53 protein-coding genes, 4 tRNA genes and 1 pseudogene (1 of these 58 only partly in view) are annotated in these 56,949 nt (G+C 56.3%); 16 read left to right on the forward strand and 42 right to left on the reverse strand.

Going from position 1 to position 56,949, the window contains the following annotated elements; all coding sequences use genetic code 11:
• Positions 1–270 precede the first annotated feature (270 nt).
• From hemG to pepQ, 4 genes are read right to left on the reverse strand one after another with little or no spacing between them, the layout of a single operon-like run.
• Entirely contained in the window at positions 271–804 is a 534-nt protein-coding gene (hemG, locus tag ACG0Z5_RS15455; protein ID WP_394448841.1) for a menaquinone-dependent protoporphyrinogen IX dehydrogenase, read from the reverse strand.
• An 11-nt stretch (positions 805–815) separates the two neighbouring features.
• Entirely contained in the window at positions 816–2,267 is a 1,452-nt protein-coding gene (trkH, locus tag ACG0Z5_RS15460) for a Trk system potassium transporter TrkH (RefSeq protein WP_394448845.1), read from the reverse strand.
• Between the two features lie 41 nt (positions 2,268–2,308).
• Complete coding sequence (locus ACG0Z5_RS15465; protein WP_394448848.1) at positions 2,309–2,923, reverse strand: IMPACT family protein; 615 nt, start codon at positions 2,921–2,923, stop codon at positions 2,309–2,311.
• Positions 2,923–4,254 carry a Xaa-Pro dipeptidase gene (gene pepQ, locus ACG0Z5_RS15470; RefSeq protein ID WP_394448851.1) on the reverse strand — a complete coding sequence of 444 codons (1,332 nt, stop codon included), beginning with the start codon at positions 4,252–4,254 and terminating at the stop codon, positions 2,923–2,925. Before pepQ ends, ACG0Z5_RS15465 begins: the two co-directional genes overlap by 1 nt.
• Before the next feature lie 188 nt (positions 4,255–4,442).
• Here pepQ and fadB point away from each other — a divergent pair, with 188 nt between their 5' ends.
• Both fadB and fadA read left to right on the forward strand, forming a co-directional pair.
• The gene (gene fadB / locus ACG0Z5_RS15475; RefSeq protein WP_394448853.1) at positions 4,443–6,632 is read left to right on the forward strand and encodes a fatty acid oxidation complex subunit alpha FadB; all 2,190 of its coding nucleotides are present in this window, start codon (positions 4,443–4,445) and stop codon (positions 6,630–6,632) included.
• 9 nt (positions 6,633–6,641) lie between these two features.
• Positions 6,642–7,805 carry an acetyl-CoA C-acyltransferase FadA gene (fadA, locus tag ACG0Z5_RS15480; RefSeq protein WP_394448855.1) on the forward strand — a complete coding sequence of 388 codons (1,164 nt, stop codon included), beginning with the start codon at positions 6,642–6,644 and terminating at the stop codon, positions 7,803–7,805.
• Between the two features lie 182 nt (positions 7,806–7,987).
• Here fadA and fre read toward each other — a convergent pair whose 3' ends face one another.
• Both fre and ubiD read right to left on the reverse strand, forming a co-directional pair.
• Positions 7,988–8,689, reverse strand: a complete 702-nt coding sequence (gene fre, locus ACG0Z5_RS15485; protein ID WP_319629648.1) for an NAD(P)H-flavin reductase — start codon at positions 8,687–8,689, stop codon at positions 7,988–7,990.
• Positions 8,686–10,185 (reverse strand): 4-hydroxy-3-polyprenylbenzoate decarboxylase, encoded by a 1,500-nt coding sequence (gene ubiD, locus ACG0Z5_RS15490; RefSeq protein WP_394449006.1) that lies wholly within the window; start codon positions 10,183–10,185, stop codon positions 8,686–8,688. The genes fre and ubiD overlap by 4 nt, the downstream gene beginning before the upstream one ends.
• A gap of 173 nt (positions 10,186–10,358) precedes the next feature.
• Between ubiD and rfaH the strand changes: the two genes are divergently transcribed.
• Positions 10,359–10,847 carry a transcription/translation regulatory transformer protein RfaH gene (gene rfaH / locus ACG0Z5_RS15495; protein ID WP_394448857.1) on the forward strand — a complete coding sequence of 163 codons (489 nt, stop codon included), beginning with the start codon at positions 10,359–10,361 and terminating at the stop codon, positions 10,845–10,847.
• Positions 10,848–10,849: 2 nt separating this feature from the next.
• Here the strand turns inward: rfaH and tatD are convergent, their stop codons facing one another.
• The 9 genes from tatD to udp all read right to left on the reverse strand — a co-directional run bounded on the left by tatD (position 10,850) and on the right by udp (position 18,815).
• The gene (gene tatD, locus ACG0Z5_RS15500; RefSeq protein ID WP_394448859.1) at positions 10,850–11,632 is read right to left on the reverse strand and encodes a 3'-5' ssDNA/RNA exonuclease TatD; all 783 of its coding nucleotides are present in this window, start codon (positions 11,630–11,632) and stop codon (positions 10,850–10,852) included.
• Between the two features lie 59 nt (positions 11,633–11,691).
• Positions 11,692–12,468, reverse strand: coding sequence for a Sec-independent protein translocase subunit TatC (gene tatC, locus ACG0Z5_RS15505; RefSeq protein ID WP_394448861.1), 777 nt, complete (start codon positions 12,466–12,468; stop codon positions 11,692–11,694).
• A 2-nt stretch (positions 12,469–12,470) separates the two neighbouring features.
• Positions 12,471–13,025, reverse strand: a complete 555-nt coding sequence (gene tatB, locus ACG0Z5_RS15510; RefSeq protein ID WP_394448863.1) for a Sec-independent protein translocase protein TatB — start codon at positions 13,023–13,025, stop codon at positions 12,471–12,473.
• 3 nt (positions 13,026–13,028) lie between these two features.
• Positions 13,029–13,292, reverse strand: a complete 264-nt coding sequence (gene tatA, locus ACG0Z5_RS15515; protein WP_394448865.1) for a Sec-independent protein translocase subunit TatA — start codon at positions 13,290–13,292, stop codon at positions 13,029–13,031.
• A 76-nt stretch (positions 13,293–13,368) separates the two neighbouring features.
• Positions 13,369–15,009 (reverse strand): ubiquinone biosynthesis regulatory protein kinase UbiB, encoded by a 1,641-nt coding sequence (ubiB, locus tag ACG0Z5_RS15520; protein ID WP_394448867.1) that lies wholly within the window; start codon positions 15,007–15,009, stop codon positions 13,369–13,371.
• Entirely contained in the window at positions 15,006–15,611 is a 606-nt protein-coding gene (gene ubiJ, locus ACG0Z5_RS15525) for a ubiquinone biosynthesis protein UbiJ (protein WP_394448869.1), read from the reverse strand. Before ubiJ ends, ubiB begins: the two co-directional genes overlap by 4 nt.
• Before the next feature lie 12 nt (positions 15,612–15,623).
• Entirely contained in the window at positions 15,624–16,379 is a 756-nt protein-coding gene (gene ubiE / locus ACG0Z5_RS15530; protein ID WP_319629656.1) for a bifunctional demethylmenaquinone methyltransferase/2-methoxy-6-polyprenyl-1,4-benzoquinol methylase UbiE, read from the reverse strand.
• Between the two features lie 66 nt (positions 16,380–16,445).
• Positions 16,446–17,897, reverse strand: coding sequence for a DNA recombination protein RmuC (gene rmuC / locus ACG0Z5_RS15535; RefSeq protein ID WP_394448873.1), 1,452 nt, complete (start codon positions 17,895–17,897; stop codon positions 16,446–16,448).
• A gap of 156 nt (positions 17,898–18,053) precedes the next feature.
• Positions 18,054–18,815, reverse strand: coding sequence for a uridine phosphorylase (gene udp, locus ACG0Z5_RS15540; protein ID WP_319629658.1), 762 nt, complete (start codon positions 18,813–18,815; stop codon positions 18,054–18,056).
• A gap of 257 nt (positions 18,816–19,072) precedes the next feature.
• Here udp and ACG0Z5_RS15545 point away from each other — a divergent pair, with 257 nt between their 5' ends.
• Positions 19,073–19,882, forward strand: a complete 810-nt coding sequence (locus tag ACG0Z5_RS15545; RefSeq protein ID WP_394448876.1) for a dienelactone hydrolase family protein — start codon at positions 19,073–19,075, stop codon at positions 19,880–19,882.
• 45 nt (positions 19,883–19,927) lie between these two features.
• Here ACG0Z5_RS15545 and ACG0Z5_RS15550 read toward each other — a convergent pair whose 3' ends face one another.
• The 3 genes and pseudogenes from ACG0Z5_RS15550 to metE form a co-directional block, all read right to left on the reverse strand.
• On the reverse strand, positions 19,928–20,383 hold the full coding sequence (locus ACG0Z5_RS15550) for a hypothetical protein (protein WP_394449021.1): 456 nt from the start codon (positions 20,381–20,383) through the stop codon (positions 19,928–19,930).
• Between the two features lie 3 nt (positions 20,384–20,386).
• Positions 20,387–20,545: pseudogene (locus ACG0Z5_RS15555) on the reverse strand (ash family protein); the annotation flags it as partial.
• Positions 20,546–20,840: 295 nt separating this feature from the next.
• Positions 20,841–23,102, reverse strand: a complete 2,262-nt coding sequence (gene metE, locus ACG0Z5_RS15560; protein ID WP_394448878.1) for a 5-methyltetrahydropteroyltriglutamate--homocysteine S-methyltransferase — start codon at positions 23,100–23,102, stop codon at positions 20,841–20,843.
• A gap of 235 nt (positions 23,103–23,337) precedes the next feature.
• On the opposite strand from metE, the gene metR reads away from it, so the two are divergent.
• Positions 23,338–24,291, forward strand: a complete 954-nt coding sequence (metR, locus tag ACG0Z5_RS15565) for an HTH-type transcriptional regulator MetR (RefSeq protein WP_394448880.1) — start codon at positions 23,338–23,340, stop codon at positions 24,289–24,291.
• Here metR and ACG0Z5_RS15570 read toward each other — a convergent pair.
• A complete protein-coding gene (locus ACG0Z5_RS15570; protein WP_394448882.1) occupies positions 24,179–25,078 on the reverse strand; it encodes a carboxylate/amino acid/amine transporter in 900 nt (299 codons plus the stop codon). The two genes, metR and ACG0Z5_RS15570, sit on opposite strands and share 113 nt — an antisense overlap.
• 193 nt (positions 25,079–25,271) lie before the next feature.
• Here ACG0Z5_RS15570 and ACG0Z5_RS15575 point away from each other — a divergent pair, with 193 nt between their 5' ends.
• Positions 25,272–26,072, forward strand: coding sequence for an EAL domain-containing protein (locus ACG0Z5_RS15575; RefSeq protein ID WP_394448884.1), 801 nt, complete (start codon positions 25,272–25,274; stop codon positions 26,070–26,072).
• Here the strand turns inward: ACG0Z5_RS15575 and yigL are convergent.
• Together yigL and pldB are read right to left on the reverse strand one after the other, a co-directional pair.
• Positions 26,059–26,865: a sugar/pyridoxal phosphate phosphatase YigL gene (yigL, locus tag ACG0Z5_RS15580; protein ID WP_394448889.1), complete on the reverse strand. Its 807-nt coding sequence runs from the start codon at positions 26,863–26,865 to the stop codon at positions 26,059–26,061. The genes ACG0Z5_RS15575 and yigL overlap by 14 nt on opposite strands.
• Positions 26,866–26,905: 40 nt before the next feature.
• Entirely contained in the window at positions 26,906–27,898 is a 993-nt protein-coding gene (pldB, locus tag ACG0Z5_RS15585) for a lysophospholipase L2 (protein ID WP_394448891.1), read from the reverse strand.
• Between the two features lie 110 nt (positions 27,899–28,008).
• Here pldB and rhtB point away from each other — a divergent pair, with 110 nt between their 5' ends.
• Complete coding sequence (gene rhtB / locus ACG0Z5_RS15590) at positions 28,009–28,629, forward strand: homoserine/homoserine lactone efflux protein (RefSeq protein ID WP_394448893.1); 621 nt, start codon at positions 28,009–28,011, stop codon at positions 28,627–28,629.
• On the opposite strand, the gene rhtC is transcribed toward rhtB, so the two are convergent.
• The 3 genes from rhtC to pldA form a co-directional block, all read right to left on the reverse strand.
• Positions 28,630–29,250 carry a threonine export protein RhtC gene (gene rhtC / locus ACG0Z5_RS15595; protein ID WP_394448895.1) on the reverse strand — a complete coding sequence of 207 codons (621 nt, stop codon included), beginning with the start codon at positions 29,248–29,250 and terminating at the stop codon, positions 28,630–28,632. It abuts the gene before it with no gap.
• Between the two features lie 68 nt (positions 29,251–29,318).
• The gene (recQ, locus tag ACG0Z5_RS15600; RefSeq protein WP_394449009.1) at positions 29,319–31,145 is read right to left on the reverse strand and encodes an ATP-dependent DNA helicase RecQ; all 1,827 of its coding nucleotides are present in this window, start codon (positions 31,143–31,145) and stop codon (positions 29,319–29,321) included.
• A 65-nt stretch (positions 31,146–31,210) separates the two neighbouring features.
• On the reverse strand, positions 31,211–32,080 hold the full coding sequence (gene pldA / locus ACG0Z5_RS15605; protein ID WP_394448898.1) for a phospholipase A: 870 nt from the start codon (positions 32,078–32,080) through the stop codon (positions 31,211–31,213).
• 155 nt (positions 32,081–32,235) lie between these two features.
• Between pldA and yigI the strand changes: the two genes are divergently transcribed.
• The 4 genes from yigI (at position 32,236) to ACG0Z5_RS15625 (ending at position 35,279) form a co-directional block, all read left to right on the forward strand.
• On the forward strand, positions 32,236–32,703 hold the full coding sequence (gene yigI / locus ACG0Z5_RS15610) for an acyl-CoA thioesterase YigI (RefSeq protein ID WP_125353410.1): 468 nt from the start codon (positions 32,236–32,238) through the stop codon (positions 32,701–32,703).
• Between the two features lie 50 nt (positions 32,704–32,753).
• Positions 32,754–33,647, forward strand: a complete 894-nt coding sequence (gene rarD / locus ACG0Z5_RS15615) for an EamA family transporter RarD (protein WP_394448902.1) — start codon at positions 32,754–32,756, stop codon at positions 33,645–33,647.
• A 110-nt stretch (positions 33,648–33,757) separates the two neighbouring features.
• On the forward strand, positions 33,758–34,555 hold the full coding sequence (locus ACG0Z5_RS15620; protein WP_394448905.1) for a fatty acid desaturase: 798 nt from the start codon (positions 33,758–33,760) through the stop codon (positions 34,553–34,555).
• A complete protein-coding gene (locus ACG0Z5_RS15625; protein WP_394448908.1) occupies positions 34,545–35,279 on the forward strand; it encodes a phosphate/phosphite/phosphonate ABC transporter substrate-binding protein in 735 nt (244 codons plus the stop codon). Before ACG0Z5_RS15620 ends, ACG0Z5_RS15625 begins: the two co-directional genes overlap by 11 nt.
• Here ACG0Z5_RS15625 and corA read toward each other — a convergent pair.
• From corA to lptM, 8 genes are all read right to left on the reverse strand, one after another.
• The gene (gene corA, locus ACG0Z5_RS15630; protein WP_319629676.1) at positions 35,257–36,207 is read right to left on the reverse strand and encodes a magnesium/cobalt transporter CorA; all 951 of its coding nucleotides are present in this window, start codon (positions 36,205–36,207) and stop codon (positions 35,257–35,259) included. The genes ACG0Z5_RS15625 and corA overlap by 23 nt on opposite strands.
• A 149-nt stretch (positions 36,208–36,356) precedes the next feature.
• Positions 36,357–36,413 carry a YsgD/CorL family protein gene (gene ysgD / locus ACG0Z5_RS15635; protein WP_366509402.1) on the reverse strand — a complete coding sequence of 19 codons (57 nt, stop codon included), beginning with the start codon at positions 36,411–36,413 and terminating at the stop codon, positions 36,357–36,359.
• Between the two features lie 148 nt (positions 36,414–36,561).
• Positions 36,562–38,724: a DNA helicase II gene (uvrD, locus tag ACG0Z5_RS15640; protein WP_394448912.1), complete on the reverse strand. Its 2,163-nt coding sequence runs from the start codon at positions 38,722–38,724 to the stop codon at positions 36,562–36,564.
• Between the two features lie 135 nt (positions 38,725–38,859).
• Positions 38,860–39,576, reverse strand: coding sequence for a 5-amino-6-(5-phospho-D-ribitylamino)uracil phosphatase YigB (yigB, locus tag ACG0Z5_RS15645; protein WP_394448915.1), 717 nt, complete (start codon positions 39,574–39,576; stop codon positions 38,860–38,862).
• Positions 39,576–40,478, reverse strand: a complete 903-nt coding sequence (gene xerC / locus ACG0Z5_RS15650) for a tyrosine recombinase XerC (protein ID WP_394448918.1) — start codon at positions 40,476–40,478, stop codon at positions 39,576–39,578. The genes yigB and xerC overlap by 1 nt, the downstream gene beginning before the upstream one ends.
• Positions 40,475–41,182 carry a DUF484 domain-containing protein gene (locus ACG0Z5_RS15655; RefSeq protein ID WP_394448920.1) on the reverse strand — a complete coding sequence of 236 codons (708 nt, stop codon included), beginning with the start codon at positions 41,180–41,182 and terminating at the stop codon, positions 40,475–40,477. Before ACG0Z5_RS15655 ends, xerC begins: the two co-directional genes overlap by 4 nt.
• Positions 41,179–42,003 (reverse strand): diaminopimelate epimerase, encoded by an 825-nt coding sequence (dapF, locus tag ACG0Z5_RS15660; protein WP_394449013.1) that lies wholly within the window; start codon positions 42,001–42,003, stop codon positions 41,179–41,181. Before dapF ends, ACG0Z5_RS15655 begins: the two co-directional genes overlap by 4 nt.
• A gap of 36 nt (positions 42,004–42,039) precedes the next feature.
• Positions 42,040–42,243 carry an LPS translocon maturation chaperone LptM gene (gene lptM / locus ACG0Z5_RS15665; protein WP_319629681.1) on the reverse strand — a complete coding sequence of 68 codons (204 nt, stop codon included), beginning with the start codon at positions 42,241–42,243 and terminating at the stop codon, positions 42,040–42,042.
• A gap of 138 nt (positions 42,244–42,381) precedes the next feature.
• Between lptM and cyaY the strand changes: the two genes are divergently transcribed.
• On the forward strand, positions 42,382–42,702 hold the full coding sequence (cyaY, locus tag ACG0Z5_RS15670) for an iron donor protein CyaY (RefSeq protein WP_394448923.1): 321 nt from the start codon (positions 42,382–42,384) through the stop codon (positions 42,700–42,702).
• Here the strand turns inward: cyaY and cyaA are convergent.
• Positions 42,699–45,245, reverse strand: coding sequence for a class I adenylate cyclase (gene cyaA, locus ACG0Z5_RS15675; RefSeq protein WP_394448926.1), 2,547 nt, complete (start codon positions 45,243–45,245; stop codon positions 42,699–42,701). The two genes, cyaY and cyaA, sit on opposite strands and share 4 nt — an antisense overlap.
• 348 nt (positions 45,246–45,593) lie before the next feature.
• On the opposite strand from cyaA, the gene hemC reads away from it, so the two are divergent.
• The 4 genes from hemC to hemY are packed head-to-tail and all read left to right on the forward strand — an operon-like array spanning position 45,594 to position 49,683.
• Positions 45,594–46,535, forward strand: coding sequence for a hydroxymethylbilane synthase (hemC, locus tag ACG0Z5_RS15680; RefSeq protein ID WP_394448929.1), 942 nt, complete (start codon positions 45,594–45,596; stop codon positions 46,533–46,535).
• The gene (gene hemD / locus ACG0Z5_RS15685; protein ID WP_394448932.1) at positions 46,532–47,272 is read left to right on the forward strand and encodes a uroporphyrinogen-III synthase; all 741 of its coding nucleotides are present in this window, start codon (positions 46,532–46,534) and stop codon (positions 47,270–47,272) included. Before hemC ends, hemD begins: the two co-directional genes overlap by 4 nt.
• A gap of 21 nt (positions 47,273–47,293) precedes the next feature.
• Entirely contained in the window at positions 47,294–48,484 is a 1,191-nt protein-coding gene (gene hemX / locus ACG0Z5_RS15690) for a uroporphyrinogen-III C-methyltransferase (RefSeq protein WP_394448934.1), read from the forward strand.
• A 2-nt stretch (positions 48,485–48,486) separates the two neighbouring features.
• Positions 48,487–49,683 carry a protoheme IX biogenesis protein HemY gene (hemY, locus tag ACG0Z5_RS15695; protein WP_394448937.1) on the forward strand — a complete coding sequence of 399 codons (1,197 nt, stop codon included), beginning with the start codon at positions 48,487–48,489 and terminating at the stop codon, positions 49,681–49,683.
• Positions 49,684–50,537: 854 nt separating this feature from the next.
• Here hemY and ACG0Z5_RS15700 read toward each other — a convergent pair.
• The 9 genes from ACG0Z5_RS15700 to wzxE all read right to left on the reverse strand — a co-directional run.
• Positions 50,538–50,614: transfer RNA gene (locus ACG0Z5_RS15700), tRNA-Pro, on the reverse strand.
• A gap of 49 nt (positions 50,615–50,663) precedes the next feature.
• Positions 50,664–50,750 (reverse strand) — tRNA-Leu (locus ACG0Z5_RS15705).
• A gap of 23 nt (positions 50,751–50,773) precedes the next feature.
• Positions 50,774–50,849 (reverse strand) — tRNA-His (locus ACG0Z5_RS15710).
• A 65-nt stretch (positions 50,850–50,914) separates the two neighbouring features.
• Positions 50,915–50,991: transfer RNA gene (locus ACG0Z5_RS15715), tRNA-Arg, on the reverse strand.
• A 102-nt stretch (positions 50,992–51,093) separates the two neighbouring features.
• Positions 51,094–52,479, reverse strand: coding sequence for a bifunctional threonine/serine APC transporter ThrP (gene thrP / locus ACG0Z5_RS15720; protein WP_394448940.1), 1,386 nt, complete (start codon positions 52,477–52,479; stop codon positions 51,094–51,096).
• Positions 52,480–52,646: 167 nt separating this feature from the next.
• Positions 52,647–53,387: a lipopolysaccharide N-acetylmannosaminouronosyltransferase gene (gene wecG, locus ACG0Z5_RS15725; protein WP_394448943.1), complete on the reverse strand. Its 741-nt coding sequence runs from the start codon at positions 53,385–53,387 to the stop codon at positions 52,647–52,649.
• A gap of 12 nt (positions 53,388–53,399) precedes the next feature.
• Positions 53,400–54,746 (reverse strand): ECA oligosaccharide polymerase, encoded by a 1,347-nt coding sequence (wzyE, locus tag ACG0Z5_RS15730; protein WP_394448946.1) that lies wholly within the window; start codon positions 54,744–54,746, stop codon positions 53,400–53,402.
• On the reverse strand, positions 54,743–55,822 hold the full coding sequence (locus ACG0Z5_RS15735) for a TDP-N-acetylfucosamine:lipid II N-acetylfucosaminyltransferase (RefSeq protein ID WP_394448949.1): 1,080 nt from the start codon (positions 55,820–55,822) through the stop codon (positions 54,743–54,745). Before ACG0Z5_RS15735 ends, wzyE begins: the two co-directional genes overlap by 4 nt.
• Positions 55,819–56,949, reverse strand: partial view of a lipid III flippase WzxE gene (gene wzxE / locus ACG0Z5_RS15740; protein WP_394448952.1) — the 3' portion only. The gene runs 120 nt beyond the window's last position; the window shows 1,131 of its 1,251 coding nt (coding positions 121–1,251); its start codon lies off the right edge, out of view; the stop codon is at positions 55,819–55,821. The genes ACG0Z5_RS15735 and wzxE overlap by 4 nt, the downstream gene beginning before the upstream one ends.

Consider the following 56,949-nt stretch of genomic DNA (forward strand, 5'->3'; position numbering starts at 1 on the left):
TCTGATAAATTGTTAAAGAGCAGTGAGTTACGCGCTTTCGCTTGCTAACTCGAGGTGGCGTATATTACGCTTTCCTCATTCAGAGTCAAGCAATTATTTTCGCTTTTCTCTGTCAGAATTTCCGGAGAAACCCTGCTGACCCGGCGGCTTGCTTGCCGTTGTTCCGTGTCAGTGGAGGCGCATTATAGGGAGTTATTCTGAGACGGCAAGTCTAAATTCAAAAAAACTTTCCGACCGCTCAATTTCCAGGCGCCATGCCGTTTTTTACGCCTATTTGCGTACAAGTTGAGCGATTTCACGAGCAAAATGAGCGACTTGCTGCCAGTCGGTATACACCACTTCTTTACGCGTATCGGTTTCACCCCCTGTCATCTTCATAATCAGGCGGATCATCATTCGGTCATACCAACTATAACGTGGGTAACGCAGCGCCCCGGCAAACACCGCGCAGAGATCGGGAGCCCACGGAGAACCGAGTAAGAACTTACGGGTATAGCTGTTGGTCTGCGGGGTACGCTTCTCAGGTTTACGCGCTACGAGGTTCACGGAATAGAATGCGCTTGGTAGCTGCGCCAGAGAGTGCTGATGCTTTTTCACAAAGCTATCCAGTGCCGCATGGAAATGGCCGTAACGTATAGAGGCGCCGATCACCACGCCGTCATACGCGGACCAGTCGATATTGTCGGCCCGGTGCAGGTTAACGATGTCTGCATCGAAGGCCAGCTCTTTCAGTTCAGTCGCCAGTGACGCGGCAATCTCACGCGTTTGCCCATCCCGGGTGGAGAAGAGAATCAATATTTTCACAAACGCTCCTGTTATTCGCGCCAGAAAGTCGGTGTAAAGAGCACCAACAGAGTGAAGACTTCCAGACGACCAAACAGCATGTTGGCGATCAGGATCCATTTAGCCACCGGGTTCATACTGGCAAAGTTATCCGCCACGACACCCAGGCCCGGGCCGAGATTGTTCAGCGTGGCGACGACGGACGCAAAGGCCGAGAAATCATCCACGCCGGTGGCAATAATCGCCAGCATACTGACGATGAACACCAGCGCATAGGCGGAGAAGAATCCCCACACCGCTTCGAGAATACGTTCCGGCAGCGCACGGTTGCCCAGCTTGATGCTATATACCGCATTCGGATGCACCAGACGTTTGAGTTCGCGGTTCCCCTGTTTAAACAACAGCAAGATACGAATCACCTTCAGGCCACCGCCGGTTGACCCCGCACAGCCACCGATAAAGGCAGAGCACAGTAACAGCACCGGCAGGAACAGTGGCCAGCGCGCAATGCTGTCGGTCGTAAAGCCTGCCGTGGTCGCCATCGATACCACCTGGAAGAAGGCCTGGTTGAGGGTCGTGACCGCCGAGGCGTAAACATTGTGCAGTAACAGCACCAGCGTACAGATAACCACCAACGTCAGCTGCACGCCGATAAACATGCGGAATTCCGGATCACGCCAGTACACCTTCATATTGCGACCGCTTAATAAAGAGAAGTGCAGACCGTAGTTACAGCCTGAGATAAGCAGGAAGATAGCAATAATGGTGTTGATGGTCGGGCTGTCGAAATACCCCACGCTGGCGTCATGGGTAGAAAAACCGCCGATAGCAATGGTTGAGAAGCTATGCCCAATGGCATCGAAAGCAGGCATTCCGGCAAACCATAGCGCCAGTGCGCAGGCGACGGTCAACAACACATAAATAAGCCACAGCGTTTTGGCCGTTTCGGCAATTCGTGGCCGCATCTTGTTATCCTTCAGCGGCCCCGGCATTTCCGCACGATACAGCTGCATCCCGCCCACGCCAAGGATTGGCAGGATAGCGACCGCCAGTACGATTATCCCCATCCCGCCGAACCATTGCAGCATCTGACGATAAAAGAGGATGGCATGCGGTAAAGAGTCGAGCCCCACCAGCGTGGTTGCGCCCGTGGTGGTCAGCCCTGAGAAAGATTCAAAGAAGGCGTCAGTAATGGTCAGGTTCGGCTGTTCCGAGAAGATGAACGGCAGCGCACCCACGCTCCCCAGCACGGTCCAGAACAGCACGACAATCAGAAACCCCTCGCGGGATTTCAGTTCGCCCTTTTGTTTACGGTTCGGCCACCACAGCAGGGAGCCAATCGCCAGCGCCACAAAAAAGGTCTGAGTAAATGCCCGCCCAGCCCCGTCCCGGTAGATCAATGCCACCAGCCCAGGAACGATCATCGTCCCCGAAAACAGAATAACCAGCAGTCCAACGATTCGGGTAATGGCGCGAAAATGCATCTCTGCCGCTTCCTTTGATAAGCAAAAAAGTAGACCGGGGATTATTCGCCAATCGGGCGCAATTGCAACGCGCCGCGGCTAAAATCCGCCAGTCTTGTCGAAAAAGCCGCCAGTTCGGCCTGCGGAAGCGCCACCCGAAGATGCACATCGGCCTGATAATCACTGCTGACAACTTTACCGGAAAATTGCGCCAGCAGGGATTCGACACCGGCCAGCAGTCCGTACTCGCACTGCAAAGTATATTCGGTCAACGGCGTCTTGCGCTGCGTCGTGAGTTCTGCCAAGGCCTGGTGCACTCCGCCACCGTAGGCTTTCACCAGGCCACCCGTGCCCAGCAAAATACCGCCGTAGTAGCGCACCACCACGGCGGTTATTTCCCCGACGCCACTGCCCATCAACTGGGCGAGCATCGGTTTACCTGCCGTACCCGCCGGTTCACCGTCATCGGAGAAACCCAGCTGTTGCGAGTCGTTGGGCGGCCCGGCAACCCACGCCACGCAATGGTGACGCGCATCCGGGTGTTCCGCCCTGACCGATTCGACAAACGCTTTCGCCGCTTCCACGCCCTCAGTATGGGCGAGTAAGGTAATGAAGCGGCTCTTTTTGATTTCGTCGACCACGGTCACCGGCGCGGCCGGGATCAGCCAACTGTCCATCAGGCCAGCTTCAGATCCCGGGTCATGTTTTCGATGCTGTTTTCGTGGAGCACTACGTTATCTTCGATGCGGATCCCCCCAAACGGCTTCATGGCATCAATCTTCTGCCAGTTGAAATGCTTGCTGAATTGCCCTTCACGCCACGGCGCCAGCAGCGACTCAATAAAGTAGATCCCCGGTTCGATGGTCAACACCATGCGCGGTTGCAGAATACGGGTACAACGCAGGTAAGGGTATTTCGACGGTGCGGCAAGGTGCGTACCTTTATCGTCCTGCATGAAGCCCGCCACGTCGTGAACCTGCAGGCCCAGTGGATGCCCAATCCCGTGCGGCATAAACGGCCCGGTAATATCGTTATCCACCATCGCCTCTTCGCTCATATCGGTAATCAGCTGATGCTTACGCAGCAGTTTGGCGATGCGTTGATGGAACTGGATGTGATAGTCAACGTAGCTCACGCCTGTTTTCAACGTGTCGATAAGCGCCAGCTGCTCGGTATTGACGTCTTTAATCAGCTGCGCAAACTCGGTATCGGCGTTCCCGGCCCAGGTGCGGGTCAGGTCAGCGGCATAACCGTTATACTCAGCGCCCGCATCCAACAGGAAGCTGCGCATTTCAGACGGCGCGCGATGATCCAGTTTGGTGTAGTGCAGCACTGACGCATGCTCGTTGAGCGCCACGATGTTGCTGTAAGGCACGTCAGTATCACGATGACCGGTGGCGGTCAGATACGCGAGGTTAATGTCGAACTCGCTCATCCCGGACAGGAACGCTTCATGCGCCGCCTGATGGCCATTCACCGCCATTTTCTGCGCTTCGCGCATACAGGAGAGTTCGTAATCGGTTTTATAAGAGCGATAGTAATGCAGGTAATCAATCACCCCTTTCGGGTTAATGTTGGCGGCAGTAATATCCAGCCCCAGCGCGCGTTCAGCCACTGGGCCAATGTAGGCGATGTTGCCGCGAGCCGCAGGCAGCTGACTGCCTATACCGTCAGCTTTTGGCAGCGCAATAACCTCTACGTCTTCAGTCCAGAAGGAAGATGGCAGCGGCTCAACGTTATGCCAGTAATCCACCGGCAGATAGAACCACAGCTTCGGTTTATTAACGCCATCCACCAGCAGCCAACAGTTTGGCACCTGCGTCACCGGCACCCAGGCCTTAAATTGCGGGTTCACTTTGAACGGGTAAGGATGATCGTCGAGGAAGACGTTAACCAGCTCGCCAGAGTGAATTAACAGCGCGTCGAGCTTAAAGCGGTCCAGTACGTCACGCGTGCGTTCCTGCAACGTAGCAATATGATTTTTATAGAGTGTGGCCAGTGAATCCATGTTTTACCCTTCTCTGTTTTTGCCCTAATTCCCCGCATCTTAGCACATCGGTTTAGCACTGCGTGATTTCTGCCGAGCGTGATCCAGACGTCATTTTCTTAAAGAGTAATTTGCAATTTATTAACATAAAATCCACACTCCGTCTCATCTGGTAAGACCAGTAACCGTACTGGATTCAGGAGACTGACATGCTTTACAAAGGCGACACCCTGTACCTCGACTGGCTGGAAGATGGCATTGCCGAACTGGTGTTCGATGCCCCCGGCTCGGTCAACAAGCTCGATACCGCAACCGTAGCCAGCCTCGGCCAGGCGTTGGACGTTCTCGAAAAACAGCCAGGCCTTAAAGGCTTACTGCTGCGTTCTGAAAAAGCGGCATTTATCGTCGGCGCGGACATCACTGAATTCCTCTCCCTGTTCCAGGTGCCACCGGAACAGCTCAGCCAATGGCTGCACTTTGCGAACAGCGTGTTCTGTCGTCTGGAAGACCTGCCGGTCCCGACGATTTCTGCCGTCAATGGCTACGCGCTGGGTGGCGGTTGCGAATGCGTGCTGGCGACCGATTACCGTCTGGCGACGCCGGATCTGCGGATCGGCCTGCCGGAAACCAAACTCGGGATCATGCCGGGCTTTGGCGGCTCAGTTCGTTTGCCACGCCTGCTCGGGGCTGATAGCGCCCTGGAAATCATCGCCGCTGGCAAAGACGTGGGCGCGGACGAAGCGCTCAAAATCGGCCTGGTCGATGGCATTGTGAAAGCGGAAAAACTGCGTGAAGGCGCGATTACCGTCCTGCGTCAGGCGATTAACGGCGATCTGGACTGGAAAGCCAAACGTCAGCCGAAGCTTGAGCCACTGAAACTCAGTAAAATTGAAGCCACCATGAGTTTCACTATCGCCAAAGGCATGGTGATGCAGACGGCGGGCAAACACTATCCAGCCCCGATCACTGCGGTGAAAACCATTGAAGCCGCGGCCCGCTTAGGCCGTGACCAGGCCCTGGTGCTTGAGAATCAAAGTTTTGTTCCGCTGGCACACTCGAATGAAGCCCGCGCGCTGGTCGGCATATTCCTTAACGACCAGTTCGTCAAAGGTCAGGCCAAGAAGCTGACCAAAAATGTCGAGACCCCAAAACAGGCCGCCGTACTCGGGGCCGGGATCATGGGGGGCGGCATTGCTTACCAGTCAGCCTGGAAAGGCGTGCCGGTTATCATGAAGGATATCAACGACAAATCGTTGACCCTCGGGATGAACGAAGCTGCCAAGCTGCTGAATAAACAGCTGGAACGCGGAAAAATCAACGGTCTGAAGCTGGCCAGCATCATCTCAACGATTCATCCCACTCTCGATTACGCCGGATTTGAACGCGTCGATGTCGTCGTCGAAGCGGTTGTAGAAAACCCGAAAGTGAAGAAAGCCGTTCTCGCTGAGACCGAAGACAGAGTGCGCCCGGACACGGTACTGGCGTCAAACACCTCGACCATTCCGATTGGCGAACTGGCCAGCGTCCTCAAGCGTCCGGAAAACTTCTGCGGGATGCACTTCTTTAACCCGGTGCACCGTATGCCGCTGGTTGAGGTTATCCGCGGGGAGAAAACTTCAGAAGACACCATCGCCAAAGTGGTCGCGTGGGCCAGCAAAATGGGCAAAACGCCGATCGTGGTGAATGACTGCCCAGGCTTCTTCGTCAACCGCGTGCTGTTCCCTTACTTTGCCGGGTTCAGCCAGCTGCTGCGCGACGGGGCCGACTTCCACAAAGTCGACAAAGTGATGGAAAAAGTATTCGGCTGGCCAATGGGCCCGGCCTATCTGCTGGACGTGGTTGGCATCGATACCGCGCATCACGCGCAGGCCGTGATGGCTGCTGGCTTCCCACAGCGGATGCAGAAAGATTACCGCGATGCGATTGATACCCTGTTCGAAGCCAGCCGCTACGGCCAGAAAAATGGCCTCGGTTTCTGGTGTTATAAAGAAGACAGCAAGGGCAAGCCGAAGAAAGAGGAAGATCCTGCGGTTGAAGCGCTGCTGGCGGACGTCAGTCAGGCCAAACGTGAATTCAGCGACGAAGACATTATCGCCCGCATGATGATCCCGATGGTCAACGAAGTGGTGCGTTGCCTGGAAGAAGGCATTATCGCAAGCCCAGCGGAAGCAGACATGGCGCTGGTGTACGGTCTCGGTTTCCCTCCGTTCCACGGCGGCGCGTTCCGCTGGCTGGATACGCTCGGCAGCGCGAAGTACCTCGACATGGCGCAGCAGTATCAGCATCTCGGCCCGCTGTACGACGTGCCGGAAGGCCTGCGCAACAAAGCGCGCCACAATGAAGCATATTATCCACCGGTTGAACCTGCCCGTCCGGTGGGTGAGCTGAAAACGGCTTAAGGAGTCACAATGGAACAGGTTGTCATTGTCGATGCAATTCGTACCCCGATGGGCCGTTCAAAAGGCGGCGCATTCCGTAACGTACGGGCGGAAGACCTCTCCGCCCATCTGATGCGTAGCCTGCTGGCACGTAACCCGGCGTTGGATCCTGCGGCGCTGGACGATATTTACTGGGGCTGCGTGCAGCAGACGCTGGAGCAAGGCTTCAACATTGCGCGAAACGCGTCACTGCTGGCTGAAATTCCGCACTCCGTTCCGGCGGTCACCGTCAACCGTCTGTGTGGTTCTTCCATGCAGGCGCTGCACGACGCGGCTCGCATGATCATGACCGGCGACGCACAGGCGTGTTTGGTTGGCGGCGTGGAGCACATGGGCCACGTGCCGATGAGCCACGGCGTGGATTTCCATCCGGGCATGAGCCGTAACGTGGCGAAAGCGGCCGGAATGATGGGCCTGACCGCAGAAATGCTGTCGCGCCTGCACGGTATCAGTCGTGAAATGCAGGATGCGTTTGCTGCCCGCTCTCACGCTCGCGCCTGGGCTGCAACGCAGTCCGGCGCGTTTAAAAGTGAAATCATCCCGACCGGCGGTCACGACGCTGACGGCGTGCTGAAGCAGTTCACCTACGACGAAGTGATCCGTCCGGAAACTACCGTCGAAGCGCTGTCTACGCTGCGTCCGGCGTTTGACCCGGTGACCGGCACCGTTACGGCGGGAACGTCATCGGCACTGTCCGACGGTGCCGCCGCCCTGCTGGTGATGAGCGAAAGCCGGGCACGTGAACTGGGTCTGAAGATCCGTGCTCGCGTGCGTTCAATGGCGGTGGTGGGCTGCGATCCGTCAATCATGGGATATGGGCCGGTTCCGGCGTCAAAACTGGCGCTGAAAAAAGCCGGGCTGTCCGCCAGCGATATCGACCTGTTTGAGATGAATGAAGCCTTTGCCGCGCAGATCCTGCCGTGCATTAAAGATCTGGGTTTGATGGAGCAGATAGACGAGAAGATCAACCTCAACGGCGGGGCGATCGCCCTCGGTCACCCGCTGGGCTGTTCCGGGGCACGTATCACCACCACGCTTATTAACCTGATGGAACGCAAAGACGCCCAGTTCGGTCTGGCGACAATGTGTATCGGTCTGGGTCAGGGTATTGCGACGGTGATTGAACGGGTCTAATCGAAGAATTAAACCCCTAAATAATTCGCGCTGCATCGCGGCGGCAACTGAGCGAATCCCCGGGAGCATAGATAACTATGTGACCGGGGTGAACGAAGGCAGCCAACAAAGAGGCAACGTGAATTATGACGGGGGAGAATTTAGTTGCCGTTTTTCCCGCCTGTCAGGGGCGGGTTTTTTATTTAAATGAACGAAAACGCATCGCCGAACAGGCGGTCTTCACGGGCATTCCGCTCATTGCAGAACAGGTCCCGGGCAATTTTCGCCATCTCAAAACGTCCAGCAATATAGATATCGTGCTCCGCCAGCGTGCCGTAATCCTGCAATACTGCCGTTAACACGGTGCCAGACCGGCCACGCCAGCCCTCTTCCGGCTGCTCAACCACAGGTTCAACGCGCAGATTCGGATGGTTCACCGACAGCGCTTCCAGCTCTGATAAATCGTACAGATGCTTCTCTTCACGCCCGCCCCAGTAAATCGCGATATCACGATTTGGGTTTTGCGCCAGCGCGGTGAGCAGAATAGAACGTACGTACGAGAAGCCTGTGCCACCCGCAATCAGCACCAGCGGGCGCTCGTTATCGTCGCGCAGCCATGCCTCGCCGTGGGGGATATCAACCACAACCTCACGCTCTTTGAGAATTCGGTCCATCACCGCCATCGCGTACAGATTCAGCTCTGACGCGCCGATATGCAGCTCAATAATGTTCTGCTCGGCAGGCGTGGACGCCATAGAGAACGGACGCTTATCACGTTCGTCCATTACCACCATCAGATACTGGCCCGCGCGGAAGGAAAAGGCCGCTTCCGGTTCTAAACGAACGCGGTATACCGTGTCGGTAATGGCATCTACCGAAGTGACTTTACAGCTTAAGGTTGTCATGCGCTCCCTCTGTCGGGTCTATTCTCGTCATTAAAGATAGCCAGCTCATCCCAAATGGCGTCAACTCGCGCCGTCACTTCGGGATCTTTCTTGATTGGACGTCCCCACTCACGTTGGGTTTCGCCAGGCCATTTATTCGTGGCATCCAGCCCCATTTTCGAGCCTAAACCGGAAACCGGCGAGGCGAAGTCCAGATAATCTATCGGCGTATTTTCGACCAGCACCGTATCACGGGCGGGATCCATACGCGTGGTAATCGCCCAGATAACGTCGTTCCAGTCACGGGCGTTCACGTCGTCATCGCAGACAATCACAAATTTGGTGTACATAAACTGGCGCAGGAAAGACCACACGCCCATCATTACCCGCTTGGCATGGCCGGCGTACTGCTTTTTCATCGTCACCACGGCGAGGCGATAAGAACACCCTTCCGGCGGCAGATAAAAATCAACAATTTCCGGGAACTGCTTCTGCAGAATAGGCACAAACACTTCGTTCAGCGCCACGCCCAGCACCGCCGGTTCATCCGGTGGACGGCCAGTATAAGTGGAATGATAAATCGCATCTTCACGCTGGGTCACATGGGTGACGGTAAAGACCGGGAAGCTGTCCACTTCATTGTAGTAACCGGTGTGATCGCCGTACGGCCCTTCCGGTGCCATCTCGCCGGCTTCGATATACCCTTCAAGCACGATTTCCGCGCTGGCTGGCACTTCGAGGTCGTTCGACAAGCATTTAACCACTTCGGTTTTGGTGCCGCGCAACAGCCCGGCAAACGCATATTCTGACAGGGTATCAGGCACCGGCGTCACCGCCGCAAGAATGGTGGCCGGGTCAGCGCCCAGCGCCACGGAGACCGGGAAACGTTCGCCCGGATGCGCCGCACACCACTCCTGGAAATCAAGCGCGCCGCCGCGATGCGACAGCCAACGCATAATCAATTTGTTTTTGCCTATAAGCTGCTGACGATAAATACCAAGATTCTGCCGTTCTTTATGCGGCCCCCGCGTCACTGTCAAACCCCAGGTGATCAGCGGGGCGGCATCTTCCGGCCAGCAGGTCATGATCGGAATGCGGTTCAAATCAACGTCATCACCCTGGGTGACTTTTTGCTGACACGGCGCGCCACGCAGGCGTTTGGTCGGCATGTTCAGCACTTGTTTGAACTGTGGCAGCTTATCAAACAAATCGCGGAACCCTTTTGGCGGTTCCGGCTCTTTCAGGAACGCCAGCAGTTTCCCCACGTCACGCAGTGCGCTCACGTCTTCCTGTCCCATCCCCATAGCCACGCGCTTCGGCGTGCCGAACAGGTTGCACAACACCGGCATGTCGAATCCTTTAGGATTTTCAAACAGCAGCGCCGGGCCACCCGCACGCAAGGTGCGATCGGCAATCTCGGTGATTTCCAGATGGGGGTCGACTGGCAGAGAGATGCGTTTCAGCTCGCCCTGTTGTTCCAGTTGTGTCAGAAAGTCGCGCAAATCATGGTATTTCATGGGGTCAGTCATGGCCTCTTCGTAAGGGCCTCATTATACGGCCTTCAGACGCGGGATGCTGTAATTTTGTTAAATTAGGGTGAAGGTAGAGATGCCCTGCCCGGGCACAAAGCCTTTCGCTATCACGCCTGGCTTTTGTTATGCTTTCATCAGAATTAAGAGAAAGAGTCATTATGCAAGCCTGGTATTTACTGTACTGCAAACGTGGGCAACTTCAGCGCGCCCAGGAACATCTTGAACGCCAGGCGGTGAATTGCCTGATGCCCACTATTGCGCTGGAAAAAATCATCCGCGGCAAGCGCACGACCGTGGATGAACCGCTGTTCCCCAACTATCTGTTCGTGGAGTTTGACCCGGAGGTTATTCACACCACGACCATTAACGCCACCCGCGGCGTCAGCCATTTCGTCCGCTTTGGCATGCAGCCCGCGATGGTGCCGTCCAACGTGATTCACCAGCTCTCTATCCACACCCCGGAAGGCATAACCGATCCCGACACGCCCTACGCCGGCGATGACGTGGTGATCACCGAAGGGGCGTTCGAAGGGTTACAGGCCATATTTACCGAACCCGACGGCGAAGCACGTTCCATGCTGCTGCTGAATCTGTTGAACAAGCAGGTTTTACAGAGTGTGAAAAACACCGATTTCCGCAAAGTCTGACGTCAAAAATCTATCCCAAACACCTTTTTCACATTCCTGTCGGTCATGTCTGACAGCGCCTGTACGTCTTCGCCACGCCAGTGCGCAATACGCTGCAAAATGTGAGGTAAATGGGCCGGTTCATTGCGCCGCGAAGACGGTTTGGGTGACAAATCGCGCGGCAGCAGCCACGGCGCATCGGTCTCGATCAGCAGGCGCTCCGCCGGAATAAACGGCAGCAAGTCGCGCAGCTCTAACCCGCGACGCTCATCGCACACCCATCCGGTAATGCCGATATACAGCCCGTGCGCCAGGCACTCCTGAAGTTCTTCCCACGTGCCGGTAAAACAGTGCAGCACGGCACCCGGCAGCTTATCGAGCCACGGCGTTAACAATGCGATAAAGCGTTCATGCGCCTCGCGACAGTGCAGGAAAACGGGCATCTTCAACTCAGCGGCCAATGCCAGTTGCGCGCTGAAGGCGGTTTCCTGTTCCTGCGGGGTGGAGAAATTGCGATTAAAGTCGAGCCCACATTCACCTACCGCGACCACGCCAGGCATCTGCGCCAGGCGACGGAGAGTGTCAGCCACTTCCGGTGTCCACCGGCTGCTGTCGTGAGGATGGACCCCCGCCGTGGACCAACAGTTTTTATAGCGCTGCGTCAGCTGCTGTGCCGCGTCGCTCTCTTCCGGATTGGTGCCGGTTATCAGCATTCCTTTCAGCCCAGTAGCAAACGCGCGTTCCACAACCTCATCACGGTCGCGGGAAAACTGAGAACTGGTCAGATTAACGCCAATATCAAACATGGTGCCTCCCATACGACAACCGCCCTTTCGGGCGGCTGTTTATTCTTTTCAACGACTAATTATTCTTCTTTCCCGGCGGCTTCTTCTTCCGCTGCGGCGTCTTCATCTCGCGACAGCCGTTTGCCGGTATAGAACCGGGCGAAGAACACCCCGACTTCAAACAGGCAATACATTGGAATGGCGAGCAGCGTTTGTGAGAACACGTCCGGCGGGGTTAACAGCATCCCGACCACGAACGCTCCCACCAAAACGTATGGGCGCTTCTTACGCAGGTCATCCGGAGTTGTCACGCCTACCCAGCACAACAGCACGATGGCAACCGGCACTTCAAACGACACGCCGAAGGCCATAAACAGCGCCATCACGAAATCGAGATAACTGCGGATGTCCGTCGATACCTGCACGCCAATCGGCGCGGTATGGGTCAGGAAGCCAAACGCTAACGGGAACACCACAAAGTAGGCAAACGCCATGCCGATGTAGAACAGCAGCGTACTGGATACCAGCAGCGGCACCACCAGACGACGCTCATGTTTGTATAGCGCCGGGGCAATGAACGCCCAGACTTGATGAAGGATAACCGGTGCCGAGAGGATCACCGAGACCATAAAGGTCAGCTTGATCGGCGTGAAAAACGGCGATGCCACATCGGTCGCAATCATCGTTGCGCCAGCGGGCATCTGCTTGATCAGCGGCGAGGCCACCAGTTGATAAATGTCGTTGGCGAAATACACCAACGCCAGAAAAATTGCGAATACCGCGATAATGCAATTGATTAGGCGCTTACGCAGCTCAATCAAATGCGAGATCAGCGGTTGAGTCTCTTCTACGCCCATGATTACGGTTTATCGCTGTTTGCAGGGGAAGGGGAGGAAGCCGGTGCGGCAGTTGGCGCGGTAACTTTCGCTGTAGAAACGTCGGTTTCCGGGGCGTGCTCGATGGGTTCTTCCGTCACGTCCGTTACGTCGGGTGCCTGAGCTTCCGCACTGGCGTGATGCTCAGGCGTCACCGGCGTCACGCCCTCGCGCTGCGCTTCGCTGCCCTTCACCACCGGGTTATGGATGGTGTTGGCTTCATCGCTGGCGCGTTCAGGATCGGCCTGGGTATAAGAGCGTTTCATGGATTCCGCCGCTTCACGCAGCTCGTCCATTGACTCCTTCAGCTCCGGCGACAGGTTGCCGAGACTCGCCTTTTCCACCTTCTTCAGGCTGTCCTGAAACTCCTGGAGCTTCAGCTCCTGAGCCAGTTCGTTTTGTACGGTGGTTGCCAGCGAACGGATCGCCCGTATCCAGCCAGCCACCGTTTTCACTGCCACCGGCAGCCGTTTTGGCCCGAGGACAATCAGGCCAATAACGAAAACCAGGATCAGTTCACTGAAACCAATGTCGAACACGAATTACACCTGCTCTTTATCGTGGCGTTTTGCATCGTCTTTGCTGGAATCACCCGGCTTTTCAGACAGTGATTTCGCAGGGAAATCAGCGTCTTCAGCGGAAGGCTCTTTCTTTTCCTGTTTGTCGTCTTCATCACCCATGGCTTTTTTAAAGCCCTTGATAGACGCACCCAGGTCAGATCCCAATGAGCTCAGCTTTTTCGTCCCGAAAAGCAGAACCACGATAACGACGACAATCAACAACTGCCAAATACTGATACCACCCATACATGTTCCTCTGTGTCAGATGATAATGGATCCACTGGCGTGTAGCTTACACGCCTTCGTCTGAATGATGCAAAAATCAGCGGCCTTTAAACCAGCCAATCAACCAGGCAACAACCCCTGCCCCCATCAAACCTACGGGATGCAGCCCCAAATCAGGACGGGTTATCAATAGCAAGGTTCCACTCAACATCAACACGGCACCCACGCCAAACAGATAGCGGGATTGCCCTTGTCGGACATGGTTGGTTCCCATCTCGCGGGCGATTTTATCAATGCTCCGCTGAATACTTTTGCCCTGGCGCAAACTGTCGTAAATCAGTTCCGGCATTTCCGGCATTTTTTCGATCCAGAACGGCGCTTTTTCTTTAAACGCCCGAATCAGCGCCGGAATACCTACCTGATCTTTGAGCCATGATTCAAGGAAAGGTTTCGCTGTCTTCCATAAGTCTAACTGAGGATAGAGCTGGCGGCCTACCCCCTCAACGTAAAGTAATGTTTTCTGAAGTAAAACCAGTTGCGGCTGCACTTCCATATTAAAGCGGCGCGCGGTGTTAAACAGATTCAACAGCACGTGACCAAATGAGATCTCTGCCAGCGGCTTCTCGAAGATGGGCTCGCAGACCGTGCGGATAGCAAATTCAAACTCTTCCACGTTGGTATCGGGCGGCACCCAGCCGGAATCCACATGCAGTTCAGCCACTTTGCGGTAATCGCGGTTAAAGAAAGCGATAAAGTTTTCCGCCAGATAGCGCTTATCTTCCTTATTCAGCGAGCCCACAATGCCGCAGTCGATGCCGATATACTGCGGATCCTCCGGGTGCTCGTAGCTAACGAAGATATTGCCCGGGTGCATGTCGGCATGGAAGAAGCTGTCGCGGAACACCTGCGTGAAGAACACCTGCACGCCGCGTTCGGCCAGCAGTTTCATGTTGGTATTCTGTTTTTCCAGCGTTTCAACATCCGACACCGGAATGCCGTAAATGCGCTCCATCACCAGCATGTCTTCGCGACAATAGTCGGAATAGACTTCCGGCACATAGAGCATCGGGCTGTCTTCAAAATTGCGGCGCAGCTGAATGGCGTTGGCCGCTTCACGCAGCAAATTCAGCTCATCAAGCAGCGTTTTTTCATACTCTTTTACCACTTCCTGCGGACGCAGACGGCGACCGTCGGGCAGCAAACGGGGCACCCAGCGCGCAAGACGGTAAATCAGCTTCATGTCCGCTTTAATGATCGGCAGGATATCCGGGCGAATCACCTTGATGACCACCTCTTTGCCGTTCTCTTTCAGACGGGCGGTGTGCACCTGAGCAATAGACGCCGAGGCCAGCGGCTGAATGTCAAAATCGTCGAACCAGCTCTCAACAGGAATATCCCCCATCGATTTTTCAATTTGCTGCTTCGCAAGCTTCCCATCAAACGGGGCGACGCGGTCCTGCAGCATAGCCAGCTGATCGGCGATTTGAGGGGGGAAAAGGTCACGGCGGGTGGACAGCATCTGGCCAAACTTGATCCAGACCGGGCCGAGCTCCTGCAAGGCAAGGCGCAGGCGATCGCCTAACGGTAAATCTTTATGGCGGTTGGGCATCCAGAACAGCATCCGCCGCCAGAGTCGAAGCGGCAGCGTGATACGCATTTTGGGAATGAGCTCATCAAGCCCGTAACTCAAAAAGGTGCGGATGATAAAATACAGGCGCCGAATTTCTCCTGGCGTCATTTCCCCTCCAGATTTTCCAGCCGTTTGGTTAAGGCTTCAACGGCGCGCGCGACGGCAGCGCTCTCTTCGGCAAACCAGGCCACTTCCAGCGAACCCGGCGCCATGCGCCACTCTTCGGTAATGACTTCCGCCACATAGCGCTGCTGGCGTTGCACACCGCGCTGCAGGAAGCTCGCCCCGCCGCGCAGCACTTTACTGACGCCTTCGGCAACGATATCGCCGGTATACGGGGCCAGCAGTTCAGCAGGATCGAACTCGGCCAGATCGGCCAGCGCGACAAAATTTTGCACCACCTGAAGATCACCCTGCACTTCGAGGTCACCCGAACGGATCAGGGACGTCAACTGCTGGCGGTTACGCAGCTGCGGCAACACGCCGATGCGGGTACTGACGGTGCAATCCGCCTCGCCTTCCCACGCGCTCAGGACATCAATCTGCTGCTCGCTGAAAACCAGCACCAGCGGGGCCGTGAACTCTTTTAGCTCAACGCGCAGCACCTTGCCCAGCAGACGCTGACGGGCAGGTTTGAGCGCACGTTCGCGCCACAAAAAGGTGTTAAGCGCACCTTCAATGCCCGCAGTGACCATAGGTTGAAAAGGCATGGCGAACTCCTGTCAGAACTTATACCCGCGGTGCAACGCGACGATACCGGCCGTCAGGTTGTAGTAATCCACGTTGTCGAAACCGGCATCCTGCATCATCGCTTTCAGGGTGTCCTGATCGGGATGCATACGGATGGATTCCGCCAGATAGCGATAGCTTTCGCCGTCTTTCGCCACTAACTCCCCCACACGCGGCAGCACATGGAATGAGTAGGCGTCATAGGCTTTGCTTAATGGGTCGAGGATGGGTTTGGAGAACTCCAGCACCAGCAAACGTCCACCCGGTTTCAGCACGCGATACATAGAACGCAGCGCTTTTTCTTTGTCGGTAACGTTACGCAGGCCAAAGGAAATGGTGATGCAGTCAAACGTGTTGTCCGGGAACGGCAGCGCTTCCGCGTTGGCCTGCACGTATTCCACATTGCCAATCACGCCGATATTGCGCAGCTTTTCGCGGCCCATTTTGAGCATCGATTCGTTGATATCAGCCAGCACGACACTACCGGTTTCGCCCACCAGACGGGAGAATTTCGCCGTCAGGTCGCCAGTACCGCCTGCTAAATCCAGCACTTTTTGCCCACGGCGGACGCCGCTGCAATCAATGGTGAAGCGTTTCCACAAGCGATGGATCCCGAACGACATCAGGTCGTTCATAACATCATACTTAGCGGCAACAGAATGGAATACATGCGCCACCATGTCCTCTTTCTGCGATTTGGCTACTGTCTGGAAGCCAAAGTGCGTCGTTTCTTGTGAATCCTCAACCATCTCAATGTCTGCCTATCAAGAAAATGTACCAGGAGTGTAACAGATTGGGCGCATTTCCCCTACGCTTCAACCGTGCCGGGAAACGCGATGCGCCTCAGTTTCAGACGGTTCATCAGAGGCCGACAAACGTGCCGCATCGTCATGTAATGCGCGGTTGTCGGGGTCAAATGCCTCTTCCTGCGCCGTCGCCTGTTCGGCCAAATCAGGGTTAATTTCACGTTTCACTTCAACGCCTAAGCCCCGGAAGGATTCTGCCTGCGCCAGCAGGTTTCCGCGCCCGGAGGCGAGTTTTTTCATGGCCTGGCGGTAGTTATCCTGGGCCTTATCCAGCCCCTGCCCAATCGCCGACATATCATCGACAAACAGCCGCATTTTGTCGTACAGGCGGCTGGCGCGATCGGCAATCTGCTGGGCATTACGGCTCTGATGCTCATAGCGCCAGAGGTTCGCAATGGTGCGCAGCGCCACCAGCAGCGTGGTTGGGCTGACCAGCATGATGTTGTTTCGGAGCGCTTCGGTAATCAGGTCTGGCTGTCGATCGATAGCCAACAGGAACGCAGGCTCCACCGGGATAAACATCAGCACATAGTCCAGCGAGCGCAGGCCCGGCAACTGCTGATAATCTTTACGGCCCAGGAGACGAATGTGGTTGCGCACCGAGGCGATATGCTCTTGCAGCGCGGCTTCACGCACGTAATCTTCTTCTGCATTAAAGAAACGCTCGTAGGCGATAAGCGTCATTTTGGCGTCGATCACCACGTCTTTTCCCTGCGGCAAACGCACGATCACATCGGGCTGCATTCGGGCACGGGCATCGGTTTCGATACTGACCTGAGTCTGATATTCGTGGCCTTCCCGCAGGCCGGATGCCTCCAGAACGCGCGTCAGGACCACTTCCCCCCAGTTGCCCTGGGTTTTGTTATCGCCCTTCAGCGCTTTGGTCAGGTTGACCGCTTCCTGGGCCATCTGCGCATTAAGCTGCTGCAGATTACGAATTTCATGGGCCAGGGTGTGGCGTTCCTGTGCCTCTTTGCCGAAGCTGTCCTGCACCTGGCGACGGAAGCCATCGAGCTGTTCGCGCAGCGGCGTGAGCAGGCCGTGCAGGCTCTGACGATTCTGTTCGTCGACCCGGCGATTACTGTGCTCAAAAATACGATTGGCGAGGTTTTCAAACTGCTCGCTCAGGCGTTGTTCGCTGTTCACCATCTGGCGAATTTTATCTTCGGCGTGCAATTGGGTCGATTCGAGGCGGGTAGTCACTTCACGCAGATCGGCTTCCAGCGAGGTGTTAATCTCCCGCAGGTTGCGCAATTCGTTATTCAGCAGTTCACATTCATCGCGCCAGTGGGCATTCTGCGCCAGCTGTTGCTTCGCCGCAGCCAGTTCAATATCGATATCGTGCCGCTCTTCGATGAAATCAGCCCGCAGCCGGTCGGCATGTGATTTGCTCGCCAGCCAGCCAAACGCGGCCCCGACAATCAGTGCAGCCACTGCGCTGATGATGATTGAAATATCCACGGCTCCCCCTGCTCAACAACTTATCGGCACAATACCGACACAACGTAGAATTGTGGATTGTGCTGTATAAATGTCCAGTTTAAAAGGGTTTTCCTGCGAGGATGTACGCAAAAAAGAAAAGGCCGAACACGTCGGCCTTTTCATAAAGCAGAGGAATTACAGCAGGCGGCGTGCCGCTTCGACCACGATTTTCACCGCATGGCTTTCGGTTTTCTTCATGGTTTCCGCGTTCGGGATTTCTTGCTGGGTGCGGTTGACGATAACGCCCGCAACCATGCCCGCGCGCAGGCCCTGGCTGGAACACATAGTCAGCAGGGTGGCGGATTCCATTTCATAGTTCATCACGCCCATCGACTGCCACTCTTCCATGGAGCCTTTGTAGCGGTTTACCACGCGACCGGAGAAGGTGTCGTAACGTTCCTGGCCTGGGTAGAAGGTGTCGGAAGACGCGGTCACACCGATGTGGGTGGTGGCGCCAACGGATTTTGCCGCTTCAACCAGCGCAGTGGTACAGGCGAAATCAGCGACTGCCGGGTATTCCATCGGGGCGAAATGCAGGCTGGCACCGTCCAGACGCACGGACGCGGTGGTGACCAGCACGTCGCCGACGTTAATGTTTGGCTGGATAGCGCCCGTGGTGCCCACGCGCAGGAAAGTACGGATGCCCAGCTGGGCCAGTTCTTCTACTGCAATCGAGGTGGAGGGACCGCCGATACCGGTGGAACACACGATAACCGCTTTACCGTCCAGCTCTGCACGCCAGGAGGTGAATTCACGATGCGATGCCAGCTTAACCGGCTTGTCCATCAGCGCGGCGATCTTTTCCACACGCTCCGGATCGCCCGGGACGATAGCGAGCGTTGCCCCTTGTAAATCGTTCTTGGTGAGGCCGAGATGAAAAACATCAGACTTAGACATATAAAAACTCCTCTCTGGGTCGAGTTGTCAGCAGAAGCAAAAACGTACTCTACCGAAGCTTTGGACACATTTTCGTGACAATCATCACTATGAGTGAAAATGTTTGCATTAGTTTTCTTATAAAAAGTGATTCACATCACATTAACAAGCGGTAATGATAACCACTGCACATAAGATAGCCGTTTTCTGGCACTGTGAATTGTTAACCTGCGGACTATATTTATCACTGCGCTAAATAGATGGGTACGGAGAAGACCATGACAGATAAACAACCCGGCTTTGCACCGGCTGCAGCACCTCACGCCTCAACCCTCATTCTGACCCCGGAAGACGCGATCGTTTCGGGGGAGACGTCGATCCCGTCGCAGGGCGAAAACATGCCTGCGTTTCATGCCCGGCCAAAAAATACCGACGGCCCGTTGCCGGTGGTGATTGTGGTGCAGGAAATTTTCGGCGTGCACGAGCACATCCGCGACGTCTGCCGTCGTTTGGCGGGGGAAGGCTATCTGGCGATCGCGCCGGAGCTCTATTTCCGTCAGGGCGATCCGAATGATTATGCTGACATCCCGACGCTGTTCAGCGGCCTGGTGTCGAAAGTGCCTGATGCTCAGGTGCTGGCAGATCTCGACCACGTTGCCAGCTGGGCCTCGCGCAACGGTGGCGATGCCAATCGCCTGCTGATCACCGGTTTTTGCTGGGGCGGTCGCATAGCGTGGCTGTACGCGGCGCATAATCCACAGCTGAAAGCGGCGGTGGCGTGGTACGGCAAACTGGTGGGTGACAAATCGCTGAATTCACCGAAGCATCCGGTCGATATCGCAATCGACTTGACCGCGCCAGTGCTCGGCCTGTACGGCGGCCAGGATACCGGCATTACGCTGGAGAGCGTGGAGACCATGCGTCAGGCGCTGCGGGCGGCAAACGCCAAAGCAGACATTATTGTTTACCCGGAAGCCGGACATGCGTTTAACGCCGACTATCGTCCGAGCTATCACGAAGAGTCGGCCAAAGACGGCTGGCAGAGAATGCTGGCGTGGTTTGCGCAGTACGGCGGGAAGAAAGGATAAACAAAGCCTTGATTGCCCGGCAACTGCCGGGCAAAAACTCACTATTTAGGCTTTTTCAAACCGGGGGGATTTGAGTTCATCCACCAGAAAATACACCACATCGTGCAGTAAACCCGCCAGATCCTGACCGTTTTTCGCCAGAAGCGTGCCGCCACTTAATGTCAGGGTTAATGCCTGGGCATAATCCAGCAGCAGATCGGTCTCCTGCCAGCTCTCCGGCAAGGTGGATAAAGGGACCGTTTCCACCGTCAGTTGGCTGACCATCCAGTCGGGCATTACGTCCACGCAGCGCTGACGCAGTACTGTCAGCGCGTGTGATAAGCGCCCGCATAGCGCCAGTCGGTAGTATTTGTCCCCACACTCCACCATTACACTGACCAGGGTGCCGCAAAAGTCCGCAGCGGTAAAAAGGTCAGCAGATCCCGACAGGGGAATATCAAGTGCTTCCTGGATTTCTTGCAGATCATCTTCAGAGAGGGTTTGGCTTGATGCTGTAGTCATTTGGCAATTCCTTGTGTTTTTTAAGGAGTCACCGCTGGAGTTCCTACGCTCACAGGTGGTGACGCTGACGGGGGTAGGAATACCGGACACAAGTGAAACCGGCCAACCTTTCGGTTGCCCCGCCAACGTCACCAGAGAGTTTACTGAGATGTACGCTGACATAACACAGAAAAATCTGTGCCCACTTATGTTTTATACAGGTTCCTACGCCCGGTTGCGGGATTGACCGCAACGCCATCACCTTACGAATACCGGGGTTATAAAGATAGCGGTTTATCGCGTTGCAGCCGAGTTGCTTTCCGTTTTGCGAGCACGTTTCAGCTTTCAAAATAAACCCTTCTAAATACATGGATTTTATTGCGATGAACCGCCCGGCGGCGCAAGCTTGCCAGGCCTACACGCTGAATCACGTAGGCCCGGCAAGCATCGCGCCGCCGGGCAATGTGGCATTGTTACCTTACGCCTGACGCAGGTTCTGCGCCGCTTTCACCATATTCGCCAGTGCAGCACGGGTTTCCGGCCAGCCGCGAGTTTTCAGGCCGCAGTCCGGGTTGACCCACAGACGCTCAGCCGGAATACGCTGGGCGGCTTTTTGCAGCAGGGCTTCAATCCATTCCACGCTTGGCACGTTGGGGGAGTGAATGTCATACACGCCCGGGCCGATTTCGTTCGGGTACTCGAACTCCTCAAACGACTCCAGCAGCTCCATGTCGGAACGTGAGGTCTCGATGGTGATCACGTCTGCATCCAGCGCGGCAATAGAATCCATAATGTCGTTGAACTCGCAGTAACACATGTGGGTGTGGATCTGCGTTTCGTCTTTCGCCACCGCGGCGTTGATGCGGAAGGCTTCCACGCCCCACGCCAGATAGGCTTCCCAGTCGCGTCTACGCAACGGCAGACCTTCGCGCAGCGCGGGTTCGTCAATCTGGATGATGCCAATGCCTGCCGCTTCCAGATCCGCCACTTCGTCACGTAGGGCCAGTGCAATCTGCTTGGCGATGGTTTCACGGGTCACGTCTTCACGCGGGAAGGACCAGCAAAGAATAGTCACCGGGCCAGTCAGCATCCCTTTCACCGGTTTGTCGGTCAGCGACTGGGCATACTTCGCCCACTCCACGGTGATCGCTTTCGGGCGGCTAATATCGCCAATCACCACCGGCGGCTTCACACAGCGGGAACCGTAGCTCTGCACCCAGCCGTTCTGGGTGAAGACGAACCCGTCCAGATGCTCACCGAAATATTCCACCATGTCGTTACGCTCGGCTTCACCGTGGACCAGCACGTCCAGGCCCAGGCGTTCCTGCTCAACGATCGCCTGTTTGATGTGTTCCGCGATACCGGTGCGATAGTTATTGGCATCCAGCGCACCTTTTTTGAAGTCGAGGCGCAGGCCGCGGATCTCGGTGGTCTGCGGGAAGGAACCGATAGTGGTGGTCGGCCAGGCAGGCAGGTTGAAGCGTGCGCGCTGGGCTTCAGCACGTTCGGCATACGGGCGGTTACGCTGGCTGTCCTGGGCGGTAATCGCCGCCAGACGTTTTTCGACGGCCGCATTATGGACGCGGGAAGAGTGACGACGGGCCTGAATTGGCGCACTCCATTCGGTGATGCCCGCGGTGTCGCCGCTGTTCAGAGCATCACGCAGCAGCGCCAGCTCCTGACATTTTTGCAGGGCAAAGGCGAACCAGCTTTTCACTTCCGCATCGAGACGCGTCTCCACGCTCAGGTCGATCGGGCTGTGCAGCAGGGAACAGGAAGAGGCCACCCACAGCGCACGTTTCCCGACGATCTCTTTGATCTGTGCATATTTCTCGGTCAGATCGGCACGCCAGACGTTACGCCCGTTGATCAGACCCGCAGACAGCAGCCAGTCGGCAGGCAGACGCTGGTGCAGTTCCGCCACCTCATCGTTACCGTGAACCAGATCGACATGCAGACCCTGCACCGGCAGCGCGGTGATGGTGTCGAGGTTCGGGGTAACGCCTTCGAAATAGGTGGTCAGCAGCAGCTTAACCTGGCCTTGCAGCGCCTCATAGGCAGGCTGGAACGCGTCGAGCCACGGACGCGGCAGCTCCAGAACCAGGATCGGTTCATCGATTTGTACCCACTCAACGCCACGTTTTGCCAGCTCCGCCAGCACCTGCTGGTACACCGGCAGAATGTCGTTCAGCAGGCTGAGGCGGTCAAACTGCTCGCCTTTCACTTTACCCAGCCACAGGTAAGTCACCGGCCCGAGCAGGACCGGTTTCACGTTGTGGCCCAGGGCCAGCGCTTCGTCAACTTCATCCAACAGCTGGGTCCAGGTCAGTTTGAATTCCTGACCTTGGGTGAATTCCGGCACCATATAATGATAGTTGGTGTTAAACCATTTGGTCATTTCTGCCGCTGCCGCCGGTTCGCCGGTTGGCGCACGGCCACGACCAATGCGGAACAGCGTGTCGATATCGACTGAGCCGTCTTTGTTCTGATGACGAGCCGGCACGTTGCCCAGCAGCAGGCTGGTGGTCAGAACATGGTCGTACCAGGCGAAATCGCCCACCGGCAGGAGATCCACGCCAGCATCCTGCTGCTGCTGCCAGTGGCGAGCGCGCAGTTCACGGCCGGTCGCCAGCAGGTCTTCACGGCTGCTGTTGCCCGCCCAGTAGCTCTCTTGTGCTTTTTTCAGTTCGCGGCGTAGGCCAACGCGAGGGAATCCGAGGGTGTGGTTGCGAATTGTCATGTGTTCTTCCTCTAATTAATTGTCAATCCTATGGATTTTGAATTTAGGGAAGGCGGCAAGTTTGCTCATCCCCGGGAGCTTACATAAGTAAGTGACCGGGGTGAGGAAACGCAGCCAACGCACCATAAATTTAAAAGACGAAGGATTTAGCCGTCTGGATGTTTACACATCTATAATGTAAAGGTACTGTATGATCCTCAAGCGCAATTTATTCATGCCGGAGTGAAGGACTTTCATGATCGAGATAAAACACCTGAAAACGCTGCAGGCGTTACGGAGTAGCGGATCGCTCGCCGCCGCGGCGGCCATGCTGCACCAGACGCAATCTGCGCTTTCTCACCAGTTCAGCGATCTGGAGCAGCGCCTTGGCTTCCGTCTGTTTGTGCGTAAGAGCCAGCCGTTGCGCTTTACCCCGCAGGGCGAGATCCTGTTGCAGCTGGCAAGCCAGGTGCTGCCGCAGATTAGCCGCGCATTGCAGGCCTGCAATGAGCCGCAGCAAACCACACTGCGCATCGCTATCGAATGCCATAGCTGTATTCAGTGGCTAACCCCGGCGCTGGAGAACTTTCGCGCGGGCTGGCCGCAGGTCGAGATGGACTTTAAATCCGGCGTGACTTTTGACCCACAGCCTGCGTTACAGCAGGGCGAGCTGGATATCGTCCTGACCTCCGACATTCTGCCGCGCAGCGGTCTGCACTATTCGCCAATGTTCGATTATGAAGTGCGTCTGGTGATGGCCCCGGAGCATCCGCTGGCAGCGAAAGCGCGCATTACCCCGGAAGATATCGCCAGCGAATCGCTGCTGATTTACCCGGTACAGCGCCAACGGCTGGATATCTGGCGGCATTTCCTGCAACCGGCAGGCGTCAGCCCGTCGCTGAAAAGCGTGGATAATACCCTGCTGTTGATTCAGATGGTGGCGGCGAAGATGGGCATTGCCGCCCTGCCGCATTGGGTGGTGGAGAGTTTTGAACGCCAGGGTCTGGTGGTCACCAAAACCCTGGGGGATGGCCTGTGGAGCCGACTGTACGCCGCGGTGCGCGATGGCGAGCAGCGTCAGCCGGTGACGGAAGCGTTTATTCGTTCAGCGCGGAATCACGCCTGCGATCATCTGCCGTTTGTGCGGAGCGCGGAGCGACCCAATAGCGATGGACCCATAGCGAAGCCACAATCACCAACGCTCCTGTAATAAAGCTCGGCCAGTGCGGCTGCTGTTGCCAGATAGCCAGATTCACCAACAGCCCGGCGGGCACATGCATGTTGTTCATGATCCCAAGCGTTCCGGCGTCCACCTGGGTGGCGCCATAGTTCCACATGAAGTACCCCATACCCGAGGCCACCACGCCCAGCCATACCAGAATGCCCCATTGCAGTGAAGTTGTTGGCAGCTTGTTCGGGTTGCCAAGCAGGAACCACGCCACCACCGCCACCAGAAACGCGCCCATATAAAACCACGCGAAGGCGTTATGCTGCGGCATCGGATGGATTTCCATTAAGCGCTTGTACCCCACCATACCGAGGGCAAAGCTGATATTCGACAGCTGCACCAGCAGCAGCCCGGTCCAGAAGTGCGGGCTAACGTGGTCGTAGCGAATGATCGCCGCGCCCACCACCGCCAGCATCGCACTCAGCAGATACCCCCAGCGCAGCGGACGCTGACTCATCAGGTCATAAATCAGAGTGATGTACAGCGGCGTCAGCACCGTGAACAGCAGGAACTCAGAGACCGTCAGGTACAGATACGCCCGGAACGCCAGCAGATACATGATCCCGAGCTGCATCGCGCCCACCAGCATGTACATCAGCAGGACTTTCGCAGACTGCGAGCGCGCCCGCAGAAACGGCAGGAAAACCAGCGCCGCGAGGCCCACGCGCATCAGCACGGAAAAATAGCTGTCGACGCTTCCAGCCAGGTATTCGCCAATCAGGCTAAAGGAAAACGCCCACAGAACGGTGGTGATAATCAATAACGCCACGATGAGACTCTCTCAGGAAAGGTTGCGGGCATTGTAGCGGAGTCTTCGGTTGACAACTGAACAAATAAAGAACAGTCGCATTGTGCGCCAGCGTTTTCCCACCGCTATTTAGGCCATTACTGATAGTTAAGTCATCCGATTGCAGGAATACTGATTCGTATCCCCAATCAGGCGTTTTTTCAGGATCGACCCTGTGACCGACGACACGTTTATCCCCGCTTTCCTTCAACAGTTGAATGCCTCCCGGGCGCGGCTGAAGCATGCTATTCACACCCGACAGCTGGAAATGTGGTATCAGCCAATCGTGTGTCTGGCAAACGGGGCGGTGGCCGGGGCCGAAGCGCTGATCCGCTGGCCGCAGCCGGATGGCAAACTGCTCCCGCCAGACAGTTTTATTCCCTTCGCCCGCGAAACCCAGCTCTTGAGCAGCATGACGATGTGGGTGGTTGAGCAGGTTTTTCGCGATCTCGGTGCCTGGCTGTGCCAGCACCCCGAACAGTATGTGTCGATTAACGTCGAACCTGACGATTTTCAGTCCGAGGATTTACTGACGCATGTGGCGCAGCTGTGCCGCCATGTTGGCGTTCGCCCGCAGCAAATCAGCCTCGAAATGACCGAGAGCAGCCGGGTCGATCCCCAGGCCATCGCTCCGATGATTGAACGCTATCGCCAGGCAGGCCACGCCATTTATCTGGACGATTTTGGCACCGGCTACGCCAACCTGAATTATCTTCAGGAGCTGACCTTCGACATGCTGAAAATTGATAAGACGCTGATCGACCCGCTGCCGGGTAAGAGCCTGCTGCCGCAGATTATCGCCCTGGCACAATCACTGTCGCTGGAGCCGCTGGCGGAAGGGGTGGAAACGCAGGCGCAGGCCACGTGGCTGGCCTCACATGGGGTGAAATACGCGCAGGGGTGGTTATACAGTAAAGCCCTGCCGAGCAGGGCTTTTATTGACTGGTGTGACGCGGGCTGCGTTATGACTGATTGAGATAAAGTCGGCGCAGGTAGTGCGGGACGGCATCGTCGGTGTTGCTGCCGATCACTTCCAGTTCAGGATGCAAATCTTTCAGGCGCTGATGCGCGTTTTCCATGATGCAGCCTTTGCCCGCCATAGAGAGCATTTCGGCGTCGTTCATGCCGTCGCCAAAGGCGATGCAGTCTGCCAGACCGTAACCCATCATCTTCGCGACCGCTTCCAGGGCATGGCCTTTCGACACGCCGCCCGCCATCACTTCCAGACAGGTCAGGGTCGAGAAGCTCACGTTTACCCTGTCACCCCAACGCGCGTTGATCGCCTGTTCTAACGGCAGCAGTGCTTCGTGGTCTGGAGAGGTGAAGAACACTTTGCTGACGCCTTCCGGCTCAAGCAGGCCCGGCTCATACAGCGCATAGTTGAAAATCGCTTCCTTGAAGAAACGCATCTCTTCCGGGCGATGGCGGTTCATGAACCACTCGTCGTTGCGATAAACGTTGGTGACGATATTCGCGTTGTTATGCATCACGCCGAACAGGTCAGACGCAATATCGGTATCGAGGTTATGCGCAAACACCAGGTTGCCGTCGGTGTCGTGCACCCGCGCGCCGTTGGAGGTGATCATGAAGGCCTTGATGCCCAGACCATCGCGGATTTGTCCCACGTCGATATGGTGGCGACCCGTGGCAAACACGAAGTTCACCCCTTTCCCGGTCAGCAGGGTCAGCGTTTCTTTGGTGTAGGGGGAGAGACGATGGTCGGGATTGAGCAGCGTACCATCTAAATCAGACGCAACAACCTGGTACATAAACGGATTAAACCTCTGGTAAGTTCGGCATGGTGCCGGATTAATCATGTCGGTTAAAAAACGCGACGATGTTCTGGAGCGCGACTGAGCGCATATCGTCCTTTTCGAAAAGGATCTCATGGAAAGCGCCCTGAATAACCAGCGGACGGCCGCCTTCACAAGGCTTGCCCGCCGCAGCGCGGCGTTCACAATACCGGTCGTGCATACGGTTATCCACGACCCGTTCTTCTTCAGCCTGAATCAGCAGCGTCGGCGTGTCATCATTCGCCACGCCTGCCAGAATCTGTTCCCCGGCCAACACCCCTTCCCGCACCCAATGGTAGGTTGGCCCTCCGACGCGAATATAAGGATTGTCGGCATAAAAGCCCAGATTTCGCCGATAGCGTTCCCGGCTGTGGGTCAGGATATTGAGACTGAACGGCAGCGCGTGCCAGCGCCCGGTGCCCATGGCGTAACGTTCTCTGATCCGCTGATGGCCCTCAGCAAAATCGAGAATGTGCCGCACCATCCAGTCGGGCAGCCGCATGATGATACCGAACATTGGCGCACAAAGCGCCATCGCATCGCATTGATTCGGATGATGCTGTAAAAACAGCGTGGCGATAGCCCCGCCCATCGAGTGGCCGAGAATGTAGCGTTTGCGCCACGGGCCCGGGGCGACTTCCTGCTGCCAGAAGGCGGTCAGGTCATCGACGTAATCACTGAAATTGTCCACGTGCCCACGATGGCTGTCGTCGAGCATCCGCCCGGAGAAGCCCTGGCCACGGTGATCGATAATTAACACGTCGAAACCGCTGTAGAACAGGTCATACGCCAACTCCGCGTACTTCACGTAGCTTTCGATACGACCCGGACAGACCACAATCACGCGATCGTGTTTTTTGGCGCGAAAGCGGACAAAGCGTACCGGAACATTATCCACGCCTCTGAACTCTGCTTCTTCGCGCTGTCGCCAGAAATTGCTTAACGGCCCTAACGTGAATGCGGCAAACGCGTTTTCTCTTGTTTCCCAGTCCATTTTCTGCCGAAACATCGGCTATTCACCCCTGCTCACCGCGGAAGACAGTATTTTGAAATGCGCGCCTTACAACGCGTGCGCAATAGCGTATTGTGGCATAAAAACAGACAACCAGGGAGTTTCTCATGACCTTTGAGTGGTGGTTTGCGTATCTGCTGACGTCCATTATTCTCAGCCTTTCCCCCGGTTCCGGGGCCATCAACACCATGACCACCGCCATTAACCACGGCTATCGCGGCGCGGCGGCGTCGATTGCCGGGCTGCAAACCGGGCTGGGGATCCATATCGTGCTGGTGGGCGTGGGCCTGGGAACGCTATTTTCCCGCTCGCTGCTGGCGTTTGAAGTGCTGAAATGGGCGGGTGCGGCGTATCTTATCTGGCTCGGCATTCAGCAATGGCGCGCCGCAGGGGCTATCGACCTGAACGCGGTGGCGAAAACCCAGACCCGCGGGCATCTGTTTAAGCGCGCGGTATTCGTCAATCTGACCAACCCGAAGAGCATCGTCTTTTTAGCCGCGCTGTTTCCGCAGTTCATCGTGCCGCATCAGCCACAGGTGATGCAGTACGTGGTGCTCGGGGCGACCACCATCGTGGTGGATATCATTGTGATGATTGGCTATGCGACGCTGGCCACGAGGATTGCGGGGTGGATCAAAGGCCCTCGGCAGATGAAGGCCCTGAATAAGATTTTTGGCTCGCTGTTTATGCTGGTTGGCGCCCTGCTTGCGTCAGCGCGCCATGCATGATTAGCGGGAGATGATCAGGTGAATACCGAACCCGGCAAACAGGGTGCCGGCCACGCCATCAATCCATTTCGCCATGCGCTGGTAACCCCGGCGCATGGTCGGGAGAGCAAACAGGCTCGCCACCACGGTAAACCAGGCGAAGGTTTCCACGGCGATCATCACAAATAATCCCCAGCGTTCGGCGCTGCCGACGTTATCCCCGACGAACAGCGAAAACACGCTGCCGAAGTAAATAATGGCTTTCGGGTTCGACAGGTTGGTGAGCAGACCTTTCAGGAAACTGCGGCCACCGTGTGCCAGCTCAACGGCCGGAACCTCCTCCGTTGGTGCGTCCTTTTTCAACGCGCCACGCAGCATCTGATAACCCATCCAGCACAGATACAACCCGCCGCCGACCATAATGACGCTGTGCAGCCATGCCATTTTTTCGAGGATCAGATTCAGGCCGAGTAACGCCACTCCAGACCACACCATGACGCCACCGGTGATCCCCAACACGCCCATCATGGCTTCTTTGCGGGAACGGCTAACGGCAGTTTGCGATACGAAAAAGAAGTCGGGGCCGGGTGTCACCAGGGCAACGATATGCAGGAGCGCGACGGTCAGAAAGAGCATCAACATAAGAAAGTCACTCGCGGGATTATCAGTCGGGGAACCACTATCCTGCCACGTTCGGGCAGGACTGGCTACTACTCATCTTCGCCGTCAACATGGCTGCGGATCAGTGCCATGAACTCACGGCCAAACCGCTCCAGCTTGCGGGTGCCGACGCCGTTTACGCCCAACATGTCACCTGGGGTGAGCGGCATCTGTTCGGCCATTTCGATCAGCGTGGCATCGTTAAACACGACGTAAGGCGGGATATTTTCTTCATCGGCGATGACTTTACGCAGCTTGCGCAGTTTGGCAAACAGCTTGCGGTCGTAGTTACCGCCGTAGGATTTCTGCGCCACACGCGGTTTAAGCGCCAGTACGCGCGGCACCGCGAGCTGCAACGGCACTTCCCCACGCAGCACCGGACGCGCCGGGTCGGTCATCTGTAGCGCTGAATGCTGAGCGATATTCTGCGTCACCAACCCGAGGTGGATCAGCTGGCGGATCACACTCACCCAGTGTTCATGGGTTTTGTCGCGGCCCATGCCGTATACCTTGAGCTTATCGTGACCCAGCTCGCGGATACGCTGGTTGTTGGCCCCGCGGATCACCTCTACCACATAGCCCATCCCGAAACGCTGATTCACCCGGCCAATGGTCGACAGCGCAATCTGCGCATCCTGTAGGCCATCGTACTGTTTCGGCGGGTCAAGGCACACGTCGCAGTTGCCGCACGGCTCCTGCCGTCCTTCGCCAAAGTAATTCAGTAGCACCAGACGGCGGCAGGTTTGCGCTTCGGCAAAGGCGTTCATTGCGTTGAGCTTATGACGCTCGATGTCCTGCAACTGCCCGGCGGGCTTCTCTTCCAGGCATTTGCGCAGCCACGCCATGTCGGCCGGATCGTAAAACAGCATTGCTTCCGCTGGCAGGCCATCGCGCCCGGCGCGGCCGGTTTCCTGATAGTAGGATTCGATATTGCGCGGAATGTCGAAATGCACCACGAAGCGCACGTTCGGCTTGTTGATGCCCATCCCGAAGGCCACGGTGGCGACCACAATTTGCAGGTCGTCGCGCTGGAAGCGTTCCTGCACGTCGGCCCGGACGCTGTTTTCCAGCCCGGCGTGATAGGCCCCGGCGCTGATGCCTTTGCTTTGCAGACGCGCGGCGGTGTCTTCCACCTTGGCGCGGCTGTTACAGTAGATAATGCCGGATTTGCCGCGCTGATCCTGCACGTAGCGCATCAGCTGATCGAGCGGCTTGAACTTCTCCATCAGCATGTAGCGGATGTTAGGCCGGTCAAAGCTGCTTATCTGGATAAACGGATCGTTGAGACCCAGCAGACGCACAATATCACTGCGGGTGGTGTCATCGGCGGTGGCCGTCAGGGCAATAAACGGGACGGTAGGCAGGCGCTGGCGCAGTTGCCCAAGCGCGGCATATTCCGGGCGGAAATCGTGCCCCCACTGGGAAATACAGTGCGCCTCGTCCACCGCCACCATCGACAGCGGCCACTGGCTGATTTGGTCGATGAAGTTATCCATCATCAACCGTTCGGGCGCGATATACAGCAGGCGGATGGTGCCGCTACGACAGCCCGCTAATACTTCCTGCTGCTGTTCCCGGCTCTGCGCGGAGTTCAGACACCCCGCCGCCACGCCGTTGGCGAGCAGCTGATCGACCTGGTCTTTCATCAGTGAAATCAGCGGTGAGACCACGACCGTCAGGCCCTCGAGCACCAGTGCGGGAACCTGATAACACAGGGATTTTCCGCCGCCGGTCGGCATCACTACCAGACAGTCGCGCCCTTCGAGCACGGTGTCGATAATGGTTTCCTGACCCGGGCGGAACTGCTGGTAGCCAAAGGTTTCCTGTAAAACCTGCCTTGCCAGCGACACCTGATTTATCACTTCCGCCTGCGCCACGCTCACCCCGATTCTGAAATAAAAACAGGCGCTATTTTCAGCGCCTGAGAGCAAGAGTGCAACGTTTAAAACAGATCGTTGAGCATTACGCCGACACCGACACGCGTCTGGTTGAAGTTGTAATCGATCAGCGACTCGCCGTAACCGCTGTACACCTGAGTGTAGAGCCGCACGTGTTTGGTCACCGGATAGCTCAGGCCGAGTTCCGCCCCGCCGTAACCGGTGTTCCAGTTGTATTGGCCTTTGGCACTCAGGATCGCGTCACCCAGCTGATAGCCAATTTTGAGCTGGTAGTAGCCCATGTATTTGGTGATGTCCGGGTTATCGTCCGTCGAACCAATCACATACCATGGTTTCACTTCCACCAGCCAGTTGCCGTTTTGCGCCATCAGGCGGGTGTAAAGGCGGTTCCAGCTGCGGGATGTTGGGTCGGAACGACCGTTAGAGTCATGGTTATAGCCAAATTCGACGTCGCGCAGCGTCCAGCCAGCAAACTCATAATCGGTGGCAAAGCCGAGGAATACCTGTGGCTCGTAGTTGGTTTCGCGGAACGGGGCCGACTCTTCGGTGTTAGACAGCTGCCACCAGGATTTCTGGGTATACGACGCACCCAGCACCGAGTTATTACCCAAAATGCCACGCCACAGCGGGAAGGCTAAACTCAGCTGGAATTTCACCTCGTCCTTACGCGCATTATCCGACCAGTTGTAGCTCTTAATGGCTTCTTTGTTCATGTCGCTGGTCGCGGTGTAAATAACGTAATTGCTCTCATACGGGTAAAGCGTGAACGGATTGTCATGTTCTTGCAGCATGTTAGCAATGATGCTGCCACGCACGGCGGGCGTATCATGGACATCTTTTATTGTCGCTTCCTGCGCAGATACGGAAAGCGGCAGCCCTGCTACTGCCAGTAACCAACCCAGCCTGGTTCGCATTGCGAAATTCTCCTGATGAAATTTATTTTTGAATTATGAATCGGAGGTCATTTTACATACTTATCCACTTCTTGCGCGGTTATCGTTTCCGAAAGTAGAAATCAACAAATCATAGGCATAAAATCAACAATTCATTAACCAATGGAACAGGTGCTATGTCCGCAGAATTGACCGCCGAAGCCGCGCTAAAGCTGGTTGGCGATATCTTTGTCTATCACATGCCGTTTAACCGCGCGCTGGGTCTGGAGCTGGAACGTTACGAAAAATCCTTTGCCCAGCTGAGTTTTAACAACCAGCCGATGATGGTCGGCAACTGGGCGCAGAGTATTCTTCACGGCGGGGTGATCGCCTCGGCGCTGGACGTTGCCGCAGGCCTGGTGTGCGTCGGCAGCACCCTTACCCGACACGACACCATTAACGAAGATGAATTGCGCCAGCGTTTATCGCGGATGGGCACCATTGATTTGCGCGTAGACTACCTGCGTCCGGGGCGTGGCAACCGCTTCACCGCCACCAGCAGCCTGCTGCGCGCGGGCAATAAAGTCGCCGTGGCGCGCGTGGAATTGCACAACGAAGAGCAGGTTTATATCGCCAGTGCAACCGCCACTTATATGGTGGGTTGAATCGGTAAAATCGGGTAACATCCCTTTACTTATCAGTAACGGATTTTCCCATGGATGCTAAACAAACGCGGCAGGGCGTGTTTCTCGCTCTTGCCGCTTATTTTATTTGGGGCGTAGCACCGGCGTACTTCAAAGTTATCCACTACGTTCCCGCCGATGAAATTCTGACGCACCGCATCATCTGGTCGTTCTTCTTTATGGTGGCGCTGATTACCGTCAGCCGTCAGTGGGACGGCATCAAGCGACTGTGCCAGACGCCGAAGAAGATTTTCCTGCTGGCGCTGTCGGCGGTGCTGATTGGCGGCAACTGGCTGCTGTTTATCTGGGCGGTGAATAACCAGCACATGCTGGAAGCGAGCCTCGGCTACTTCATTAACCCGCTGGTGAATATTGTGCTGGGGATGCTTTTCCTCGGGGAGCGATTCCGCAGAATGCAGTGGGTCGCGGTATTCCTCGCCACCTGTGGCGTACTGGTTCAGCTCTGGACCTTTGGCTCACTGCCGATTATCGCCCTTGGGCTGGCGTTCAGCTTTGCGTTCTATGGCCTGGTGCGCAAGAAAATTGCCGTCGATGCGCAGACCGGGATGCTGGTTGAAACCCTGTGGTTGCTGCCCGTGGCGGCGATTTATCTGTTCGGCATTGCCGACAGCGCCACCAGCCATATGGGGCAAAATCCGTGGTCGCTGAACCTGCTGCTGATGGCCGCCGGCGTGGTCACCACCATTCCGCTGCTGTGCTTCACCGGGGCGGCCACCAAACTGCGCCTGTCGACCCTGGGCTTCTTCCAGTACATTGGCCCGACGCTGATGTTTATCCTCGCGGTGGTCTTTTACGGTGAAACCCCGGGTGCGGATAAAATGGTCACCTTCGCCTTTATTTGGGTGGCGCTGGCGGTATTTGTTTTCGATGCGCTGTACACCCTGCGTCGTACGCCAAAACGCTGACACCTCAGGCTTTGCCGGAAAGCGGCAAAGCTCATCCAGTTAAATTCTTTGTTATTTCAACCGGCTTCTCACATCTTCAGCGGATAATCCCCCTTGAGATGTGAAGCCGGATGCTGATACCTGATCCCGCCCGACGTTCTGCCTGGCTGCACGATGAGCAGCGCAGCGCGGTGCGCCTGCTCGCCAGAAGCTGGCTATGGCGCAGTGAACTCCCCACCTGGCTGTTGATGCTCACGGTCTACAGCGGCTGGTTTGTCACCCTGGCGTTCAACGCCGAACTGGGGCTTTTCGCCTCAACGGCGCTGCTGATCCTGTTCACCACCTGGTATTTATCACTCCAGCACGAGCTTATACACGGACACCCGACGCGCTGGCCTCGGGTTAACCAGCTGTTCGGCCTGCTGCTGGCCCCGGGGCTGGATATCGGTGGCGTGCTTGTGGGGATGGTGGCGTCGTTTCGCCAGGCAGAACGTCGGGCGATGGCGATGTGGCTGGTGCATTTCAGCTTGCTGGGGCTGGTGTTCGCCTGGCTACAGCACAATGGTTTTTCGCCAGTATGGTATCTGCTGGCGGTGAGTTATCCGGCGCTGGCGATCACTAAAATCCGCTCATTCCTTGAACATCGGGCCGCCGACGATCCGCTGGCTCGCTCCGCCATCACCGAAACCTCACTGCCATGGCGGCTGTTGTTCCTCAATCTGAACTATCATTCGGTACATCACGACCTGCCGGGCGTGCCGTGGTACGGCCTGCGCAAAGTCTGGCTGCGCGATAAAGAACGTTACGCCCAGCGCAATCAGGGGTTTGTGGTGAAAGGTTATCGGGAATGGTGGCGCAACTACCGTTTTCGCCCGGTGGATGTGACCGTGCATCCAGGAGGTTCAGAGGAGCCACAGCATGGCCGTTAATTTCGCGTTTCCGATGTATGACGTTCATCCGGCGGGCACCGATGCGCTGGCGGCGGCGATACAGCGTCGTTTTCCTGACGCCCGGTTTCAGCGCCCGACGGATCTGCTCGCACACTGGCAGCGTGACGATTTACTGCTGAGCCAGACCTGTGGCTACCCGCTGGTGACGCTGTTGCCCGATGTGCAGGTGGTCGGCTGTTTCCACTACACCGCGCCAGGCTGCGAAGGCATAAACTATCGCAGCCTGCTGGTCGTCCGTCAGGCCGAGGCGGGCAAAACAGTGCGCGATTTTCGCGGGCAGGTCGCGACCTGCAATTCGAAAGACTCGCAGTCGGGCTATCACGCCCTGCGCAATAGCGTCGGACACGACGATGCCTTTTTCCGTTCGATTGTATGGACCGGCAGCCACAGCCAGTCGCTGAGTGCGTTGCAACGCGGCGCGGCGGATATCGCCGCCATCGACTGCGTAAGCCTGGCGCTGTTGGCGCGTTATGAACCGCAGGCGCTGACGGGCCTCACCGTGATGGGTGAAACGGCGTTAACCCCGGGTCTGCCGCTGATCGCCTCGCGCCACACCTCGACGCAGACGCTGAACGCATTGCGCGAGGCATTAACGGAGATTGCCAATGAGGCAGAGATTGCAGAGCCGTTGCTGATCGGCGGCTTCAGTCCGGCCAGCCGCCGTGATTATGACGTGATACTTAAAGCCAGTTCTTACGCTTGAAGTAGAGGTACGGCGCGAGCCCTGCGAGGATCATGAAGATAATCGCCCCCGGATAACCGAAACTCCAGTGCAGCTCGGGCATAAACTCAAAGTTCATCCCATAGCTCGAGGCCACCAGCGTCGGCGGCAGGAACACCACCGATACCACCGAGAAGATCTTGATGATGCGGTTCTGCTCGATGTTGATAAAGCCCATCGCCGCCTGCATCAGGAAGTTTACCTTCTGGAACAGGGATTCGTTATGCGGCAGCAGGGATTCGATATCTCGCAGGATCTCCCGCGCTTGCTCAAGCTGAACTGCTGGCAACCGTGCCTTGCGCACCAGGAAGTTCAGCGCGCGCTGGGTATCCATCAGACACAAACGGACCTTCCAGCCGATATCTTCCAGCTCCGCCAGGGTCGACAGCGCTTCGTCGTATTCGTCGCCCTGATGGCCTTCCATGATCACGCGGCTCAGCTTTTCCAGATCGCTGTAGATGTTTTCGATTTCATCCGCCAGCTGTTCGATTTTGGTTTCGAACAGATCGAGCAACAGCTCAAACGCGTTGCCGTCGACCAGCTCCTGGTTACGGGCACGCATACGGTACAGGCGGAACGCTGGCAGTTCGCGCTCGCGCAGGGTGAACAGACGCCCTTCGCGGATGGTGAACGCCACGGTGGAGTTCCCCGCGTGGTCATCGGCATCTTCGAAGAAGAAGAAGGAGTGGATGTGCAGGCCGTCTTCGTCTTCGAAGAAACGGGCTGACGCCTCGATGTCTTCCAGCTCTGGTCGTGTCGCCAGGTTCTGGCCCAGTTCTGTCTGTACGCGATGACGTTCTTCATCGTCTGGCTCAACCAAATCTACCCAGACTGAACTGGCCAGATGCTTGATATCATCAGACTCGAGTCGCGTTAAGCGATTGTTTTCTAGTTGAAATGCGCTCAGCATGACCGGGACTCCCAATGCAAAAAATTATCGGACAGTACGGTGGGCACACAGAAACATCGGGGGTTTCAGACCATTAAGCCTGACTCAGAGCGACGGGAATAGCGCATGTCGCTGACAACCTCTAAGGCCATCAGCGTCGGGTGATAGCCTTAGGAGTTGTTCCTGGATTGCAGGAAGTTGAGCCAGCATCTACTGGGTGTGTCCAAGGTATCAGTCCTCTTAGCGTATTCGTGCGCGCATGTTACGCCAGCCTAAATGAAGCGTCAACAAACAGCGAAGCGCCAGAGAGCTTTTCACCCTCTCTGACTTATAAGACTAGCAGAACGTTAAGAAAATATGATGTATTTCTTAATGTTACACGTTTTCGAGGCGCGCATATGCGGCCACCAGCCATTTGATCCCTTGCCCCTGGAATGCCACCTGCAACCGGCTGTGTTCGCCGCTGCCTTCCAGATTGACGATGGTGCCTTCGCCAAATTTTGGGTGACGCACGCGCTGGCCAAGCTTATAGCCGGTGTCGTTTTCCGCCATCGGCGTGCCCATCCGCTGATGGCTGACCGGGCGGCTCACGGTGGCGCGCAGACGCACTTCTTCCACGCAGGCTTCCGGCAGCTCACCGACGAAGCGGGACGGACGATGATAGACTTCTTTGCCGTACAAACGGCGCGTTTCGGCGTAGGTCAGGGTCAGCTTTTGCATCGCGCGGGTGACACCGACGTAGGCCAGTCGACGCTCTTCTTCCAGTCGACCGCCCTCATCGAGCGACATCTGGCTCGGGAACATTCCCTCTTCCATGCCGACGATAAACACCTGCGGGAACTCCAGGCCTTTCGCCGAGTGCAGGGTCATCAGCTGGACTGCATCCTGCCAGGTATCCGCCTGCCCTTCGCCCGCTTCCAGTGCGGCGTGGGACAGGAATGCCTGCAGCGGCATTAAATCTTCTTCTTCGTCGTTGTAGCTGAACTGGCGCGTCGCCGTCACCAGTTCCTCTAAGTTTTCGATACGCGTCTGGCCCTTTTCGCCTTTCTCCTGCTCATACATCATGAACAGGCCAGAATCTTTAATTACCCGGTCGGTCTGGACGTGCAGCGGCATGTCCGACGTTTCCTGTGCCAGGGCGTCGATGAGTTCCATAAAGCGCTGTAAGGCGCTGGCAGCACGCCCGGCCAGCGCTTTGTCTTTCAGCAGTTCACGGCAGGCCTGCCACAGCGTTAACTGACGGTCGCGGGAGGCCTGGCGCACCACGTCGAGAGTACGATCACCAATGCCACGCGTCGGGGTGTTCACCACGCGTTCGAACGCCGCATCGTCGTTGCGGTTGGCAATCAGGCGCAGATAGGAGAGCGCGTCTTTGATTTCCTGACGTTCGAAGAAGCGCATCCCGCCATAAATGCGGTACGGCATACTGACCTGCAACAACGCCTCTTCCAGCACACGCGACTGGGCGTTGCTGCGATAGAGAATGGCGCACTGCTCAAGCTGTCCGCCGTTGTCCTGCCAGGTTTTGATCCGGTTAACCACAAAGCGCGCTTCGTCCAGCTCGTTGAAGGCGCAGTACAGGGAGATCGGTTCACCGTCGACCCCGTCGGTCCACAGCTTTTTACCCAGTCGCCCGTTGTTGTTTTCAATCAGGGCGTTGGCGGCACTCAAAATATTGTTAGTCGAGCGGTAGTTCTGCTCCAGACGGATGGTTTCAGCCCCGGGGAAATCCTTCAGGAAGCGCTGGATGTTTTCCACCTGCGCCCCACGCCAGCCGTAAATCGACTGGTCATCATCGCCAACGATCATCACTTTGCCACTGTCGCCCGCCAGCAGGCGGATCCACGCGTACTGAATGTTGTTGGTATCCTGGAACTCGTCGACCAGGATATTGGTGAAACGCTCGCGATAGTGCTGAAGAATGTGCGGCTTGTTGAGCCACAGCTCGTGGGCACGCAGCAGCAGTTCGGCGAAATCCACTAGCCCCGCACGGTCGCAGGCTTCCTGATAGGCCTGATACACCTTCTGCCAGGTCTGCTCCACCGGGTTGCCGTAGCTTTGAATGTGATGCGGACGTATCCCTTCATCTTTCTGGCCGTTGATGTACCACATTGCCTGCCGCGCCGGCCATTGCTTCTCGTCGAGGTTCATCGCCTTGATCAAGCGCTTGAGCAGACGCAGCTGATCTTCGCTGTCGAGGATCTGGAAATCCTGCGGCAGATTGGCGTCCAGATGGTGGGCGCGCAGCAAACGGTGCGCCAGCCCGTGGAAGGTCCCGACCCACATTCCGCCCTGGGTGGTGCCCATCAGTTGGCCGATACGGTGGCGCATTTCCGCCGCCGCTTTGTTGGTAAACGTCACCGCCATGATGGAATAAGGCGAGCAGTGTTCCACGCTCATCAGCCACGCGATACGGTGTACCAGCACACGCGTCTTACCACTTCCCGCTCCCGCCAGCACCAGCATGTTGGTACGCGATGCCGCCACGGCTTCACGCTGTTTGTCATTGAGGCTGTCGAGCAGGTAAGAAACGTCCATTGGCACCGCCACGTAGAAAAAGGGAAAACGACGAAACGCCCGGTGGCGCTTCGCTTACCGGGCCTACACGATCGTAGGGCGGATAAGCATAGCGCATCCGCCAAAACCCTGGAATTTTATACAGAGTTACGGTGATTATATCAGCGTAGTGAGCGATGCCAACCGCGAAATTTCGATGTGAGGTAACAGGCGGCTGTCGGCAATTTGCATTAAATCGCCCTCAAGCAGGTTTATCCAGCAGGCTTGCATCCCGCAACGGATAGCGCCTGCGACGTCGGTCGTCAGGTCGTCGCCGACGTGCAGGATCTGCTCCAGCGGCACGTCGAGGCGTTCCGCTGCCAGATGGTACATGTCGCTAAACGGCTTTGAACGCCCGTCGGGACCCGCGCGCAGCACGAACTTAAAATAGTCGTTCAGACCAAACAGTTCCGGCTGGGCGTTGCCGTTGGTTATCGCCACCAGCGGCCATTTTTCTGCCAGACGCGCGAGGGTGTCGTGGGTTTCCTGCGGCACCTCAATCGCACTGCGCCATTGGGCGAAATTCGCCATCGCCGCATTGGCACCGACCGTGGCTTCTCTCGCCGATAGCCCGGCGTTGAGCATCGCCTGCTCGACCGCCCGCCGACGCCATTCGGTTACGTCGTGATAAATTTCCGGGTCGGCCTGGCGCAGCGACTGGCGCAGCTGCTGAAAATCACTGCTTTCCAGCGCCTGTAACGCCGGATGGTAATTGCGGACGAACGCCAGCGACTCTTTTTCCGTACGGCGAATCACCTGCCGGTTGTCGTAAAGGGTGTCATCCAGGTCGAAGGTCAGGGCCGCTATCTGGCCCAGTGGACGGTAAAAACGCATTATTTCCCCCGTTTGGCGCGTGGGTGTGCCTTGTCGTACACCGAGGCAAGGTGTTGAAAATCAAGATGGGTATAGATTTGAGTGGTGGTGAGATTGGCGTGGCCTAACAGTTCCTGCACCCCGCGCAAATCACCGCTCGATTCCAGCATATGCGTGGCGAACGAGTGGCGCAGCTTGTGGGGATTCACATGGCTGTTCAGCCCCTGCTTGATGCCCCATTCGGCGAAGCGCTTTTGCACGTTGCGGGCCGAGATACGCTTGCCGAGCTTCGACAGAAACAGCGCTTCTTCCTCGCTGCCAAACAGCCCGCGTAGATCCAGCCAGTGCTCAATCCACTGTACGGCGTTGCGGCCAATCGGCAGACGGCGCTCTTTGCTGCCCTTACCCATCACCCACACTTCACCGGATTCTAAATCCAGATGTTTGATATTGAGGCCGACCAGTTCCGACAGACGCAGGCCCGCGCCGTACATCACTTCCAGCATCGCCCGGTCGCGCACCGCCAGCGGATCGTTCAGGTCGATATCCAGCAGTCGGTTGACGTCATCGACGTCGATGTTTTTCGGTAAATGGCGCGGTGCTTTCGGGGCCGAAACGGCTTTCGCCGGATTGGCCTGTAGCTCGCCCTGACTGACCATCCAGTCGAAGAAGCTGCGTAACGCCGACAGCCTCAGCGCGAGGCTAGCCGGACCGAGCCCTTTCCGGCGGCTGCGTACCGCGAAATTACGCACCACCGCGGCGTCACATTGTTGCCAGCTTTTGACGCCGCTTTCGTCGGCTAACGCCATGATGGCATCCAGCTGACGCTGATAGTTGAGCACGGTAATGGGGCTGAGCTGGCGTTCAACGCCGAGATAGCGCAGGAAGCGTTCGGTAGAGGCGGATAGCGGAGACGGCGTCATACGCGCTCGACCCAACGCTCCAGCAAGCCCGGCAGCAGCAGGGAAATCTCCTGCAAAAGGTGCGTTCCCTGACCAGCCTGATAGTGCTGCGGATCGCGGCTACTGAACAACACCACGCCCAGATCGCCATCGCTGCCCAGCATCGACATTGCCACCGAGCCAATTGCTTTAGCATCCGGCATCATCACCAGCAGTTCCGGTCCGTTGAGCGAGCCCAGAAAATGCCGTTCATGACCCAGACGCTGAATGCGGATCGATTCAAACGCCTGCCGCGATAACGCCAACTGAGTGAATTTCGACGGCGCGCCAAGGCGCCAGCGATCGGCAAACAGACGCACGGTAGCCCCTGCCAGACCCAGATCGCGCGCCCAACGATGGAACCGGTTGAGCATATCGTCGAGGCTTTCCGCCGCCGCCAGCCGCGTTTGCAGATGCAGCAGACGATAGAACAGGCTTTCGTTGGCCGATGCCTGCTCCACCAGCAGCGTCATATTCTCTTCCAGCGCGTTGATGTGATTTCTGGCGCGCGCCATATGCCATTCGACCAACGACACCGTGCCGCGAACCGGATGCGGGACGCGCATCCCTTCCACCGCAGAGGCATTACGAATGAAGAATTCAGGATGTTGCAGCAGGTAATCCACTACCGCGCGATCGTCGAGCGCGCTCAGTTCTGCCTGCTGTTCTTCCCCGATTGATTTCATAAATGAATAAATCCGTCGTAGACATGTGCCGCCGGGCCAGTCATAAACAACGGTTGACCCGGTCCTTTCCAGGCGATATCAAGACGCCCGCCTGGTAATTCCACGCGTACCTCTTCGCCCAGCAACCCTTGCTGAATGCCGACGGCAACCGCCGCACACGCGCCGCTACCGCAGGCCTGGGTTTCACCCGCGCCGCGCTCGTAGACGCGTAAACGGATGTGGTCGTGCTTTACCACCTGCATAAAACCGATATTGGCACGCTCCGGAAAACGTTCATGATTTTCCAGAACAGGGCCTAATGTTTCCACCGGTGCGGTGTCCACACTGTCGACTTGTACCACGCAGTGCGGGTTGCCCATTGAGACGACGCCGCACAATACTGTCTGCTCGGCCGCACGCATAATATAGGTCTTTTCCGCTTTGTTCGCGCGAAACGGCACCTGCGACGGCTCGAAATTCGGCTCGCCCATGTTCACCCGCACCAGGTCGTCGTCCGTTACGGTTAATACCATACGACCGTTGGCGGTACTGACGTGGATGTCACGTTTATTGGTCAGGCCTTTCAGGCGCACAAACCGCGCAAAGCAGCGTGCGCCGTTACCACACTGCGACACTTCGCTGCCGTCAGCGTTAAAGATGCGGTAGTGAAAATCGAGATCGGGATCGTACGGCGGTTCAACCACCAGCAGTTGATCGAATCCGACGCCAAGATGCCTGTCGGCCAGGCGGCGGATCATCTCGGGAGAAAAGAACACATTCTGCGTTACCGCATCGACGACCATGAAATCGTTGCCAAGGCCGTGCATTTTAGAGAACTGCATCATTTACTCCATCCACGCAGAAACAACGACGTCGTATTAGTAGTTAACCTGGGTCGGGCCACCGTTATCGCCACGATCGTTGCGAGTCGGTTCGGTACTCTGAGTACCTGGATTGACCGGTTTCGTCGGGGGTGCAGCGGTTTTATCTGCAGGCGGGAAATAGAGCGGCCCCTTCAGGCCACAACCTGCCAGGGTCATTAACGCAGCCAAAAGGACCAGTGGTCGAAAGAGGTTCTTCATTCTTATAGTGCCTGTGGTTGATGCTTTCTGCTTTCTATCATCGCAGGAGAAGACGTAAAAGCAAGCGTTTAGCGCCTGACTGCAACCGGAATTGTTTCGCGTTATACTGCGCCCATCACCTGATAATGGAAAAGAACAATGAACGACAGTGAATTTCATCGCCTTGCAGACCAGTTGTGGATGACCATCGAAGAGAGCATTGATGACTGGGATGGCGACGGCGATATTGATTGCGAGATTAACGGCGGCGTACTGACGCTGAGTTTCGAGAACGGCAGCAAAATCATCATTAACCGCCAGGAGCCTTTACACCAGGTGTGGCTGGCGACCAAACAAGGCGGCTACCATTTCGACCTGAAAGGCACGGAATGGGTCTGCGATCGCAGCGGCGAAACGTTCTGGGATTTACTGGAACAGGCCGCCACGCAGCAGGCGGGTGAAACGGTTAGCTTCCGTTAAGAAAAATACTGCTGCAGTAACGGGGTCGTTTCATCCTGATTGGCGGGTGCGACGGCCGCAATGGCCTGCGTGCGGAACGGGATAACCTGAGCGCGATTGTCGACTTTCACAATCTGGTAGAACTGCGGCAGGTTGAAGTTGATGAAGCTTGAGCCGTAGGTGAAGCGATCGTGCGATGACGAGTAGAACCGGCTGACGTCACGCACCAGTTCTTCTTTGCTGCCTTCGCAGTGGTGATACACCTCTGCCCGGTTGCTCTCATCCAGAATGTAGATGTTAAAGCCGTTGTCTTCACTGCTGTCTTCAAAGAAGAACTGAATAATCCCTTCGCTGGCGAAACCGTCGACCACCGGCGGAAGCTGCACATGGTTGGTTTCCACTTTCACCGACAAACCATGCAGTTTGTTATGTGAAATCGCGCCATAAAACTCGATGGCGTTTTCCAGCTTCTGTACGGAAACATTCAGCCGCTCGAAGAACAGTCCCCAGGTTTGCCCCGCCACACGCAGCGCTTTGAAACGCCCCGTTTCCTGACGCGTACTGGAAAGACGCAGTTCAATACACTCTGAAACCAACTGCTGCACGCGGGTGCGGATAAGACCACGCAAATGCTGGCTGTAGCAGAATACGTCGACGCTGTCAGGCGGAGCCGCATCCTGGTGCATTTTACCGAGAATGGTTTTCAGCGCTTCGATCATCGCCTGCTCGCCGTTAAAGTGCAGGGTTCGCACCTCATTCCACGAGTTGCGATACAGCAGGTCGACGCTACCCACAAGGCAATTTTGTTCTTCGCCAAAGCTGAAGACATCGAGCTTACGGAAATCAAAGTGCACCACCTGATTACGGAACGCCGTAGTCGGGTCGTATTCGAGGTTGACGATAATCGCCAGATGGCGAATTTCGCATGGGCTATACAACGCTTTTGGCGTCGGCGCCGGCAGGCGCAGCGGGAAGTGGTGCGAGACGTCGGCGACCATTTCCTGCAATTTTGCCAGGTCGGCAATGCCGTTGCCCTTAATAAACAGGCGGGTGCGTGAGGTCAGCAGGCCGTTAAACCAGGCCCAGGCCACCAGCTTATTAAGATAACGGTTATATTCGAGCGGCTGATGACTGACGATCGATTCCATGTTCGGGGCGCGATTGTAGAGATACCAGCCTGTACGGTTGGCACGGCCCGGCGGCACATGAATAAAGGTCAGGTTTGGCTCGGAAAGGTCCGGCGAAATTTGCGGGTTCACCAGCGTGACTTTGCCCGGCAGAGCTTCAAACGCGGCATACAGTTTGCGGGTCAGGACACCAATGTCCTGCGGGCTGGCGGAAACGCTGAGGTTGTTCCGACGCGCGAAACGAATCAGATTGCGGTAGCTCTGCATCATCGCGTCGAGCAGTTCATTGTGCGCATCGCGCACTTCGTCAATCTTCCAACTGGCGCGGTTATCCAGCATCGCCAGACGCTCTTCGCTCCAGCCCCACTCTTTCACTAACTGTCCGATCACTTCACGACGCCAGCCGACGCACGCACGTTCGCGGCTCAGTTTTTCACAGACTTTGAGGTAGAAACATCGACGCACCAGATCCAGACGGGTGGTGTCATCAATGGCCAGCAGATAGGTGGTGACGCGTTCGAGCATCATGCAGTACGGGTCGAGCCCGAACGACACAATCTCGCCATCATGCAGGCGCTGTTTAATGTCTTTCGCCAGCAGGCGGCTGTTCGGATATTCCCAGGAATAGGCTTCAAGTAGCAGAGTTTTCAGCACCGCTTTGTACGGAGAATCAATGCTTTTATACAGCTGCCACAGGCTGGCACCGAAGTATTCTTCTGCGGAGAGCGTGCTCAATCCGCCAAGATCCAGCCATTCGTTCGGGGTCAGCACGCCCTGCGCGTAGAGCTTCATGACGTAGTCATCGTAATGCTCCTCTTCCTCGCACGGCACCATATTCCACAGAATACGTTTCCCCGCGAGGCGCACGGCGGTGCGATAAAATTCGTCGAGCAGCAAAATATGCTGCGTTGAACCGCAGTCTTCGCCGCCCAGGCTGCCGCTTTCGTTATGGCGGAAGCGGTTTTCGTCAATCAGGAAGAAGCTGACTTCCACTCCGAGTGAGGCAGCCCAGCTTTCCAGCAGGCTACATTTACGTTGCAGCAGCTGCCGTTCGCCATTATCAAGCCAGGCCTGATGACAGACCCAGATATCGAGATCCGAAGAACAACTTTGACCGACAGAAGAGGTGCTACCCATTGAGTACACGCCGGTGATCGGCAGTTCGCCTTTGGCGGTGTCCTGCGGCGGCATGCCGCGATGCAGTTCGAGCTCATCAAGGTAGTGACGTTGGGTTTCATCAGGCGTGTAGAGGCAAATGCCTTTGGGGACGTTACCTTCGAGGTAACCCGGCATCAGCGGATGATGATAATGCAGCAATGTCGGCAGAAGACTGTAGACCTGCTGGAAAGCGGGCCCCATGGCAGCAAGCGCACGATCCACGCGCAATTGATTTATGGCATCCAGTCTCTGTTTCAGTGTCTCAATATAGAGGTACAAGACATATCGCCTGATGTTAAAACCTGGCGTATCGCTAAAGCGGTGAACTGCATGGGATACGAAGGTTTTTAGAATTCAACAAGAACCGCTACCGTCTGTCGCCAGGATGGTCTGTGGTGCGGGCTAACAAACGGTTTAAAACGTGATCAATTTAACACCTTGCCGTTTGACCGTAAAGAAAGATGCGCTACAGATAAGTTTAGCACCAATTAACCGCTGTAAATTCTTCAACACGCCCCTCATCTGCGCTCATTTTCCCATTTTCTCATTTTTAGAAAAACGCGAAAACTAACATCCTTATAGCAACAATGTTAGGATGACTGGCGGACGATAACGACGGTAACAAGCATGTTAGACAAAGTTTTAAGAATTGCCACACGCCAAAGTCCTCTCGCACTCTGGCAGGCATATTATGTGAAAGACAGGCTGATGGCGAGCCATCCCGGGCTCCAGGTTGAGCTGGTGCCAATGGTCACGCGTGGCGATGTTATCCTCGATACGCCGCTGGCAAAAGTGGGTGGTAAAGGGCTGTTTGTCAAAGAACTGGAACTGGCGCTGCTTGAAGGCCGGGCGGATATCGCCGTGCATTCGATGAAAGATGTCCCGGTGGAATTTCCGCCAGGGCTTGGCCTGACGACCATCTGCGAACGCGACGATCCGCGTGATGCGTTTGTCTCGAATCAGTTTGAATCCCTCGACGCCTTGCCCGTCGGCAGCGTGGTTGGCACCTCAAGTTTACGCCGCCAGTGCCAGCTGGCCGCCGAACGCCCGGATCTGGTGATTCGCTCGCTGCGCGGCAACGTCGGCACGCGTTTGAGTAAGCTCGATAACGGCGATTATGATGCGATTATTCTGGCGGTCGCGGGGCTCAAACGCCTCGGACTGGAAAACCGGATCCGCCAGGCTCTGTCGCCAGAGCAATCTCTGCCCGCCGTGGGTCAGGGTGCCGTGGGCATCGAATGTCGTCTTGACGACCAACACACCCGCACGCTGCTCGCGCCGCTGAATCATACGGACACCGCCGTTCGCGTCTGCGCAGAACGCGCGATGAATACCCGCCTCGAAGGCGGCTGTCAGGTGCCGATTGGCAGCTATGCTGAATTGAGCAATGGCGAAATCTGGCTCCGCGCACTGGTTGGCGCGCCTGACGGCAGCCAGATGGTACGCGGTGAGCGTCGTGGACCAGCGGAAGACGCCGAAAAACTCGGCATTTCACTGGCTGAAGAGTTACTCAACAACGGCGCACGCGAGATCCTCGCGGACGTTTATCACGGAGAAGCCCCTGAATGAGCATTCTGGTCACTCGCCCGTCTCCCCAAGGGGAAGAACTTGTCAGCCGCCTGCGCGCGCTGGGGCGAGAGGCCTGGAGCTTTCCGTTAATCGAATTTACTCCCGGCCGTGAACTCGCCCAACTTCCGGGGTATCTGACCGCGCTGGGCGAAGGCAGCCTCCTGTTCGCGCTTTCGCAACATGCCGTCGAATTTGCCCACGCGCAGTTGCAACAACACGGGCAACCGTGGCCAGACGCGCCGCGCTATTTCGCCATCGGGCGCACCACCGGCCTGGCTCTGCATAAAGTCAGCAGTATTGACGTTCGTTATCCGCTCGATCGGGAAATCAGCGAAGTGTTGCTACAATTACCTGAATTACAAAACGTTGCCGGCAAGAAAGCGCTGATTTTACGCGGCAACGGCGGGCGGGAACTGCTCGGCGAAACCTTGCAGGAACGCGGTGCCAGTGTGACTTTTTGCGAATGTTATCAACGCACTAATCGCCACTATGACGGTGCTGAAGAAGCCCTGCGCTGGGAATCACGCGGCGTGACTCGTCTGGTCATCACCAGCGGCGAAATGTTAAAACAGCTTTGGTCGCTGATCCCGCAATGGTATCGCGAGCGTTGGTTGTTACACTGCGAGGTGCTTGTGGTGAGTGAGCGTCTTGCAGAACTGGCCCGGGAACTGGGCTGGCAGAATATCAGGGTGGCCGATGGCGCCGACAACGACGCGCTGCTGCGTGCTTTACAATAACTCTCAACATTGGAAGCCATAATGACGGAACAAAAAGAGAACTCCGCCGTGGTTGAAGAGACCAGGGAGGCCGTGGAAGTGACGCCACAGCCGGAGAATGTTGAAACGAAAAACGCTGAGAAGAAAAAGAGCAGCAATAAAGCCCCTTTGGCGCTCAGCGTGGTGGCGATTGCCATCGCCCTGGCCGCAGGCATTGGCCTGTACAGCCTGGTGAAACAGCAAGGTGCGAATCAGACCTCCGCCAGCGATGCGCTGGTGAATCAAGTGACCGCCCTGCAAAAAGCGCAGGAATCGCAGAAAACCGAACTGGAAGGCGTGATTAAGCAGCAGGCCGAGCAGCTGACTGTCGCGAAACAGCAGCAGGACGCGCTGCACAAGCAGCTCGATGAACTGCAGCAGAAAGTGGCCACCATTTCCGGCAGCGATGCCAAAACCTGGCAACTGGCGCAGGCCGATTTCCTCGTCAAACTGGCGGGTCGTAAGCTGTGGAGCGATCAGGACGTCACCAGCGCAGCGGCACTGCTGAAAAGCGCCGATGCAAGCCTGGCTGACATGAATGACCCAAGTCTGATCACCGCACGTCGGGCCATTACTGACGATATTGCCAGCCTGTCTGCCGTAACCCAGGTCGATTACGACGGAATTATTCTGAAGGTGAATCAGCTGTCGAATCAGATTGATAACCTGCGTCTGGCCGACAATACCGACGACGATTCCCCGATGGACGAAGACAGCAGCGAGCTTTCAAGCTCCCTCGGTGAATGGCGCGTCAATCTGCAAAAGAGCTGGCAGAGTTTTATGGACAGCTTTATCACCATTCGTCGCCGTGACGAAACCGCAGTTCCACTGTTAGCGCCGAATCAGGACGTCTATCTGCGTGAGAATATCCGCTCCCGTCTGCTGGTTGCCGCGCAGGCCGTGCCTCGCCATCAGGAACAAACCTATAAGCAGGCACTGGATAACGTGTCCACCTGGGTACGGGCTTACTACGATACCGACGATGCCACCACCAAAGCCTTCCTGGACGAACTGGATTCACTGAGTCAGCAGAACATCAATATGGACGTGCCGGAAACGCTGCAAAGCCAGCCGATTCTGGAAAAACTGATGCAGACCCGCGTGCGTAATCTGCTGTCACAGCCGTCGGTTACGCCGAGCGCGACGCCGCAGGCTGATGCCGCGCCTGCCGCCGCTGCACCGCAGGGAGAATAATCATGCTTAAAGTATTATTGCTCTTTGCATTGCTGATCGCCGGGATCGTGGTTGGGCCTATCATCGCGGGTCATCAGGGCTACGTCCTGATCCAGACCGACACCTACAACATCGAAACCAGCGTCACCGGTCTGGTGATCATTATGATCCTGACCATGGTGGTGTTGTTCGCCATCGAATGGCTGCTGCGCCGTATCTTCCGCACCGGGGCACATACCCGGGGCTGGTTTGTTGGCCGTAAACGCCGTCGCGCCCGCAAGCAGACCGAACAGGCGCTGCTGAAACTGGCGGAAGGTGACTACCAGCAGGTTGAGAAGCTGATGGCGAAAAATGCCGATCACGCTGAACAGCCGGTGGTGAATTATCTGCTCGCGGCGGAAGCAGCGCAGCAGCGCGGGGACGAAATGCGCGCGAATCAGCATCTGGAACGTGCCGCGGAAAGCGCCGGTAACGATCTGATCCCGGTGGAAATCACCCGGGTGCGTATCCAGCTCGCGCGTCATGAAGACCACGCGGCCCGTCATGGCGTAGACAGACTGCTTGAAATCACACCACGTCATCCTGAAGTGCTACGTCTGGCTGAACAGGCTTATATCCGTACCGGGGCCTGGAGTTCACTGCTCGATATCATTCCGTCGATGGCGAAAGCCAACGTCGGCGATGAAGCCCACCGTGATGCCCTGGAACAGCAGGCGTGGATTGGCCTGATGGATCAGGCGCGCGCCGATCAGGGCAGTGATGGCCTGCGCGAATGGTGGAAAAATCAGAGTCGTAAAACCCGTCATCGCGTGGCGCTGCAGGTGGCCATGGCCGATCACCTTATCGAGTGTGACGATCATGACATGGCCCAGCAGATCATTATCGATGGCCTGAAACGCCAGTACGACGACCGTCTGCTGCTTCCGGTTCCGCGTCTGAAAACCACGAATCCGGAGCAGCTGGAAAAAGTGTTGCGCCAGCAGATCAAAAGCGTGGGTGACCGTCCGCTGCTGTGGAGTACGCTGGGTCAGTCACTGATGAAGCACGGCGAATGGGAGGAGGCGACCATTGCCTTCCGAGCGGCGCTGAAACAGCGCCCTGATGCGTTTGACTACGCCTGGCTGGCAGATGCACTCGACAGGCTACATCAGCCGGAAGAAGCGGCCACCATGCGCCGTGACGGACTGTTACTGACGCTTCAGAATAACCCACCTTCCTGAGTAGAAATGTGTGAGTAAAGGGGCCTTTTGGCCCCTTTCTTTTGTCTTCAGCCTCATGCTACATTTCTGACTCTGAGCCCTTTCAACGAGCTTCCCAATGTAACGATTTTTCAGCATGCACCGTTTTTCACTCACGCGCTTTCTGGCGTGGTGTTTGCTTTAGGGACGTTCAGCGTACTGCATCAGTTCACTGAAGATGATGTTTCCAGCGCCAGTGCGAAAGCGTGGCGATGGCAAACGCTCAGTGCAACGATCACAACGTCTGTGACCGTCATACTCACTGGGCAAATAAGTGCGGCTCACACATTGTGGTGCGTTTCATTTTTCGCATTATTACTGGTCGGCATCGTCTTATTCCGCTACCGGAATTAAACCCATAAAAAAACGCCTGCTCTGAAAACAGGGCAGGCGTTAAAACAGGTCTGATTGACAACAATGGGTGCTTCACTCAACGTTATGTCCATGGTGTTTGATGAGGCCGAAGCGACATCTGTCGGTGGACGATAAGCACCGTAAACGGCTCTGCGTCATTCCTGGGTTTATGAGGCCATACCCGAGGGTATAAAGGCGAACATAAGAGATGGAATGAGCATCTACAGACATATTATTACACACGTTTGGCTACACTTGCACCCCTGAATATCAGGGAGTTGGCCTTTTAGGAATTAATGAGATGTCGCTGAATGGAGACGCTGGGATGTATAAACAGGATTTAGCGTGAAATCATGAAATTAAATGTCGCCATCTGGAGACATATTTGTCATTGAGAATGAAAGAGGTAGGGATAATTATTTTGGTAGTAGATTTTGCCGAATTCAGAATAGAAAAAACCCCGCCGAAGCGGGGTTCAAAATTGGTCGGCGAGAGAGGATTCGAACCTCCGACCCACTGGTCCCAAACCAGTTGCGCTACCAAGCTGCGCTACTCGCCGATGTACTGCTTTTTGAATTTTTAGTTCAATTCTTTTTAACTTTAAGTTGTGGTGCGAGGGGGGGGACTTGAACCCCCACGTCCTTACGAACACTAACACCTGAAGCTAGCGCGTCTACCAATTCCGCCACCTTCGCATTGCCACTTAACTCAAAATTAATGGGGTGGCTAATGGGATTCGAACCCACGACAACTGGAATCACAATCCAGGGCTCTACCAACTGAGCTATAGCCACCACTGATATTCTTTCACGCGGCCCTGTGTTATCACAGACCACCGCAGCTCCAGCACCGGGTTTAATGGTGCGCCCGACAGGATTCGAACCTGAGACCTCTGCCTCCGGAGGGCAGCGCTCTATCCAGCTGAGCTACGGGCGCTTAGCGCCGTTGCGGGGTCGGATAATACGGGCTTCACGCAGGGCTGTCTAGTCCCTTTTTAAATTAATTTTCCGTTTGGTTATGCTTTGCACGTTTTGACGATTATTCCTGCGAATTAGATGCTTCCGGCACGTTTCCAAGACGTAAAACCTTGTACAGCATCGTCACTACCGCCAGGAAGATGATGCCGACAAACAGCGACATCCGCGTGTCTTCGTTAAAGCCCATCCCGATTAATACACAAATCAGGAACGCCATCGTCAAATAGTTGGTCCACGGGAACAGCACCGAGCGGAAGGGATGCTTAACCATCGCCTGCTTGTGCGCCTCGCGAAAACGCAGCTGGCTTATCAGGATAACAAACCACGGAACCATGCCTGGCAACACGCTGGCGCTGTAGACATAGACAAACACTCGCTGCGGATTAGGGATGAGGTAGTTCAGACAAGAGCCAACCAACAGCACGGCAATCGACACTGCCACGCCCACCACCGGTACGCCGTTGCGCGACACTTTGGCAATCGCCGACGGCAACTGACGATTTTTCGCCAGCGCGTACAGCATCCGTCCACAGCTGTACATTCCGCTGTTACAGCCAGACAGCGCCGCCGTCAGCACCACGAAGTTGATGATACCGGCCGCAGCAGTGATGCCGATTTTGGCAAAGGTGAGCACAAACGGGCTGCCATTACTGCCAATTTCATTCCACGGGAAGATAGTGACGATGACAAAAATCGCCCCTACGTAGAAAATCAGGATCCGCCACAGAACTTTGCCCACCGCGCTACGCAGCGTGACCTGCGGATTTTTCGCCTCACCGGCGGTGATGCCAATAAGCTCCACGCCCTGATAGGACGCCACCACGATACACAGCGCCGTCAGGAAGCCCTTCCAGCCCCCGGCAAAGAACCCGCCATGTTCGGTCAAGTTGCCAAAGCCGATCGCCTGACCGCCGTTGCCGAAGCCAAAGAAGATGACCCCCACCCCGACGACAATCATCACGATAATGGTAGTGACCTTAATCATCGCGAACCAGAATTCCAGCTCGCCGTACAGGCGCACCGCCGCCAGGTTCGCCAGCCCGACCAGCCCAACGGCAATAAGCGCGGGTATCCATTGCGCCATATCCGGGAACCAAAACTGCGTGTAGACCCCGATGGCGGTTATTTCGGAAATCCCCACCGCTATCCACATAAACCAGTAAGACCAGGCGGTGAGATAGCCAAAGAATGGGCTCATGTAACGATGGGCATACACTGCAAACGAGCCGGTCACCGGTTCGAGGAACAGCATTTCGCCCATCGAACGCATGATGAAGAACACGAACAGGCCAGCGATGATATACGCCAGCAATACCGACGGCCCGGCCCATTTCAGGGTACTCGCCGAGCCCATAAACAGGCCAACCCCGATGGTACCGCCGAGGGCGATCAATTCGATGTGTCGTGCTTCCAGCCCTCGCTGAAGCGCCGGTTGTTTCTCAGCCATAGATCCTCTATGTGTTTGCAACGTTCCGGTCGATGCCGGTTATTGTAATGAGCGGAATTTTGAAGGGGCGAATGGTTAAATAAATTGGGTGAAATGGCAAACAAAGTATTAGTTATGCGAAAGTATTGCACAATTCCTGGGCAATACTTTCATTGCAGGAGCGGATGTCAGAGATTACCGGTATAATGCCAGCGGAGATAGCGCAACAGGCGCAGTTGACGAGTGAGGCGACTCGGCTGCGACAGCAGACGATAGAGCCATTCCAGCCCCAATTTTTGCCACAGCTTTGGCGCACGCTTAACGTGACCGGTGAACACGTCATAGGTGCCGCCCACGCCCATGAACAGGGCGTCAGGATGCACCTGACGGCAGTCGCGCATGAAGATTTCCTGTTTTGGCGAGCCCATCGCCACGGTGACAATTTTCGCCCCGCTGGCATGGATGCGTTCAAACAGCGCCTGCCGTTCTTCAGCGTTGAAATAACCGTCCTGACTGCCCACGATATTCACGTTCCAGCGTTCGCGCAGCCGGGCCTCTGTTTGGGCTAACACCTCAGGCTTACCGCCAACCAGAAACACCGGCGTACCTTCCGCACCCGCCCGCGCCATCAAGGCTTCCCACAGGTCCGCCCCCGCCACGCGCGAAACGTTAGCCGTCGGGTATTTCTTGCGAATCGATCGTACCACGCTGATACCGTCGGCATACTTAAACTCAGCCGCCTCAATCAACGTACGTACCTCGGCGTTATCTTCCGCCGTGAGCACTTTCTCGGCGTTGATCGCCACCAGCGTGCCCTGCCGCATCTGCCCCTCGGCGTACAGGTAATCCAGCGCATGCTGCATGTCGCGCCAGCCGATAAGCTGCAGACCGCGCACGGTATAAAGCGGGGCTGCTGTTGAATCCGTCATCTGTTTCATTTCTCAAACCAGAGGTTGTGGCAGCGACCTGACGCGCTTATTGATAAGCCCGGCGCTGTCCAACAGCCAGTAAAGCAATTTGGCAACCAGCAGGCACAGCCCGAAAATCACCAGGAAAAAGACCACGCGGGAGACAAACGAATCGAGCCCCTCGCGGGCCAGCACAATCATGTTGAAGATAGCTCCGAAACAGAAACTGTGCAGGATAGCCGCTTTATAGCGGTTCGTTTCACGGTTGCCGAGCTCATAGAGCCAGTCAAACCATTTAATAATCAGCCCGACCACCACCGCACCGAGTGGAATAAACCATGCCCCGCCCATCACCAGGAGTGAACCAATCAGCGTTGGCGAAATCGCCAGTCCCGAGTGATTGTTTAGCACTTCCCAGGTGAAATAGTTAGCGGTGTTCAGCACGATGCCCGGCCGGTCTGGCCACAACCAGCTTGGGATAAACACGTAGAAATCACGCACGATGGGGGCCAGGCCCTGGAAATCAATTTTGTCGTAATTTTGCAGCAGCAACGCGAGGTTTTCCCACGGCGAGAAGGTATCGCGCGTCAGATACAGGAAGGTATAAAACGCTTCGTCGCCGCTGACGTTCATCCCGTAGCGCTTCAGCGCCAGCCAGAACATGCCAACAATGCCGAGCACGCCCGCCGCCGCCAGCATCCACAACGAAATCCAGCCGCGAATGATGCCGATGAACAGGAAGATGGCGAAAGCGATGATGATATTCGCGCGCGTGCCACCCACGATCACATAGGTCAGAAGGCCAAACGCCACGGTACTCACGAGGAAAAACATCCACGCTTTGCTATCCTGACGCAGAAAATAGACCACCAGCATCGCCGGAATGAAGAAATAGAAGAAACGCTTGAGCGCCACCCCGGAGACTTCACTGGAGAAAATCTGACTGTACGAATGCAGCTTAAACAGCAGGAACCCGTTGTGCATGAAGAAGGTGCCGACGCTCAGCAGCGCAATTAACGCCAACAATAGCCACATCAGATGGGTTTCTACCCGGTTCATGGTAAACAACGGTCGACGTGCCGACGGTGCCCGGGCGGCGCGCAAACGCGTTTTGTAGCTGACGTAATAGATGGCGTAGAAACAGACCGCCGACAGCAACGCCTGCAACAGAATTTCAGGAGGGGCGATGCCCACGTCAAAGCGAAACACCAGCGTCATCGACAGCGGGAAGCCGAAGAAAAACGTCAGCAAAAACAGCAGCGAGAAGAAGACATTGAAGTTAAAACGCACGCGACGAAACTCAAAGTACGTCAACGTGGCGATAAACAGCGAGGAAAACAGCCAGACCACAAGCAGGCCGGTAAACTGCATCAGGCTCATTGCGCCTCTCCTGCCGCAATCTGCAGCGCGCGGTGCCACGGTTCCATATAGTTTGGACGGAAAAACGCGATCTGTGTTTTATCCACACTAGCCAGTTGGCGCTGCGCTTCACGCACCACCGCAACGTCAAGCGTATCAGTAGTGAACAGAACCGGAATATGCTGCTCCGCCATATCCTGCCAGAACGGATTTTCGCGGTTCAGCACGCACGGAATGCCCGCCTGAATCAGCAGGCATAGCGTGCCAATCCCCTGCTGACGAGGAAAAAGAAAATAGCCCAGGTCGCAGCGACGAAGCAGCGCCAGGTAGTCGTTAAACTCAAGCTTTTCGCTCAGAATTTGCAGATGTTCTGCACTGAATAGCGCTTCGCCTGCCGCACGGACTTCAGCAATGTACGCGTCGTTATTGGCCGGATAGCCCATCGGCAGCACGACGTTAACGGTATCACCAAACTGCTGATGAATGGCCTTCAGCGCGGCAATATGGTCATTGCTGCGATCGCCGGAGTTACCCACCAGAAGGGTCAGCGTCGAGGTCTCACGCGACGGGTTTTCCAGGGTGTTCAGCGAGGGGTCCATGCGGGTTGGGAAGTACAACAGTTCTCCTTGTACCCGCGGATGCACTTTCGCCAAAGTATTCAAATCTCCCCGGGTAGCGAAAACGCATCCCACCCGGGCCTGCGCCATGCGACGCAGTGGATAGAACAGCCGGAATTTCAGGCCGCGGGAAACCTCATACAGATCCGCGCCCCAGATATGCCAGTTGAACTGGGCGGGTTTGATGCCGCCGGAGAGCAACGCCAGCCAGAGGCCGGTATTGAACTGCCCGTGAAAGAAGAAACGCTGCGCGCGATTAGCTTTCGCTCTCTCAATAACGGCCGTCGCCAGCGCTTTTTTGCTGGAATAGAAGCGCAGCGAGAGATTGGGGCCTGCGGCCTGCAACTCGCTTTCATTACCCACCACCATAAATTCGCGAGCGTGTTCGCTCCCCGCCGCCAGTTCTTCGCTGAAGAATTGCAGGACGGTCTGGTTATGGTGCGGGATGTCCGATCCCAGTACGTGTATCAGTGCAGTCATGCCCGTTTACGCCAAATTAAAAATACGCTGCTACACAGCGCAAAATAAACAATGTAGGTCGCCATATAGGCCTGAGCCGCGCCCAGTGCGCCGTGCGCCGGGATCAGCCAGTGTGAGAAAGCGGTCAGCAAAGTAAACTGGCTGATTTCTGTCAGAATATAAAACCGCAGCGAGGCTTTGGCGATCACCAGATAACCGTAAACATAAGCGCCTACTTTTAATACATCGCCGACCAGCTGCCAGGCGAAGAGATCTCGCATCGCGGTAAACTTCGCAGAAAACAGCAGCCAGATGGCAAAATCGCGTAACAGCCAGACGGTCAGACTGGCCGCCGCCACCGCCGGAAGCACGAATTTTAACGCTTTACCAATCTCGCGGGTAATGTCTGATTTCGCCGTCAGCCGCGATAGGGTTGGCAATAAGTAGACGCTAAACGAGGCGGTGATGAACTGCAAATAGGCATCTGAAATACTGCTGACACCCTGCCAGATCCCCACTTCATCCCAGCTGTAATGCGCCGCCAGCAGGTTTCGCATCATCACATAGGCCACCGGTAGCGTCACCGATGTAATCAGCGCCATCAGCGTGAACTTGCCTAACTGCCCGGCGTAGAAGGCATCCCAGCGCGGTTTAAGGTACGAAAACGGAATCGCCCTGCGCTTTGCCAGCATGATGCCCGCCGGGATCACCACCAGGGCGGGCACCAGCGCCAGCCCAAGCAGTGCGCCTTCATAACCGCCGAGATGCCAGCTCAGAAAATACGCCGCGACGCCAATCAGGCTACCGGCAATGAGAGCCAGTGCGTTTCCGGCTGCATCACGAAACCCTTTCAACAGCGCCAGCAGCAGATTGCCCCAAGCGATACCCATTTGCACTAGCGCCACCAGCTGCACTAAGCCTTGATAGCGGGTATGTCCGAACAGCCCCTGGCTTATCGGGGCCGCCGCCAGAACAAAAACGACGGCCAGCAGCGTGGAGAAGCCGAGAACCATTGCTGATGAGGTGCCCACGACTTTTCGCAGATGGTCGGGGTCGTCATGATATTGCGCCACAAATTTGGTGACGCCGTTGAAGATCCCCGCGCCCGCCAGAACGCCAAGCACGGTGACGAGCTGGCGAAAGTTACC

This window comes from Scandinavium sp. M-37 (assembly GCF_043558715.1).
Classification (GTDB): domain Bacteria; phylum Pseudomonadota; class Gammaproteobacteria; order Enterobacterales; family Enterobacteriaceae; genus Scandinavium; species Scandinavium vulneris_A.

Bases quoted from the DNA above. Each gene is read 5' to 3' on its own strand.
- wzyE (WP_394448946.1), bottom strand. From the start codon at position 54,746: ATGAGCCTGATGCAGTTTACCGGCCTGCTTGTGGTCTGGCTGTTTTCC.
- ACG0Z5_RS15550 (WP_394449021.1), bottom strand. From the start codon at position 20,383: ATGACTACAGCATCAAGCCAAACCCTCTCTGAAGATGATCTGCAAGAA.
- xerC (WP_394448918.1), bottom strand. From the start codon at position 40,478: ATGACGCCGTCTCCGCTATCCGCCTCTACCGAACGCTTCCTGCGCTAT.
- hemX (WP_394448934.1), top strand. From the start codon at position 47,294: ATGACGGAACAAAAAGAGAACTCCGCCGTGGTTGAAGAGACCAGGGAG.
- wecG (WP_394448943.1), bottom strand. From the start codon at position 53,387: ATGACGGATTCAACAGCAGCCCCGCTTTATACCGTGCGCGGTCTGCAG.
- lptM (WP_319629681.1), bottom strand. From the start codon at position 42,243: ATGAAGAACCTCTTTCGACCACTGGTCCTTTTGGCTGCGTTAATGACC.
- yigI (WP_125353410.1), top strand. From the start codon at position 32,236: ATGTCCGCAGAATTGACCGCCGAAGCCGCGCTAAAGCTGGTTGGCGAT.
- rarD (WP_394448902.1), top strand. From the start codon at position 32,754: ATGGATGCTAAACAAACGCGGCAGGGCGTGTTTCTCGCTCTTGCCGCT.
- rfaH (WP_394448857.1), top strand. From the start codon at position 10,359: ATGCAAGCCTGGTATTTACTGTACTGCAAACGTGGGCAACTTCAGCGC.
- ACG0Z5_RS15545 (WP_394448876.1), top strand. From the start codon at position 19,073: ATGACAGATAAACAACCCGGCTTTGCACCGGCTGCAGCACCTCACGCC.
- ACG0Z5_RS15620 (WP_394448905.1), top strand. From the start codon at position 33,758: ATGCTGATACCTGATCCCGCCCGACGTTCTGCCTGGCTGCACGATGAG.
- corA (WP_319629676.1), bottom strand. From the start codon at position 36,207: ATGCTGAGCGCATTTCAACTAGAAAACAATCGCTTAACGCGACTCGAG.
- metR (WP_394448880.1), top strand. From the start codon at position 23,338: ATGATCGAGATAAAACACCTGAAAACGCTGCAGGCGTTACGGAGTAGC.
- metE (WP_394448878.1), bottom strand. From the start codon at position 23,102: ATGACAATTCGCAACCACACCCTCGGATTCCCTCGCGTTGGCCTACGC.
- yigB (WP_394448915.1), bottom strand. From the start codon at position 39,576: ATGCGTTTTTACCGTCCACTGGGCCAGATAGCGGCCCTGACCTTCGAC.
- tatC (WP_394448861.1), bottom strand. From the start codon at position 12,468: ATGGGCGTAGAAGAGACTCAACCGCTGATCTCGCATTTGATTGAGCTG.
- ACG0Z5_RS15625 (WP_394448908.1), top strand. From the start codon at position 34,545: ATGGCCGTTAATTTCGCGTTTCCGATGTATGACGTTCATCCGGCGGGC.
- hemD (WP_394448932.1), top strand. From the start codon at position 46,532: ATGAGCATTCTGGTCACTCGCCCGTCTCCCCAAGGGGAAGAACTTGTC.
- hemY (WP_394448937.1), top strand. From the start codon at position 48,487: ATGCTTAAAGTATTATTGCTCTTTGCATTGCTGATCGCCGGGATCGTG.
- cyaY (WP_394448923.1), top strand. From the start codon at position 42,382: ATGAACGACAGTGAATTTCATCGCCTTGCAGACCAGTTGTGGATGACC.
- udp (WP_319629658.1), bottom strand. From the start codon at position 18,815: ATGTCTAAGTCTGATGTTTTTCATCTCGGCCTCACCAAGAACGATTTA.
- pldB (WP_394448891.1), bottom strand. From the start codon at position 27,898: ATGTTTCGGCAGAAAATGGACTGGGAAACAAGAGAAAACGCGTTTGCC.
- thrP (WP_394448940.1), bottom strand. From the start codon at position 52,479: ATGGCTGAGAAACAACCGGCGCTTCAGCGAGGGCTGGAAGCACGACAC.
- rhtB (WP_394448893.1), top strand. From the start codon at position 28,009: ATGACCTTTGAGTGGTGGTTTGCGTATCTGCTGACGTCCATTATTCTC.
- fadA (WP_394448855.1), top strand. From the start codon at position 6,642: ATGGAACAGGTTGTCATTGTCGATGCAATTCGTACCCCGATGGGCCGT.
- pldA (WP_394448898.1), bottom strand. From the start codon at position 32,080: ATGCGAACCAGGCTGGGTTGGTTACTGGCAGTAGCAGGGCTGCCGCTT.
- uvrD (WP_394448912.1), bottom strand. From the start codon at position 38,724: ATGGACGTTTCTTACCTGCTCGACAGCCTCAATGACAAACAGCGTGAA.
- tatD (WP_394448859.1), bottom strand. From the start codon at position 11,632: ATGTTTGATATTGGCGTTAATCTGACCAGTTCTCAGTTTTCCCGCGAC.
- ACG0Z5_RS15465 (WP_394448848.1), bottom strand. From the start codon at position 2,923: ATGGACAGTTGGCTGATCCCGGCCGCGCCGGTGACCGTGGTCGACGAA.
- rhtC (WP_394448895.1), bottom strand. From the start codon at position 29,250: ATGTTGATGCTCTTTCTGACCGTCGCGCTCCTGCATATCGTTGCCCTG.
- tatA (WP_394448865.1), bottom strand. From the start codon at position 13,292: ATGGGTGGTATCAGTATTTGGCAGTTGTTGATTGTCGTCGTTATCGTG.
- hemC (WP_394448929.1), top strand. From the start codon at position 45,594: ATGTTAGACAAAGTTTTAAGAATTGCCACACGCCAAAGTCCTCTCGCA.
- fre (WP_319629648.1), bottom strand. From the start codon at position 8,689: ATGACAACCTTAAGCTGTAAAGTCACTTCGGTAGATGCCATTACCGAC.
- ubiJ (WP_394448869.1), bottom strand. From the start codon at position 15,611: ATGCCTTTTCAACCTATGGTCACTGCGGGCATTGAAGGTGCGCTTAAC.
- pepQ (WP_394448851.1), bottom strand. From the start codon at position 4,254: ATGGATTCACTGGCCACACTCTATAAAAATCATATTGCTACGTTGCAG.
- ubiB (WP_394448867.1), bottom strand. From the start codon at position 15,009: ATGACGCCAGGAGAAATTCGGCGCCTGTATTTTATCATCCGCACCTTT.
- ubiD (WP_394449006.1), bottom strand. From the start codon at position 10,185: ATGAAATACCATGATTTGCGCGACTTTCTGACACAACTGGAACAACAG.
- yigL (WP_394448889.1), bottom strand. From the start codon at position 26,865: ATGTACCAGGTTGTTGCGTCTGATTTAGATGGTACGCTGCTCAATCCC.
- fadB (WP_394448853.1), top strand. From the start codon at position 4,443: ATGCTTTACAAAGGCGACACCCTGTACCTCGACTGGCTGGAAGATGGC.
- trkH (WP_394448845.1), bottom strand. From the start codon at position 2,267: ATGCATTTTCGCGCCATTACCCGAATCGTTGGACTGCTGGTTATTCTG.
- ACG0Z5_RS15735 (WP_394448949.1), bottom strand. From the start codon at position 55,822: ATGACTGCACTGATACACGTACTGGGATCGGACATCCCGCACCATAAC.
- dapF (WP_394449013.1), bottom strand. From the start codon at position 42,003: ATGCAGTTCTCTAAAATGCACGGCCTTGGCAACGATTTCATGGTCGTC.
- ubiE (WP_319629656.1), bottom strand. From the start codon at position 16,379: ATGGTTGAGGATTCACAAGAAACGACGCACTTTGGCTTCCAGACAGTA.
- ACG0Z5_RS15655 (WP_394448920.1), bottom strand. From the start codon at position 41,182: ATGAAATCAATCGGGGAAGAACAGCAGGCAGAACTGAGCGCGCTCGAC.